Genomic DNA, 43,029 nt, shown 5'->3' with positions numbered 1-43,029 from the left:
CGAGATAATCCTGCTCGTCTGCGCTCAGAACCAACGGCGCGGTTGGGCGGCCATTCGCGTTCGCCATAATGCGCTCCTCTCCAGAAGCGACGTAGCATACAATGTAACGAACTTCAGTTCCAGATGACTAGGTCACCGACTCATAAAGCGCATCCAGATTTTGGCTGAAGCGAGTTTGACGAGAGCAAGGTAGTTTTCGCTTCAACGGCAACCACATGTTCCCGATCGTCGACCGGTTCGGCACCGCCTACGTCACCATGGATCAGGTGCGCCAGCACTACGCCGATCCCGGAAAGTTCAACGGCTACGCCTGACGCGCCGAAGCCCCCTATCCTTCAACGATTTCGCTGATCTGCACGATGGGCGCGATGTCCGTATAGTTGGCGACGTCCGCGAAGATCTCCGCGCGGTGGGGACCGAACGCCTCCTGGAATGTCCCCAGGGTCGGCGAGTAGATGTGGCACGCCGCGACGAACTCCGGCGCGCTTCCAGGTTCAAGACCCGCAAGGCCCTTATCGATCTCGTACCGCAGGCAGGCATCGCCGAGCCGTTCCTGGATCAGTGGCATGTGGCTGGTGCGGTAGTAGTCGTGATCGAACTTCGAGCCGCCATCGCCCGGATAGTAGACGCTCATCTTGATCATGGTCGGGCTCCTGCCTGAACGCCTCTCCGAGCGTGCGAGGGACCTTTATAGCTCACCAACTCGTAAAGCGCATACAGATTTTGGCTGAAGCGAGTTTGACGAGAGGTAGTTTTCGCTGTGCTTTTCGAAGCGGGTGGCGACGGCACGGAAGTGCTTGAGTTTGCTGAAGGAGCGTTCGACGAGGTTGCGGTAGCGATAGAGGAAGGCGCTGAACGGCGGGCGGCGTTTGCGGCCGGGCATCGGCTTGATGTTGGCCCATGCGCCGCGCGCGGCCATCTCGAGGCGCAAGGCATCACTGTCGTAGGCGCGATCGGCGATCAGCACGTCGCCGCCGCCGAGCGTATCGAGCATGTCGGCGGCGTCCTGCCATCGTGTGCTTGTCCGGGCGTCAGCTTGAGCGCGATCGGCAGGCCGCGCGCATCGACCAGCGCGTGGATCTTGGTGGTCAGTCCACCGCGCGAGCGCCCCATGCATCGGTCGTCAGGCTCACGCCCTGGGGGCGGTATCCGGCGCGCCCCCTTTTTTGCCGTTGGCACCATGCTGGTGAACCCGGATCGACGAGCTGTCGATCATCTGCACATCGCCATCGTAAGCCCTTGATACAGCATCGAAGATGCCGGTCCCATACGCCCGCCTTGCGCCATCTGACGAAGCGGTTGTAGCAGGTCGTATACGGGCCGTAGCGCTCGGGAATGTCCGCCCACGGCGAGCCGGTCCGAAGACGCCAGTAAATCCCGTTCAGAACACGCCGGTCGTCAACCCGAGGCACCCCGCGCGGCTTGCTCGGTAGCAGCGGCTCGATCACCGACCACTCGAAATCCGTCAACTCGTAGCGACGCTGGCCCATCAGCAGCTCCCTTCAAGAAGCTTGAATCAGAACCTTGCAGCTACCGCCAGCAGTTTATGAGTGCGTGACCTCCCGTCGACCCAGGTTTCATCCCTTCGGAAACAGCAATGTTGCGCCAAGCCGCAGGCCGAACCCTGTTGGACCTCCGTCCGGGCTCTCGGCCCAGTAGCGAACGCCAGCCGTCAGGCTCACCGGTTGAGCCCCGAACTTGACGAGCTTCGAGACGCTCGCATTGATCGGGACCGACCACTCCCGCGCCGTCCAGTTATAGGTGCTCTCGCTGTTAAGCGTGAAGGTCCATGCGTCAGGCGTCGTATAGGCGATGAACGGTTGGAGGAACGTGGCGTTCACGTCCGCCCTGTCATGGTCGCCGGCAAAGGACCAGATATGGTTGGCGAGCATGCCATAGGTCCACGGGCCGCTCTGCTTCAGAACGACGACTGTTGGCCCGACCCCCCATTTCTCGCCGCCAAGCAGCTCGTCCGTCGCTGTCGGGATGAGGAACACCGGACCGGCGCCCCAGATGATACCGCCTGCAGTCGGCTTCTTCGGTGAAAAGAACACGCTCTGAACGATGTCGCCGAGACCGAACTGGTCGCCGGAGGAGCCAGCGATGTCGTTCTGCCAGGCAATCGGAACGACGGTGCGGGAAATCAAGTTCCAGTTGTCGTTCAGCGAGAATGGTATCACCGGCTGGACGTTCACATATGCCTTGCGTCCGTCGGCCGGACCGTAGCCCGTATCGTAGTTGAACTGGACCGGAACGCTGATGAGCGAAGCGATCGGGTTGGAGAGTTGCTTGGCCAAGTCGGTATCGGCCGCGTTGGAGGACCCCGCCGACGCAATCAATCCGGCTAACGCGATGCCCGGAATTGATGCCCTCAATGTCTTGCAATTGATTTTCATGTTAGATCTCCCCATTGCGAATCCTGAGCGTTCCCGTTGCGGTGAGTTCTTCGCTTGATCCTCCGGGTGACTTCGTCCATTCGGTCCACGATAAATTTCGATCGATGGTCGCGCAATGTTGCCTGGAGCGCAAGGGGGCGGCTACTTGCAGCAGACCTTGCGGACATAATTGTTGTCGTTGGTCGTTTAGGTCGTCAGGAATCGCGCCCCGCGCCTCCTGGACCAGGCTTTGGCCATGTGCTCGTCGAATGTGTTTTTAGGCATGATGCCAACCAGCCATCGGTGGCAAGGTAAGCCGAAAGCGGGATCGACGCAGAGCGCACATAGGATTCGGCCTCGGCGAGCTTATCGAAGCTCTTGACCTGAACATGGCGCTGTCCGAAGGGGCCGCTCTCGTACTGGTCGACATAGACCCGGGTGTCATGCATGTAGCCGACCTGATTTCCAGCCCGGACACGATACCAAAGATCGGGGTTTGCCAAGGATTGCGACCGTACTCCCGTTCCTTAGCACCGCCCTATTTGCCGACTTTCCGTCCGGCCGTGCCTTAACAGGGGCGGTGCGTTTGGGGTGCCTGATGCGGCCGGAGCGAGCTTCCGGAATTACAAGGAGGCTCTGCGCACTGACGGGCGATGCAGGAAGCGCGGCAATCGTCGGATTTGGGTCTGTCGGGGAAACTAGGCTCCGAGATCTGAGATTGGCCGTTCTCGCCAACTTGGCCCCGAACGGCAGAAAAAGCGCCCGACCTGCGCGGACACGGGGGCTACGGGTCAATGGTCGATTGCCCTCAAGGACAATGGCGCATCGGACCGGCGCCGGTTTAGCTTCGGGATGAAGAGCCTCTATGTCTCGAACTCGAGCCTCGCCGACGAAGTGGCTCTTCTGCGCGGCTTGCGTCGAATTGTCAAAGGAGGAACCCCAATGGGACCCGGTCGTCTCACGAAAATTTTCTGCGCATTGCTTACGCTCGCTACAGTTTCCCTAGCGCGCGATGACCTGAAGGAGTTCCTTGGCGGAAATGTCATTTCTCAAGCTGAAGCGCGTAGAGCCGTACGCCATCGCGCCGTGCATCGCCCCGTGTATCGCGCGCCGGTCACTGCGCGTGGCGTGGCGCGCCGCACAACCAGGCGTGTAATCCGCCGTACCACACTCTTTGTCCCGGTTTTGCCAGCTGGTTGCGCTTTCGTCCACATAAGCGGCATTGGCTACCATCACTGCGGCTCGCTTTATTACCAGCGCTCTGGCAGCCGATATGTGCAGATTACGGTCAATTGACGCAGTTGGAAGACCCGAACGTCAAGCCGTTCGGGTCTGATAGCCTCCGGACTGGGCAAATTGGTTTACGGGGAGCATGAAGGGCGTTCGAGTTAGTGAATAGAGCCATCCGCCTCTCCATGGTTTTGACCCTGATCGGCTCGACGTCATGCGCCCATCGCCCGAGAACGTCTTTCTCCCTGTGGGGCCGAATTCGGTACCTGGTACGTCGCGGGTGGAAATGTTGGTGGCAACAATGCGGCGCCCTTCCAAGATACCGGGAGAGATGTTCGGAGGCGAGCGTGGTGATCCGACCTTCGCCGAGATCGCAATTTCGATTCCGCCCGACAGTCCGTAAGATCGGAGAGGTGGAATAGCCAAAGGTGATTCCCGCCGATCCCAAGCGCGAGTTTGCGACGATCAGCGCCACTGTACTGACACGAGACGCGATGATCTCCAATCTGCATGCGCGACTGACCAGAGCCCCCTCCCGGAAGGTTCTGGTCTTCGTTCACGGGTACAACAACCGTTTCGACGATGCAGTGTTCAGATTCGCGCAGATCGTCCACGATTCCGGTACGAAATACGTACCCGTGCTGTTTACGTGGCCATCCCGCGGAAAACTACTCGCCTATGGATATGATCGCGAAAGCGCGAACTATAGCCGGGACGCTCTGGAGGCAACGCTGAAGTACCTGGTGCAGGACTCATCGGTTTCTCTGGCTCACTCGATGGGGAATTGGATCACCCTGGAAGCGCTCCGTCAAATGGCAATCCGAAACCGAGGCATCTCCTCCAAGATCAAGAACGTCATGCTGGCGTCGCCCGATGTGGACGTCGATGTCTTTCACACCCAATTGGTCTCCATGGGTGTTCGGCGTCCTCGCTTGACCCTGTTCGTGTCAAATGATGACAAAGCTTTGAAAGCATCACAATGGCTTTGGGTAAGCACTGCCCGCCTCGGGACCATCGATCCCAAAGTTGATCCCTACAAGGATTTCTTGGAAACAGGGGGGATCGATGTCGTCGACCTGAGCAAGATCGATACGACCGGCCAGCTCAACCATGGCAAGTTTTCCGAGAGCCTCGAGGTTATTCGGCTAATCGGCCGCCAATTGGCCACGGGGCAGCCGGTTACCGACCAACACTTGAGCTTGGAAGACCGTATCGTCGCCGGAATAGATTCGAAACTCTCGGGCAGCGTGATACCTTAAGGAAACGCAAAATGTCGTCAATCACGTACTCTTTGAAGAAAGCTGCGCTGTCGGCCTTCGTCCTGGCAGTGACGTCTCTGTCGGTCCACGCTCGTGACCTTGTCATCGCCATGCCGAATTGGCCCTCGGGTAAGGCGACCGCGAACATCTTGAAGGTTGGTCTGAAAAAGGAATACGGACTTGACTCGGACGTCCGCGAGATGGGCTCGATGATCGCCTTCGCTGGCCTGAATTCCGGGGAGGTGGACATCCACCCAGAGATCTGGTCGCCCAACCTGGACAGTCTGATTGACAAGTACGTTACAAAAGCTGGCACGGTCTCGATGAGCCCGATTGGCGTCCAGGCTTGGCAGGGATTGTGCGAGACGCGGATCACCGCCGACAAATTCGGTATTCGCGACATCTCGGATCTAAACGATCCGAAAAAGACCGCGGCGCTCGACACGGACGGGGACGGCCGCGGCGAACTGTGGATCGGCGCTGAAACTTGGGCGTCGACGGCGATAGAGCGGGTCAGGGCTAACAGCTACGGCTACGCCAAGACGATGACCTTGCTCGAAATGCCGGAGGACGTCGGCATGGCTGCTGTAGATGCGGCGGAAGCCACAGACCGCCCCATCGTGTTTGCCTGCTATGCGCCGCACTACATTTTCAAGCTCCACGATATCGTGCGCCTTACGGAGCCTCCGTACGATCCGGCCAAGTGGAAGATCGTGCTGCCTTCGGAAGATCCGCAATGGCTGACGAAATCGAGCGCGGCCGTTGCCTGGAATGCCGCTCAATTCCACGTCGGCTATGCAACCTCCCTGCGCCAAAGCCATCCGGAGGTGGTCAAGTTCCTGGAGCATGTCGACTTCAAGGAGGATGAAATCACCGAGATGAGCTACGCGCTTCAGGTGGAGCGGCAGGACCCTTATGCTTTCGCCACGCAATGGGTCGCTACGCATGGTGACCAGGTACATGGATGGGCAAGCAAATGAAACGATCCTCGACGATGCGGCAGACTGCCTACCTCGCAGCAGATCGCGGGTGGCTGAAGCAGGCCGCAATCCGGCGGCACGCGGGTACAGCAGCAATCGCGGCTCTGTTGCTTGCGGCTCCGTTGGCGCTCGCGACCGCGGCACCGCCGGGGGCGGCTACGCAGGTGTTCGATCCAATCACCCACAAGTGGGTCGACTATGACCGCAAGAAGGCCCTCAAATACTATGCGGCGCATAAAGAGGTGCCCGAGGCATTTCGTATGCAGATGGTCAAGTTTCGTACCGCCGAGGTGCCCGGCACGATCATCATCGATGGAAACCAGCACTTTCTCTACCTAGTGCAGCCCAACCAGATGGCGATGCGCTATGGCATTGGTGTCGGCCGGGAAGGTTTTGGCTGGGCAGGCATCGTGCGCGTTGGCCGCATATCGGAGTGGCCTACCTGGACGCCGCCCGCGGAAATGGTCGCTCGCGACCCCAAAGCTGCACCGTTTGCATCGGGCATGCCAGGCGGCCCCGACAATCCGCTGGGAGCCAGGGCGCTCTACCTCTACGAAGGAGACCATGACACGATCTACCGAATTCATGGCACGCCGGAGCCATGGACAATTGGCCTCGACGTGTCCTCGGGATGCATCCGGATGAACAACAAGGACATCATAGACCTGGCTTCACGCGTGAACGTGGGTGCCAAGGTCATCGTCCTCATGCAGGGGGCGGCCCTCTACAAGGGCGTGTGACAGCGGAAGCAATTGGAGGAGGGAAGTTGATGTCGAGAACCGAGATCTTTGCAGGCCGAGGGCATCGGCTTGCCGTCGGAGCGGTTTTGTTGGGAGCGATCTTTCCCGTCGCCTGCGTTAGCGCGCCGCCTCCGCCACCACCACCCGAGCAGATGTCGCGCACCGCAGCCAAGACAGCGCCCGCCGACTTGCAACTTCTTTGCGCAAATGCCGCAGCAAAAGCCAGCGGCCTAAAGGCCGACAAAATACTGCCGGTCAGTTCGAACCTGATCGATTCGAAGACCTTTCAGGTCGACCTCGACGCCGGCGGCAAGAAGACGAGCTGCCTTGTCGACGCCGACGGCAACATCAAATCTGTTCAACCGTTGTGAACGTTGTCAACGGCCAGTTGCTTGCGTTTTCCGCGCGCCATGCGGAAGCAGGCCTGGCAAGCTTCGCGCGGCATGAGAGGTCACGCCGGATTCGTTCAGGGAGCTTGCTCTACATCCCTCGGCCCAATCTCTCAAGCTCGAGCGAATAGCAATACAACGCGAACAGCACGCTGAAGACGATGAGCCCCTTGAACCCCGGCTTCAGCATCCTGCATGGACACCCTATCATGCCATTTTGGCAACACGGGCCGTCGCATTTCGCCTGCTTATCTGCCGCCAACTGAGGGATCGCGTGTATCCAAGTTTGATCGGTGAAATGCAGCTTCCTCGAGAAGGCCATGCGCCGGGCAGGCGTGCAGGTGGCCAACGGGCTGCCGGTCGGCAACCCTCTGTTGCGGCCCTTCATGGGACGCATTGACCTTCGAAACCACCGCAAGATCGTCGTCATCGACGGTCGCACTACCTATTGCGGCAGCCAAAACTGTGCTGATCCAGAATTTTTGGTGAAGGCAAACTATGCGCTCTGGGTTGATGCGATGATGCGCTTCGAGGGCCCGATTGCCCGCGAGAACCAGTTATTGTTCGCCAGCGACTGGATGTCCCGTGTGGATGAGGATCTGGAAGGCCTCTTTCGCGAGCCCCATCTCTTGGCCAAATCCGATGCAATGCCCGCACAGGTGATCGGAACCGGACCGACGGCGGCGATTTTCGGCCATGCCGGAAATGTTTGAATCCCTGATGTATGCAGCGCAACGCGAGCTCATCATTTCGACCCCCTATTATGTGCCCAGCGAATCCCTGCAAGGCGCGCTTTGCACGGCAGCCCGCCGGGGTGTGGATGCGAAGATCATCTTTCCCGCCAGGAACGACTCCCGGATCGTGGGAGCCGCGAGCCGAAGCTACTATGCGGATCTCCTATCCGCGGGCGTTGAGATCCACGAATATGTCGGTGGCCTTCTTCACACCAATTCGCTGACACTCGACGGAGAGGTCACCTTGATCGGCTCCGCGAACATGGACCGCCGGAGCTTCGATCTGAACTACGAGAACAACATCCGTTTTATGATCTCGATCTTACCGCCGCCATGCGGCAGCGCCAGCTTGACTACGCCCGCTCGAGTCCCGTCACAACCAAGATGGTGGCTTCATGGTCCCTGCCACGGCGCCTTTGGAACAACAGCATCGCCACGCTCGGACCCCTGCTGTGAGATCGTTCAGCCCTGGAGAGGCCGAAAAGTCGCTTGCTTCCTATGTGGAGTGAACCCTGCGGTATGTTGTCAACGCACCCATCTGACGAACCGCACGATCACTTCCTCGGCGATGAGCATGGCCATGACGGCGATAATCAGCGGCACCACGCCGTGCAGCATGCCTTCAAAGCGAACCCTATCCCCGAACACGAAAGTAATCGCCTCCAGGATCACGAACTTGGATAGGAACAGGACTACCCATGCGCCGAAGAATCGCATGAACTTCATGAAGGCACCTTGCCTTGCCTGGAAGAACACAGCGACCTGATGCTCGATAGCGATCGTCCCCTTCAGAAGGGCCTGCAACAAGATGGCGGCGAGCAATGACACGCTGAAGGAAGAGACTGTGACGCTGTCCGAAAACTCATCAAACAGGTTCAGGACCACGAGGTCGATCAGGACGCCAAAGAGATAGCGTATGATCAATCGCTGGCGGTCGGTTGGCATTTCGGCTGTGGCCGGCAGAAAACCGTGGATTTTGTCAGCCATGACGTCCCCTTGCAAAACACCCCTGCCGAGTGGTGCGAATCTCGGCATTACTTTAGCATGGCCGTTTCGACGCGCCACATAACTAACGGTAAGTACCGTGGGGCCACCGGCCCTAGTGCCGAAAGATCACCAGTCTACCGTGGTGGCGGATGATTGAGACGCGATCTCATGGCGGCATCGTCATTTAGCAATTCTGCTCCTGCCTCTCCGACCAATCGTACGTTGAAGTTGCATTTCCTAACGGGAAAGGTTGCCGCCGAAATCGACTCCATTTTTCTTGACGTACCGGATGTTATTGCTGGTCATGCTGAACTATCCTCGACGCAGCGATGCGCCTTTGGTCGTATAGCCACGACCATGCCTGTCCTGCTGGTTCTGTTCAGCCTGTTTTGCTATTCGCTTGAAATAGAACGGTTGGGCAGGGCAAGGGAAGACCATTCCGCCGACATCCGGCCGCACCAAGCTGGCCAAATCCGGTCCGTTACAAGGTGCCGATCGACGGCGGCCTCGTCTGCCCGTCAAAGTTTCGGAGCGGCTTGAGACAATTTCCAGGTGTCTGGAACAATTCTGGATCGGCGACGTTCCACCTAGGTAATGACGATGTTTCGCATACGGTAAACATTGCCACCAGCGAGGACGCGATCATGAGATTCCTGTCAGGCATAGCGACCTGCCTGGTCGCAACTTTTGCACTGACGAGTACTGTTTCCGTTGACGCCGCTCCGGTCTTCGTGCCCAGGGCACAAAGCGCGCACTCTGATGTCATCCACATTCGGGATGGCTGGTACAGGGGCTACCGCGGCTACCGCCACCACCACCACCGGCACAACGACTTGGCCCCCGGCGGCGCTTTTGTCGCCGGAGTTCTGCTCGGCAGCGTGCTCGCCAACAACAACGGCTACTATGGTGGGTATTACCAAGGTGGTGACTACTACGGAGATCCGTATTACGGCGATCCGTATTACGGCGATCGGCATTACAGCGACCGCTATTATACCGACCGCCATTACGACAATGGCTATCACTCAAACGGGTCCTATCGGCCCTGCTCGCCCAGGGAAGCGGATTCCGGTAATTGTTACTAGCGTGGCGCGCTGCCCGGCCTGTCGCGACACATTGATGTCCCGCATGCCATCATGGGATGGTGGCAAAAAATGCCCTCCAGGTAACTTACGTTCCGCTGCCGGCTCGGTCCGGTAGGATCGGGGACAACACGAACCAATGGTCAATGGGATGGCCAATCGACGGGATCGAACGTCGGCTGGCAGACAAAAACGATCTGGGCGGGTACGCTGGTTCCGCAGTTTATCGTCTTAACGATGATTGGTTTCACAGGCCGGTGCTTGCCGTGGCAGATCGAGCTGCATTGGCCGGAGAATATGCCGCCAACATCGTCAGGGCCGCCAGCGATACTTTCCGCATATGCCGGATCTCCTCATTGCGGAAAAGGGGGGGACCAAAACCAGGCTTTGGGCGCTCCAGAGGTGGACTGACCACCAAGATTCATATGGCGGTGGACGGCCAAGGGCGCCCACTACGATTGATCTTGACGCCCGGCCAGCGCGGCGATGTCACACAGGCGCCCGCCTTGCTCATCGAACGTTGTTTCAACAGACGGATCGCAACACGCAACGACCGACGCGCCCTATACTCCTCAGCTTCATTCAAATCGCTTGCGCCATGTTATGGATGCGATGAATGTCGATTCAGCCTAGTGTATTCCGCTCCGCTGAAGCAGCCGAGTAAGGCCTGGCCGATCGCCATCGAAGTCGCCGGTCGGAAGCCTCCTTCTACGCCCAGCGAGACCTCATCGTTGGGATCCAGCCGGTCATCCGCGCCGCGCCCTCGAACGCAATTATCTGACGCGGACATCGATCCGAAAGATGGCCTCGATATCGACTGATCCGCGGACAGGTTTCCAAGATCTGCACGTAGCATACAGTTAACTACCTTCCGCATCGGCATGCAATGCGCTACGGTCTCCTAAGGCAAGAACAATTCGCCCGGACTCGGCGACAGAACATCGCTGACAACCAGGTTCACATCCTTTGGAGGGACGGCAATGGAGATCAAGTTTCCTCGTTGGCCTGTTGGCACTGTGGCCATAATGGCATTCTTGATGTGCTTCGGTCCGGCCTCTTTCGCGATTGCTCAGGATAAAGCCGCTGCTACAGCGAGCGCAGCGGCAACCCAAGCCCCCGAACCGCTCGAAGAGGATGAACTCGAAATCCTGGTAGCGCGAATTGCGCTCTACCCCGATGAACTTGTCGCGGTGATTTCCGAAGCGTCGCTTTATCCATTGCAGATCGTGGAGGCGAACCGGTTTTTGGACCAGGTCGCCAAGAAGCCAGGCCTGAAACCGAAGGAAAGCTGGGACGGCAGCGTCATCTCACTGCTCAACTATCCCGACATCGTCAAAATGATGAGTGACGATCTGGATTGGACCCAGACGCTTGGCGACGCACTGACGTATCAGCAAAAAGACGTTCTGGTCGCTATTCAGCAGTTGCGCGACACGGCTGTCGCCAAAGGTGTGATCAAGTCCGATGACAAGATCGAGGTTGTCGAGGAGAACGACAATGTGGTCATCCGGTCCGCTAGCGCAGATAAGGTCTATGTTCCACGGTATGAGCCGCAAATGCTCTATGCCGTCGACTATCCGGTCGCTCCGATCTCCTATTATCCCGACCCCTACCCAAGTTATTATTATCCCACTGCGCCCTATTTCGCGGCCTTCGTGACTGGTGCCGTCTGGGCAGCGGCGGTGGATTGGAATGGTGGGGGCGTGTGGGGGGGCCGCTGGGACGGCAATGATATCAATATCGACTGCAACAATTGCTTCAACAACATAAACGGCAAGGTCAATTTCAACGACGTGGACTGGAAAAACGTCGACCGATCGAAACTAAATTTCGACAGGAACCAGTTCGCCAACTTCGACAAAACGAGCATGCGCGACCGGGTCAAAACGAACGATCGCAACAGTATGCGCAACAAGGCGTCCGATCTCAAAAAGGACCGGATGAGCACACTGGCCGGAAAGTCCGGCAAGGTGAAGGACGTTCGCCAACGCGAAATCAGAGAGGGTTTGAAAAACCGGCCGCCGGGGTCAAGGCCGGATTTCAAAAAGCCAACCAACACCAAGCCAATTGCTTCGGCACGAAAGAATGACCGCCCTGCCGCCAAGGCGTCGGGGAAAATCAATCGCGCGGTTGGCAAGCCGAAGCCAGCAATGAGGGTGGACAACAGGCCGAGGAAGCCTTCGGGCCTTGGCAACGTCAGCTCCGGAAAACGCCAGCAGATTGCCTCTAACCGAGGTGCGAGGAGCATGGGAGGCGGAATTCGCAGCAGCGGCGGCGGCGGCCACAAGATGATCAGGCCGAGCGGTGGCAGGAAGGGCGGCGGTGGGCGCGGCGGTGGCGGGCGCAGGCGTTAAAACTTTTGGCGAGAGGAAAACCGACCATGAAAACGTGCGTCCGGAGTCTTGTTCTACGTTCGCTGCTCGGTGTCGGAATGATCTTGGGCATTGGCGCGGGTTCTGCAAATTTTGTCAGCGCGCAGGAGGAGCAGAGCCTCACTGACTACGTGGCCAAGAACGATCCGCCGCTTTTCGATGATCCCTCAGCGGCGGTGGAAGCGTTCAAAGCGGTCCTGGCGAAGGACGATTTCGACGGACTGGCGGCATTGCTTGGGCTGGATGCCGCGAAGCTGCGGACAAGCGAAGGCGTGATGGATACCTACGCGCAGATCAAGCAAGGTGCTGCCAAAACAGTGATCGTGCGCGATCTTGGCGACCGCAAGGAACTCGACATTGGCGACAAGCTATGGCCCCTGCCGTTCCCTATCGTGAAGGGTAAAGACGGCAAATGGGCTTTCGATACCTATGCTGGCATCGAAGAGATCATCAACCGGCGCGTCGGTGAAAATGAGATCGCGGCAATCGAAACGGTCCGTGCCTATGTCGACGCTCAACGTGATTACGCCGCGGAAGACCGCGATGGCGATGGCGTGCTGGAGTACGCCCAGAAGCTGGCCAGCAGCGAGGGCCTGACCGACGGACTATATTGGCCGTCCGACGAAGCCAATGGCATTAGTCCCGCAGGCGACTTCATCAACCAGGCAGCTCTCGACAAGGCCAAGAAAGGCGATGGCTATTTTGGTTATCGCTTCCGCATCCTCAATGGTCAGGGCAAAAATATCGCCGGCGGCGCCTACAACTACATCATCAACGGCAACATGATCGCCGGTTTCGCGCTTCTGGCCTGGCCTGTGAAATATGCTGAGACGGGCGTCAAAACCTTTGAGGTCAATCAGCAAGGTATTGTCTACGAGGCCGATCTAGGGCCAAACACGGAGGCTGTGGCCGGAGGGATAAAGCTGTTCAATCCCGATGACAAATGGCAGGTGACTGGTGACTAGACTAGCTTCAATTTGAAACCGCCCGCCCTGTTGCCAATCCTGGCCCTGCTGAATGAGTTTTAGCGAAGTTGTGCCCATCCCATTCGAGGCTTGAAGACTGACGAGTTCATCCGCCAGCAGGAAGCGGCTGTGACAGCTCATTGCAACGGGCGAGAAAGCCTTGCGAAAAGCAACAGAGGCGGTGTGGAAACACTGATATTGTAAAATGTGGAAGTCGCTCGTCGTCGCTATCGCTGTTCTTGCCTTGGAGCGTTCGGCCTCGGCCGCCATCGTGGTCAACAAGGATACTAAGATTCGCACGCTGATCGTGACGGAAGGCAGCGGCAAGACGAAGTTGACGCGGCGGGCCGGCGAAACCGTGGAATTCCGCCCGAAAGGCTGTTTCGTCACGTGGCCTAATGGTGATTCGAGGCCCTGACCGGCTCGGAAACGATAGATATTTCGGGTGGCGTTGCCCGCATCAAGTAAAAGTCGGCGGCATGGTTTCTAGAGCCTAGGCAAATGCCCAACCTTTTATTGTTTTTGGTAGCAGTTGTCTAACAGAGACAGGGGAATAGTCGGTTACAACTCGACGCCAACGATGTCGACCATCCTGGCTATGAGATGCGCGACACCGACTATCGGGACGGCGGCTTCAGCTATAAGGTAACGCAGAACGGACAGTTTTCGAGCGTGCATTCCGCTTTTAGTACGGCTTCGGAACGAGGGGATAGGTTTGGAGAATTGTCTTGTGAGCCTGTCCAAAATCAGGTGCCTCAGCCACGTCTTGTTGGCGTCAGCGTTGGTTGGCCTGCTGTGGGGCTGTGCATCTCGTCCCACGAACGTGTTGTTACCCGTAGCCGATACGTCCCCGTCATCCAGCAAGGTGGAGATGCTGGTGACGACGACGCGCGCTCGCTCTGCCAATCCGGCCGAGATGTATACGGGCGAGCGCGGACTGGCTCCTTCATTCGCGGACGTTACGGTGTCGATCCCATCGGCGTCGGTGCGCAAGGTCGGCGAGGTCGCCTGGCCCAAGAAGCTGCCGTCAAACCCTGCAACCGATTTCGCGGTGGTGAAAGCCGAAGAACTAACACGGGATGGCGCGAAGGAGTGGCTACACGCCTCTGTCAAGAAGAGCCCGGACCACAGCGTTCTGGTTTTCATCCATGGCTTCAACAACCGCTTCGAGGACTCCCTTTATCGCTTTGCGCAGATCGCCAAGGATACCGGCACCGACAGCGCTCCGATTTTGGTCACATGGCCTTCCCGAGGCAGTACGCTGGCCTATGGCTACGATCGCGAGAGCACCAACTACACGCGAGATGCGCTCGAGACGCTGTTCCAATACCTGGCGCACGATCCCGACGTAAAAGAGGTTTCGATCCTCGCCCATTCGATGGGTAATTGGCTTGCCTTGGAATCCTTGCGCCAGATGGCCATCCGCAATGGCGGCCTGCCGGCAAAGTTCAAGAACGTCATGCTGGCCGCGCCTGACGTCGATGTCGACGTGTTTCGCACTCAGATTGCCGACATGGGCAAACAGCACCCCCAGTTCACCCTCTTTGTCTCGCAGGATGACCGGGCGCTTGCATTTTCTAGACGGGTCTGGGGCAACATCCCCCGGCTCGGCTCTATCAATCCGGAAGAGGCTCCATACAAGGAAGACCTTGCCAGCAACAATGTGACCGTCATCGACCTGACGAAGGTCAAATCCGGCGACAGTCTGAATCACGGCAAGTTCGCGTCATCACCGCAGATCGTGCAATTGATTGGGGCGCGGATGGCTGCCGGCCAGACCTTGACCGACAGCAGGGTGGGCCTTGGCGACACGATCGTGCAAGCGACGACCGGCGCGGCGGCTGCGGCTGGCAGCGCTGTAGGGTTGGTGATTTCGGCACCCGTTGCAGTGGTCGATCAGAACACCAGGGAAAACTACGGCAATGAGGTCGAGAACCTGACCGGCTCGCTAAGCAGTAAGAAAACGAATGCTGGCAGCAAGAATTGCAACCTGCCTGCAGCATCCACAAAAGGGTGCAAGAAATAGCGGTTCAACGAAGTCAAGGCGGCAGCGAAGCTTATTGATGCCTCATCTCTAAGTTGTTTGAACGTTCCGTGAGAATGGCATTCAGAGGGCGGAGAGCGAGCCCATACCTGAAGCGACGCTTCTGCTGTTCCCATCTGGCTGGAAGGGAAATGAATGCATCGCATCGCTCGGATATCGCTCGCCATCCTCCTTTCGTTAGCCGTTGCAATTTTGACCGCCTGGGCCGGACTTGCCATCTGGTACCGCCTGCCCTCGGCAGAGCTTGGACGGGCTGTGGCCTGCGCCCTTTTCATCTTGTTCGGAATCGGCACCGTCATTGCCCTCTTCAGCCGTCTTCGCTTCAGGGCGTTCGTCCTGTTTCTCGCTGCGTTCGCTGCGGTTCTGGTTTGGTGGAGCACCATCAAGCCTTTGGGCGACGCCGACTGGGCGCCAGATGTGGCCCAGCCAGGTAACCGGCACCCGCGACGGAAACCTGTTGATGCTGAAAGACGTGCGCGACTTCGAATGGCGCAGCGACACCGATTTCACCGAACGTTGGACAAGCCGGACCTACGACCTTTCCACCGTTCAGCGCGCCGACCTCTTGATGTCCTATTGGGCTGGACCGAAAATGGCCCATGTCTTCATGAGCTTCGGCTTCTCCGACGGTGAATATCTTGCCTGGTCCATTGAGGTGCGGCGTCGTATCGGTGGCGAGTTTTCGCCCATAGCGGACCTGTTCAAGAGCAGTCCCCTGGTCATTATCGCGGCCGACGAGCGAGACGTCGTCGGCGTCAGGTCAAATGTTCGGGGAGAGGATGTCCAGATCTATCGCATGAAAGCGTCGCCTGACGCGGCCCGGGCGCTTCTGCTGGAATACGTCTCGGACGCAAATGCGCTTTCCACGAAGCCTGCATTCTATAATTCCATCACGACGAACTGCACGACGACGATCGTCAAGATGATGCGAGCGGTCGGCGACGCCGTTCCCCTCGACTGGCGCCTTATCGTCAACGGCTATCTTCCCGAGTATGCGTACGACCGGGGTGCGCTCGACACCCGCTTGCCGTTGTCGACCTTGCGGGAGTTGGCACACATAGACGACCGTGCTCGGAAGTCGGGCCTGTCGCCGGATTTTTCGAGATTGATCCGGGTTGGTGTGCCATCTCCCCGCCTTGGCTAGTGATCTGGGAGCGGCCTCGCACGTGGGATCGAAACGCGAAGGGGTTTTCCGGTCTCGATGATCTCGCATTGGAGGTAAGCTGGCCGAGCAGTGCAGTTGTTATTTTTGCATCGCCGAAAGACGTTCAGCCAATCGCCAAAGCGAGATTGGTGGTGACGATGATGGAAGCGCTCGCAGAGCTTCGACGGGGGATTGAGCCGATGGCCGCGGACCATGTTAAATTCTCGGAACTTGCAACGTTGATCATTGGTCTGATCGCGTTGGTCGCGGGGACCCGCATCCGTCAAATGGTTCCAGTGCTGAAACGCATCGACATGCCCAACGCCGTGATCGGTGCCATGATAGTGGCTCCGCTCGTTCTCCTTGCTCAGGTCATGTTCGGAACCGAGGTCGCCTTCGGCACAAAGCTCCGCGATCTTCTGTTGCTTGTCTTCTTCACAACGATCGGCCTGTCGGCGAAGTTGAAAGCGCCGCGAGCCGGTGGCCGTCCATTGGTCATCCTCTGTGCGGTGACAGTGGCTGGTCTGCCAGAATCTGGTTGGCATCGGTGTCGCGACGGCTTGGGGTGCACACCTACGGGCTCCTTGCTGGGAGCCTTTCCTTCGTTGGTGGGCCAGGAACGGCACTTGCCTGGACGAAGGAGGCGGAGGGCGTAGGGCTTCAGAACGCGCAAGCGGTCGGAGCCGGCGCGGCGACTCTTGCGGTCATCACCGGCGCACTGGTGTCGGACCATTACCGGCTGGCTGATCGGCGTCACAAACTCTCCCCGGTTGCGGCACCGCAGACCGAGATCTCCTTCGCCGAGGCGCAATGGGAGGCGCCGGCAGCAGTTCAGGAGGATCGCGGGAACCTTGAGGGTATACTGGCGACCATCCTGATCATTGCAGTGTCGGTCTTTCTTGGCGACAAGCTCAATAGCTGGGCCAAGGACGAAGGATTATTGCTACTTGGCTTCCTGTCGGCGATGCTCGCGGGAGTTTTCCTGACGAACCTTGTTGACTGGACTCGCATCCGGCCGGACTTCGATCCGATTCAAAAAGGCGGCGAGGTCGCTCTGAACCTGTTTCTGGTGCTCAGCGTCATGAGCACAAAGCTGATTGCCGTTGCCGCTATCCTCGGACCACTTTTTGTCAACGTACTGCTGCAGATCATCGTCATCGTGGCGATTGCCTATTTCATTCTGTTCCGGTTGCTGGGCCGGGACTATGAGGCAGCGGTTACGGTCGGTGGTTTCCTCGGCTTCGGGATATCTTCAATGCCCGTCGCGATGGCGGCCATGGACGAGGTGGCGCGCCGTTACGGTCCAGCCCCGAAGGCGTTCTTGCTGATCACTCTGGCCGGATCGTTCTTCGTTGATCTTGCTAATGCTCTCGTTGCGAAGGCATTCTTGGCGTTGCCACTTTTCGACATGAAGGCACTGGGCATCGCAGGGCACTGTTTTCCGACAAAGGCGGTCGAATGAGCGGCAACCTGTCGACTGGCGTAGCGCGTGTCAGCAGCGGCGTTATCCGATCGACCAGTCGCATCGGTATTGAAGGCCGGGAGGCCTACCAGGTGCGCGAGAGGAAAACGAAGGCACTGAAATTGGGTTCAAAAATGGCTGCGAAATAGAAGCGCCATGTACGATGGTGTGAAGCGAATCTCAAGGAGATCGATTGAAGCTCGGTTCCATACACCGATAGACGCGGCATTGACCGTCGTGTGTCGGGACCGAGGCGGCGGTCGGCACGTCCGGATAGTCGCATTCGTTGCCGAACTGGCGGACGTATCTATCGTAGGTGTTGCGGCCAGTGGTGAGAACAACCGAGCGATGGCTTTCGATCTTGGCCTGCGTCTGTTCGCAGGTCATCACGCGTGTGTCCGGTCGCGCATCGGCGACGCTGGTGACACAAACTGCCATCCCGGCAAGAAAGGCGATCGACAGACTTTTCGTGGCCAACACAACGGTACTCCCGATCGATGAATATGGACCGGTCCTGGAAAACGGCAAGGATATTTCGGTCGACGAAAATCGCGGGCTGGGTAAGACTCGCGCCGCCATATGCGAAGCATAAGCCGATGACCGACAAGCCGGTAACGACTTACGTTGTGAGCGTGTTCGAGAAGCCGCCTAAGGGCGACGGCTGGCAGCACGAGGTGAAATTCGACGACTACCGAACCCCATCGTCGCCCTTTTGGGTCTGGAACATGGCGATTTGCCCGCGAGGCAATCAAGCGCGGGGTCGCGTGGCGAAACTTGAGTGGCAGCGTTTGACGTATCACTGCGCATTGCGAGGGACAATGGCCGCAAGGTCTCGAGCGGGATGGCTATGCACCAGGAATATCTGCTGTTTGCATCGAGATGAATTCTCCGTTCGATGGCCACCATCAGTGAATGTCACTATCGGTGGTTTTCGATATGGTCGACGTCGGTGGCGGAACCATGCGGAGCGATACGGGAAGATTTCTGATTCAAGCCCACGAAAAACCAAATGAAATCAACATTCTGAGCTCGCCCTCCGGGCCTAGTAACGACAACCGCCCAAGCCCGATGCGAACGGACAAGCGGACATCTCCGGTTCCGACGCTCGCGACGACTTCGCGCCAATAGCAACAGAGGCCACCCGTAGTCATAGCGCTTGTTGCGCGTGCCCTGAGCTCGGCGAACTGCGGGTGCGCGAAAAGGCACACACCCGGGAAGGCGACGCGATCGCCGCTGCACGGCGGCGACTGCCGATGGTGAAGGTGAGCGGCGCGACACGGCTCATCGGCGCGAACGATCCCGTCACGCTGCTGGATGCATTTGAGGGGCGGCGACAGCTTATCGCCTATTACTTCATGTGGCGCGACGGCAAACCGGCAGCCGAGCAGTGCGAAGGTTGCACTTACTTCACCACCCAGGTGCGAGAACTCTCGCATATCCATAGCCGCGACGTAACCGATGACGTAGGCGCCGGCCTCTCGTGCGAGTTGCGTCACCATCGACCCGACTGCGCCGGCCGCGCCGTGCAGGAGGATGCTCTGCCCCGCCTGAAGGCGGCCGTGCCCGAACAGTCCCTGCCACGCGGTCAGGCCCGAGATCGGCAGGCTCGCGCCCACCGTGAAGTCGACGTCGCCCGGCAGTGGCGCGAGGTTGCGTGCCTCGACGGCCACATACTCCGCCAGGGTGCCGTCGCGATACCAATCCGCCAGGCCGAACACCCACTGCCCCACCGACAGTCCCGTCGTGCCGTAGCCGAGGGCGGTGACCACTCCGGCCAGCTCGTGTCCGGGGATCGATGGCGTCCGGTCAGGGTCGACACGATCGGTCCAGGTCGAGGGCCACGACAGTCCAGTCGGGACGAAGCCCGACGCATGAACCTGAACAACGACGACGTTTATCGCTCCCTGCGGCTCGGGCCGCTCCATCAGCGTCATCCCGACCGTTCCCGCAGCCTGGTCCGTCACCACAATTGCCTTCATGACAATTTTCTCCTCGGTCATTTGTCTCTTTGGTGGAAAGGTTGCAGCGTTGGAATGCCCGTTCGACATCTCATGCCAGGGTCCATGGATAACTTCCTGTGGAATGGAACGGCGCTTGCCATTGGTGGACGTGACCTCGCTTCCCGAACGCTCTGTGCAGGCAACGGCTTGACCAGTGACACCGCTTTTTTACGCTGCTCAACCCTAAATCCGGGCGGTCCGCTTCCGGCCCTCCTCGAGACCTTCGAGATTCTAGAACCTAAAATCGGCTGCCGGAGCAAAGCGGGCGGCGCTACGATATTTGAGGTCTCCGCGCCGCCCGCCGCTCGCGCCAAATATCGCTACGTTCGCTAGCCCTTTAGCTCTTCATTTCGTTCCGCCGTAAACGCCTCTTTCCCCTTTTCGGCCCACAGCGTGCGTGCGTGTTCTCCGCCTTCGCTCTCTAGTCTGTCGGCCATCCAGAGCAGAGCGCCGTAGATCGTGGCGCGGTCGTCGCCCGTCATCTCCACGATGCCTGCCTTGACGACGAGCCCGCCGAGTTCGATCAGGTGTCGGGTGCGCTTGCGGCGCTCGACCTGCCAGGTGCGCATGTCAAGCCGAGCCAGTGCCGCTTGCCGGCGATTGTGCGCCGCCCGGTTGCGCTGGAGCGCCGCGAAGGTTGCGCTCAGATGCCGGAGCAGTTCGCCGGGGCCTGCTCTCGAAAAACGTCACCCCACGTTTGGCCCATGCCTCACGCTTTGCGGTGTCTTTCGTTTCAGCGATTGCGGCCAGCGCGCCGGCCAGTTCCTCGGTGCTAAGTTGATCGGCGCCGGTGGCGATCACCAGGTCGCCAAGCTGCTGCACCTTTCGCGTTTTGAGTTCTCGCGCCTTGTCTTCGAGTGCCTTCAGTTCCGCATCAAAATCCCGTGGTTTACGCATGGCTGTCTCCATCTGACGTCGATGCGGTGATGATAGGGCAGCGTCTGCCGGAAGGCTTCAGGGTTGCCGAGACAGCGGGGGACGGGCTGGTCCATCCCGAGATTTTTTCGAGGGAGGGCGCGCTTATACGTCGTGCCGACGTGCGCTTTGACGTGCAAATGATCTGGTCGCGATGGCGATCTATCATCTTCACGTCAAGGTCATTGGCCGCAAGGCAGGCTCCAGCGCTGTCGCGTCGGCCGCCTACCGCTCGGCCTCGCGGCTGCGCGACCAGCGGATCGAACGCACGCACGATTTCTCGGCCAAGCGCGGTGTCGTCCATTCCGAGGTGATGCTGCCGGACAATGCGCCGGATGCGTGGAGCGACCGCGAACGGCTTTGGAACGATGTCGAGGCGTTCGAGGTGCGCAAGGACGCGCAGCTTGCCCGGGAGGTGGAGTTTGCCCTGCCGCGAGAACTCAGCCAGGCGCAAGGCATCGAGCTGGCGCGCGACTTCGTGCAAGCCGAGTTTGTCAGCCAGGGCATGGTCGCCGATCTCAATGTGCATTGGGACAGGGCAGAGGACGGCAGTCCAAAGCCTCATGCCCACGTCATGCTCACCATGCGGTCCGTGGACGTGAACGGCTTTGGTCCGAAGGTGCGCGACTGGAACCAAACCGAGCTGGTCGAGCGCTGGCGCGAGCAATGGGCCGAACTTGCCAATGAGCGCCTTGCAGAACTCGACATCGACGCGCGCATCGATCATCGCAGTCTGGAAGCACAGGGCATTGCCCTGGAGCCGCAAACCCAGATTGGTGCACCGGCTCAACGCATTGAGGGCAGCGGCCTTGACGCTGCCAACCTTGAAGCAGATCGCGCCGAACTGCACCGCGAGATCGCGCGCAACAATGGCGCGCGGATTATTGCGGATCCATCCGTGGCGCTGGATGCCATCACGCATCAGCAATCGACCTTCACCAGAAAAGACATGGCGAAGTTCTCGCATCGCCACAGCGACGGGATGGATCAGTTCAACGCGGTCATGGCAGCCATCAGCAACGCACCCGATCTGGTCGAACTCGGCAAGGACGGACGCGGCGAAGATCGCTTCACTACGCGGCAGATGATCGAGACCGAACAGCGCTTGCATCGCGCGGCGGAACGCATGGCTGGTCAGGAGCGCCATGCGGTGAGTGACGCACAGCGCGAGACAGCTCTGGCACTCGCAGCGCAACGCGGACTTGCACTCTCAGGTGAGCAGACAGATGCACTGGATCACATCACCGATGGGCGCGGTCTTGGTGTCGTTGTCGGTTTTGCCGGAACCGGCAAGAGCGCCATGCTGGGCGTTGCGCGCCAGGCATGGGCAGCCGCCGGCTATGAAGTTCGAGGCGCGGCACTTTCCGGCATCGCGGCGGAGAATCTCGAAAGCGGGTCGGGCATTTCTTCGCGCACCATCGCCAGTATGGAACACCGTTGGGGACAGGGCCGTGATCTGCTCACCGCGCGTGATGTCCTGGTGATCGATGAGGCCGGCATGGTCGGCACGCGCCAGTTGGAGCGCGTGCTCTCCCATGCAGCGGACGTTGGCGCAAAGATCGTGCTGGTCGGCGATCCGCAGCAGTTGCAGGCGATCGAGGCCGGCGCTGCGTTCCGTTCGATCCACGAGCGGCACGGCGGCGTCGAAATCGGCGAGGTACGCCGCCAGCGCGAGGACTGGCAGCGTGACGCCACGCGCAATCTGGCAACCGGCAGGATCGGTGCTGCGATCAGCGCCTATGACGTGCAAGGGATGGTGCACCAGGCTGCGTCGCGCGGCGAGGCGCGCAGCAATCTGGTCGAGCGCTGGGATCGCGACAGGCAGGCAGAGCCAAAGGCAAGCCGGATCATCCTCACCCACACAAACGACGAGGTGCGCGCGCTCAACCAGGCAGCGCGCGAGCGCATGCGCGCCGCCGGCGATCTCGGCGACGATGTTCAAGTGGATGTGGAACGCGGTGCAAGAAGCTTCGCCAGTGGCGACCGGGTCATGTTCCTGCGCAACGAGCGCGGGCTAGGCGTCAAGAACGGCACGCTCGGCACCGTAGAAGAAGTCAGCGTCCAAAGCATGACCGTGCGCACCGACGATGGCAGGTCGGTGCGCTTCGACCTGAAGGACTATGCGCACATTGACCATGGCTATGCCGCGACCATCCACAAGGCGCAGGGCATGACGGTTGACCGCACCCATGTGCTGGCGACACCTGGCATGGATGCGCAAGGCAGCTATGTTGCCCTGTCGCGGCATCGCGACAGGATGGACCTTCATAGCGGCAGCGATGACTTCGCGACCCGCGAACGGCTCGTCCGGACGCTCTCACGCGACCGAGCCAAGGACATGGCGTCGGATTATGAGCAAGCCGATCCGGCGCAGAGCTATGCCGAGCGACGCGGCATCACCTTCCGCGAACGCGTGGTGGAGATCGTGCGCCGGATTGTTCCGGAGAAGCTGCGCGACAGGATCGGGGAGCTGGTGGATGGGTTGCGCTCGCCCGGCGACGCCGAGCCCGGCCAGGAACGTGGGCACAGGCCGGGAAGGGAAGATGTTGGAGCGCAGGTCGGAGATGCCGGCCACACGCCCGAAAGAAAAACTCCCGGCACGGGAGCGCCGCGCGAAACGGATGCGCCGGTGGACTTGGAAGCGGCATTGCGCAGCGCTCGCACGAAGGCGCTTGTTCGTCACGCGCGCGCGCTCGACACCATCATGCGCAGCGGAGATGCGGACAGGCAGGGCAGTCCGGAGCAGATGCGCGAACTGGGAGATGCCCGCAGCGCGTTCGAGAAGGTTCGGCCGCATGGCTGGCGCGATGCCGAAGCGGCCTATGTGAAAAATCCCGCGCTTGTCCGCGAGACGGGGGCCGGCCGCGTCAATCGCATCGTGCTGGCGCTTCAGCTTGAGACGGAAATCCGCACAGGACTGGATACCGATCCGGGGCGCCGCGCCGACCATTTCGTGGAACGTTGGCAAAAGCTCGATCGCATGGGCCAGCGTCAATACCAGGCCGGCGACATATCCGGCTACAAGTCAACGCGGTCGGCCATGTCCGACTTGGCCAAAAGCCTCGAACGTGATCCGCAGCTTGAATCCCTCCTTGCCAATCATAAGAAGGCGCTTGGCATCCAGGTTGAATCCGGCCGGCGTCTGGGCGCGGAACTCGCCTTCAACCACGGCATCGGTCTGGGACGGGGGCGCGGCATCGGACTCTGACCCATCCGATTTGCCGCCGTTTCCACGTCACCTTACGACGCCGCGACGATCCCTCTTGCACGCCCGTAGCTGCCTGTTCTGTTGGGCTCATCAGGTATCAGACGCACCCAGCGGAAAGCAGGCCAGCCATGCCGGAACCCGACCGCATCATCCGCCTCAGAACCGTCCTTACCCGGACCGGGCTCTCCCGCTCAACCATGTATCGCAAGATTGCCGAAGGCACCTTTCCACCCCAGATCAAAATCAGCGTAAACGGTGCAGGATGGCGAGAGTCGGAAATCAATCGATGGGTAGAGAGTCCTGCATCTTGGAGTCCGAGGCGAGAAGGTGATGAAATCCGATAAGTCCGGTTGCGAGAGGTGGCGAAATGACAGCATCTATCGCATCATGAAATGCAATTTTCTGTGGAAAACGGAACCGAACCACCGGTATGATTTTGGATTGGGTAATTTTGCGGGTATCGACCATTACCCACACTGAAGATCTAAGAATAAATTCAAATAGATAGTCGGAAGTTCGATTCCGCCTCTGGCATCATCACTTTTGGATCCGTTCTGGACACATAGGTTACGGTTTATACCGGAGACACCATCTATCCGGAATGAACTGTTACCCATCTCTCGGGAAGGGCATTGTCTTTTTCTTATTTTCCAACGGCTTAGAAGTGACTTTTGTCCCACCATCATGACTCTGCAGGGTTGCCAAGCGGCAGCTGAGTTGATTCAAGCTGGCAAACGATGTGGAGTTTGCCATGCCTATCGCGCTTCGCACGGACGTGCGTCACCGAAATACGTGCCGTCATAGGAAGGGGCCAGGTGCGCCCAGAAGGCTTCGTGCGCCTTCGTGGAAGTCGTTTGATGGGGGGGCTTTCAATCGGAACCGGCGCAGCACTGGCTCTTCCGCCGCTTCCAATCTGAAATTGCCGCTTTCCAGCAGGCCGGCGATCCACTCGAGGAACTTGCCAAGGGATTCCGCAAGCACCGCCTTCACATCTTCGTCTCGCCCAAAGAGGATGACCTGGCCGACGCGACCGCTGGGCCAGGGATCGAAATCGAGACCGATATGATTGCCTGAGCCATCATGGGTCAGCGGGATCCAGCGCGGATTGATATAGGCCGGGTCAACCGCGTGTTCAGGCCACGCCCCTCCGCGAATTTCATAGCGATTGCCGCCGAAATCGGCGATCACATCGACCCAGACTTTCCATTGCGCCCCTGCCTGATGCAGCGGCAGCAGCGGAAGCCCATAGATATGGCCCCAACGGTCGTCGTTTTCGCCGTCGTGCCATCGGTATAGGTCGCGATAGGCGCGCGGCATCTTGAGGCCGATCAGGCGCTCGAACGCATCCAGTAGCGCGTCCGTGGCCGGCGGATTGAACACATATTTGTCTGGCGGCAGATGGGCAGCATACCAGGCATCAAGGCGCGCAAGCACCGGCGCGATATCTTCCTCCAGCAACGGCTTCGCCTGTCCCGGCGGCCGTTTGGGACGGCTGGCTTCGGCCATGGGGGATTTTGTCCTGATTTGCCGCATTGCGCACATAGTAGGAAGCAGCCCCGCAAGGCTCAGGGCTCCGAAGATAGACGCACCGATCAGCACATTGCGCCTGCTCCGATCCATCACGGACATTCCGGCGCGATTGATCGGCGCCGCCACACAAGCCCCGAAGGCATCGCAGGTCTCGGCCCGGATTCGTTTGCCGCCATTCAGACGAAGTCCGAGTCTGGCGGATAACGGTTGTCCATGATTACCTTCATAGCAGACACTTATACCAGAGATCACCAATAGCGACTCATAGCCCCTTCCCTGATTTGGTATAAGCAGTTAGCGCAACCCAGTCTGGGTGAAGCATTGAGGTACGGCGCCTGCGCAGCACCATCAGGCCTTGACGTCGGGCTGGGAATGGCGATCGCCGGCTGACACCTAAGCGCGCGGGAAAGCCGGGCAGTCGGGCACTGCAAATCTACCTTCGGAACCGCAGCGCGCCACGCCCCGTTGTCCTTGCAGTATGAGTAGCTATGCCCCGCGGATAGCGATTGTGGCGGCAACCCACCGAGTTGTGCTGCTTCCAAGTGTAAACGCCCCCGGGATCTTCGGTAGCCGTCGCCAAGTCGCGGCGCGCCAGCGGCTGCGGGGGTTCCGCCAATGACAGGGGAACGGAGGATTGCGATGCGCAAATATCTCGCGGCCGCTTTCTCGATTGCGCCAGAACGGGGCGTCAGTCGGTGTTGGCGCGGACGTCGGTAGCGTAGGCGGAGCAGACGCCGGAGCTTCGGTCGGAACTGGCAACGGCTCGGTCGGCGCAAGCGTTGGAGCCAGCGGCCAACTCGGCGGCGCGAGCATTGGAGCGAGCGGCCAAGTTAGTGGGGAAGACGCCTCGTCCGAAAGTAGCGCAGCAAGCGCCCCTCCAGGCGATACCCCCGGTGCTCCCGCCGCCACCGCGGCCGCGGCCGCAGGTGTACCAAAATCCATCGTCCTGCCACGCATCCTCTGGCCCTACAGGAGCGGTCGCTCATCGGCCGTGACGACAATTGAAGCGATACCGGGCACGCCGGGTGCAGTGGTTCGCGCCTGCCGTGAGGCGATTGAGTTGGCCGCTATCCCGTTTGGTGTCGTGAATGTACGTGCCATGAGCGCAGGGTCCCTACGCCGTCTGAGCCGAGGCGCAGTCTCGGCCCCGATTGCAGTTCGCATACATTATGCAAGGCAAGGTGGCGCCGAGATCCGGCAGGCGCGAATCAGATGCCACCTCGACGCTGCAGGCAGAGTGATCAGGCTGACATAGATGTTCGGCCTTGGATTCGCTCGCCCGGCGGATAGGCTTGCGCGAACGCAAGCGCCAGGTTGGCGGTCACCTCTCAGCAAGGCCAGCCGGGGATGGCGTCGAGGCGTTAGGCCATTGCGCGGGCGATTTCGTCAGTGCGCGTCCGCGTCTCCCGGCGCTTTTGCTCGTCAACGGCGCCGATCTGGAACGGTGCCAGCCTTTCCGTCTCGCATTCGCCGGCCTCGCCAAGCGAAACGCCTTTGCTCGCATCGGCCGATTGGCGGATTTGATTTGCTTGGTGATCCCCTATTCCTAGGGCAAACTGCCTGCCGGGGCTGCAGGAGGAGAAATGAGAGCACGCGCAGCTACGGTCGGCGATCTCGAGGGTGTTTTCCGGGGTCTGTCCAAGCGGATTTCGGACGAGTATGTGGCGGCCGGCAAGGACAGCAAGGTCGCCTACGACAATCTGATGATGAATTTGAAGGAAGGCCGTGCCCATGCCCTTGTCGAGGGCGAAAAGACGGTGGCGATCATCGCCTGGCACGAACATAGCGACGCTGCCGATACGCTGTTTGCCGCGCAGGAAGGTTTCTTCAGCGCCGCCACCATCCGCTTCTGCAAGCGGCACATTCGCCATATCCAGGCGCTGGCCGGCAACCTCCCCATTCGCTCGCGCAGCTGGCTGCAGAGAGCCGACGTCGCCAAATGGTTCCGGATCATCGGCTATGTCGAACGCGGTCAGGAGAATGGCGCTACGCTGTTCGAACTGCCACCGGCTCGCGGCGGCTAGCAATCGCGGCGTGCTGCAAAACGCCGCGAGCCAGGGGCCGTGGTCGGGCCGCTAGAGCAATTCAACAATTGATTGAATCGTTGAACTGCTCCAGTTCTATGTTTTTGCGCAATTCCGGACGGAAAACCGCTACACACTTTTCCTGGAATTGCTCTAGTTCTATGTTTTTACGCAATTCCGGACGGAAACCCGTTTCACACTTTTCCTGGAATACTCTAGCGGCCACCTCCCCGCTGCACCGCAAACGCCGCCTGCACCGCCCGGTTGACCGTCGCCGGCAGGATCGACATGTGGTTTTCGCCGGCATGGAGTTCGAAGCTGGCGGCGACGCCGGGTATGGCATCGAGGCGCTCGGCCATTGCGCGCGCGAATTCGTCGGTGCGCGTCACCTTCTTCTGCTCCAGGCGCTTTTGCTCGTCGGCGGCGCCGATCTGGAACGGCGCCAGTTTTTGGGACTCGTATTCGCCAGCCGACAGGATCACTTGCGCGCTCAGCCCGTCCGACACGGCGGCTTCGAACGGCTCGAGAACCCGGTCGATGGCGCGGTCTTCCCAGTAGATCGCCGGGCTCGCCGCAATCCAGGTGCTGAAGGCGTGCGGGCGGGTGAACAGGGCGTAGAGCGCGAACAGGCCACCGAAGGAGTGTCCGTAAAGCGCCTGCCTGCCAGTGTCGATCCTGGCGCGGCTGACCACGAACGGCTTCAGCTCATCCTCGATGAAGGCGAGGAATTTTTCCGCGCCGCCGGTCCGCACTTCGGGGCCGCCTTGGTGGAAAGGCGGATAGGTCTTGCCGGGCGGCGGGCCAAGATCCTAGGAGCGCCGCAGCGGATCATAGGCGCCGGCGACGGGATAGCCGATGGCGACGATGACGCCGTCTTCGACATTGGTGCCCGAGGGGTAGCCCGATTGCGCGCGCATGGCATCGACGGCGGTGCCGATGACGGCGTTGCCGTCGGTCATGTAGAGGACTGGCCAGCCGGCCTCGGGTGCCTCTCCCGGCGGCACATGGATGAACACCCGCCAAGGCTCGCCGCCTGCGGTGGGAACGAAATCGTGGACCGTGGTGTTGGCAATCAGGGCTGGCGTGGCGATCGACTGGAACATGGAGATCTCCCGGGAGCAAAAAAGTCAGCGGCGGCGCAGCAGCCACATCAGCACCGGGCCGCCGATCAGCGTGGCGACGAGGCCGGCCGGGATCTGGCGCGGGAAGATGGCGGTGCGGCCGATCCAGTCGGCGGCCACCATGATCAGGGCGCCTGCCAGCACCGCCCCCAGGGCCTGGGGCAGCGCGCGCGCCAGCCCAAGTCGGCGGGCGAGATGCGGCGCCATCAGGCCGATGAAGGTCAGCGGGCCGACGATCAGGGTCGAGGCGGCAGTGAGTACGGCGACCATCAGCAGCACCAGCAGCCGCGTCTTGCGCAGGTCGATGCCAAGGCTCTGAACGGCAGGCGCGCCGAGCGGCAGCATGTCCAGCCAGCGGATGAAAGCAGGCGTGAGCAGGAACAGGCAAAGCGCGATGGCCGTGGTCAGCAGCGCCGAACCCACATCGACGCCATAGGTCGAGCCGGTCAGCCAGTTGAGCAGCAGCATGGCGCGCGGATCGCCGGTGGCGGTCAGCACCAGGATCAGCGCGTCGAACAGCGCCGTCAGCGCGACACCGGCGAGTAGCAGCCGCTCGGGCGCATAGGCGGCGCGGCGGCCGAGCGTCAGCGTAACCAGCAAGGTAGCGAAGGCGCCGGCGGTGGCGGCGGCGGTCTGGACAGGGTGGCCGGGATCGGAGGCCAAAAACAGCGCCAGCACCATGCCGAGTGCTGCCCCGGCGCTGATGCCGAGCACTTCGGGGCTGGCCATCGGATTGCCGGTCAGGCGCTGCATCATCAGCCCGGCCAGCGCCAGCATGGCGCCGGCGGCAAGTGCTGCCGTGACGCGCGGCCAGCGCCACGACAGCAAGGGTTGCAGTTGATCGCCTACAGCAAAACTCCAGCCATGCGGCCCCGGCCCCAGCAGCAAAGCGAGCCCGACCAGTACAACCAAGGACAGGCCGAGCGCCGCCAGCACCAGGCCGGGCCGGTGGCTTCGGGGCAGATGCTCGGCGGTCAGCGCCGGGGCTTCCGAGGCCAGGGCAAGGCGTGGCAGCAGCCACAGCAGAAGCGGTGCGCCGAGAAGTGCTGTGATGGCGCCGGTCGGCAGCAGGTCGCCCTGCGGCCCGGTCGCCAGTTGCACCGCCTGGTCGGCGGCCCAGAGCAGAACCGCGCCGACGAGCGGTGCCATGAGCAGGCGCTGGCCAAGGCGCCGCGCGCCGCCGATGCGGGCGAGCGTGGCGGCGGCCAGGCCGACGAAGCCGATGACGCCGACGGCGGCAACGACGAAAGCAATAAGCGCCACCGCCGCGCCGAGCCCGGCGACACGGTAGACGCCGAGCGGCAGGCCAAGGCTGCGGGCGCCTTCGTCTTCAAGGCCGAGCAAGGTCAGCGGACGGACCATGAGGCCGATGGCGACGGCGGCGGCAGCAAGGCGCGGCAGCAGCCAGAGCGTCGTCGTCCAGTCCTGCTGGCCGAGCGAGCCGGCGCCCCAGATGAACAGGCTGGCCAGCCATTCGTGGCGCAGCACGATGAGGGCAGCGCCTATGGCGCCGGCATAGAGGCTGACGACGAGGCCGGCGAGCACGACGGAGAGCGGCGACAGGCGCTTGTGCCAGGACAGAGCGACAACCGCGACTATCGCCACGAAAGCGCCGGCCAGCGCCACCCATTCGCGGCCGAAGGCGAGCAAGGACGGCGCGGCAAGCGTCGCCAGCGCCAGCGCCAGATGGGCGCCGGCCGAGACGCCGACTGTTTCCGGCGAGGCCAAAGGGTTGCGCAACACCTGCTGCAGAACCGCTCCAGCGAGCCCGAGTGCGGCGCCACAGAGCAGGCTGACGGCCAGCCGGGGCAGGAAGGCATAGTGGACGAGCACCAGCCGCATATCCGCGACATCAGGCGGGCCGAGCGCATCGAGCCAGAGCGCCGGCGGCAATTGCACGGCAAGATTGGAGAGCGTGGCGGCGATCGCCGCGGCCGAGAGCACCACGCAGAGCAGGATGGCGCCGAGCGGCAGGCGGGCGGAAAGGCGGGGCGGCCAGGCCCGGCCGGCGTGCCTGCCACCCAGGGCGGCAGTGTCGTCAGCCATGAGAATTATCTCCGGTCATCGCCTTGGCCAGCTCGCGCGCGAAGCGGGCCGCGGACGGCAGCGCGCCGAACATCAGCACGGCCGGCAGGCGCATGATCGAGCGATTGCGCACGAAGGGCATGGCGTTCCAGACCGGGCTTTCGGTCAGTGTGCCGCCGGCGCCCTCGGGCAAGGGCTCCATATAGGCCAGCCGCGCATCGCTCGCCGTCGCAAGCCCCTCCAGACCGAGCGTGGCAAAGCCCCAATAGTTGGTGTCGCCGGTCCAGGCGTTGCGGATGCCGATGCGGTCGAACACATCCTGGAACAGGCTCTGCCGGCCGTAGACACGCACATTGCGCGGATCCATGAAGTTGACGATGTAGAGCGGCCGCGCCGACAATGGCGCCAACTGCTGCCGGATTTCCGAGAACCCGGCCTCCGTCGCGGCAATCAGCGCCTCGCCTTGTTCCTCCTTGCCGACCAGTCTTGCCAGCTGCCGGGTCGCCTCGACGGCAAGCTGATAGGGCCGGCCTTCCTCGGTGTAGATGCCGATGGTCGTGACTGGCGCGACGCGTTCGAGCAGCGGCTTGATGCCGTCCAGATAGGGGATGGCCAGGATGATGTCCGGGCGCAATTGCTGCAGGAATTCGAGGTTGGGCTCGAGCAGCGTGCCGACATCGGCGATCTCCGGCGGCAGCGGTGGCTCGACCACCCATTTCTCCCAGACTTCGCGGTCGGCAATGGCGACCGGCCGGACGCCGAGCATCAGCAAGGTCTCGGTCAGCCCGGCGTCCAGTGAGACGATGCGCAGCGTGTTCGCCGCGGCCATCGAGGGCCCGGCGAAGGGCAGAGTGAAGAGACCAAGCGCGCCGCGCCGGGTGATCCAACTGCGCGAGTGCTGCAGCTGAGGCTCAATCGCCGCCATCAGCGCCTGACACCGAACGCCGCCGGATCATAATCTCTGGGCACGATCCTTGCTCTCCTCTCCACCGATTTCAAATTCCGATGCCGCTGCCGATAGCCTGTTGACTATGAAACATGACATTAATAGTCAACATTTAAGACGACAGACTGAGTCAAGAATTTTGCGATAGCCGGACGCCTGCCCCCGCACTACCGCCATGTGGGGTATCGAAATGGGCTAAGTCGGATATCGTGCGGTCAGCGGAGATGTCTCCAGGCGCGGCCAAGCGATCGGCGGTGACCTGTTCGGCCCGCACTATGCCAGGCCGCTAATTTAGGTTTGCCGCAAACAAACTCATGCTTAGTATCGGCGCATGAGTCATTGCTCCCTTCCGTTCAAGCTGATCCTGGTTACCGGCTGCATGAGAAGCGGGACTTCGCTGCTTCACAGGCTGGTTTCCACGTCGCCCGATACTGGCGAGCGGCTCAGCCCGGCGCGATTTATTGCGGATTTTCTGCAGCTGGTAAGACGCTACGGCGGCGAAGAGAGTGCCTTTGCGACGGACTACTTTTTGTCGCGCGAGGAGTTCGTGCAGAAGACGCGCCAGTTTGTCGAGGCACGCCTCCACGACGCCTGGGTCCATTCCGGAAAGCCGAACTGCCTCGTCCTGCGGACCGTTGAGATCGCAGGGATGCTGCCGCTGGTCGCCGACCTTTTGCCGGACGCGAATTTCGCGATTTCCGTTCGCGAGCCCAAGGATACGATCACGTCGATCCTCAACGTCGGTGCCAAACAGACGCGGCTGGGGATACGGCACGGCGCGCTGACCGCCAAGCGCGACGTCGCCCGTTTATGCAAGACCTACAATCGAGCCTACCTCACGGCCTTGAGAAAACGGCGCATGGACGAGCAGTTTCGCGACCGCATTGTCTTTGTGCGCTATGAAGACGCGGTCGCCGACCCCGCGGCCGCCCTGCGCCAGGTCTGGGACCGTTTCGGCTTGCGGCCCGGCTCCGGGATTTTGCCGGCCGATCCCGTCACGCGCACGAGCATCGCCGAGCTTCTGACCCACCGCTACTGGCGCTCCTACCGCACAGACCTGTCGGAAGCGCCGGTTTCGGCGCGAAGCGTCGGCAGCTACCGATCCATGCTCAGGACGTCGGAGATCTACAGCGTGGACTGGCGATGCCGCATGCTGCGGCGTGCCTTCGGCTATTCGAGCCGCACGATGGAGATTTGAGCAATCGACACGATAAAACCAATACAGGCCGCCCGCCTCGCGAGAGGCAATTCGGCGCATGATCCCGGTTCGATAACGGCAGGAACGATTGCCGCCGCCGATCTCGATTCACGATGCCGGGACGAAATGTTCCGGCTCTATGAGCGTCACTACGACGCCGCGGATCGAGATCGCTTCGAACGCGATCTGGCCGAGAAAAACGCCGTCGTGCTGGTGCGATCCGGGACTGGAGAGATCATCGGCTTCTCGACGATTCTTGTCGGCAGGCAGGAGGTCGACGGGACCGAGGTGAACTATCTGTTCTCCGGCGACACGGTTCTGGACGCGTCGCGCTGGGGCGACCCCGTCTTGCTGCAGGCCTGGTTCCGGGCGGCCGGCGCCGTCAAGGCAGGCCTAGGCAATGGCCAGCTGTTCTGGTTTCCCATCATCAAGGGGCACAGGACCTATCGGATCCTTCCCAATTTCTTTCGGGACTACTTCCCGGCCGCCGACGCTGACGCCGCGCCGGGCCTGTTGCGCATCCGCGACGGCATCGCCACTGCCCGCTATGGCCAGCATTTCGATCCGGCAACGGGGCTGATCGACTTTGGCGAATCGCAGGGCCATTTGCGTGAACAATGGGCTGACGCCGAGCACAGGGCTCGGCACAACCGGCATGCCGATTTTTTCCTGAAGGCCAATCCGTCCTATTATCGCGGGGTCGAACTGGCCTGCATCGCAGAATTCGACTTGCCAAATCTCAAGCGCTACGGCGCGACGAGTTTCGCCGAAGGGATGGCGAATGGCTGGTAGTTCCGATCATGTCCGGTCAGGCGGCGAGCCGCAGAACGAGGCGTTCGAGACCTCGGAACGACGAATTGTCCAGCCATCTCGCTCCGCCTTCCACCGGCTCGATGCTGGACCAGCGTTTGAGCGTGGCGGCCAGGACGGAATGAGCCTCGATTTCCGCCAGTGCGCGTCCGATGCAGATATGGAGCCCACGTCCGAAAGCCAGATTCTGCTCCGGAGGCCGGTTCAGGATGAAATTGTCGGGCTCGGCAAATCGCGAGGCATCGCGGTTGGCCGCCCCGACGAGCAGGACGACAAGGCGGCCCTCTGGCAACGCATGGCCGGCAAGGTCAATCGTCTCGGTCGGCCAGCGGCAGATCTTCTGGACCGGGCTTTCCAGCCTGAGCGCTTCCGCGACAGCGTTCACCGTAAGGGAGGGGTCGGCGCGCAGCCTGGCGAACTGGTCCGGTGCACGGGTCAGGTGATAAAGCAAATTGCCGGTCAGGTGCACCGTCGTCTCGTGACCGGAAAAGGCGAGCAGCGCAAGATTGGCGCCGGCAGCATCGAGGCCAATCTTTTCGACGAGGCCCGGCAGTCCCGAAAGCAACATCGGCAATTCGCCGCCTTTGAGAAGCGCTCTGGCGTGGCCGGTGAAATAGGCCGACATCTCGTCGACCGCGTTGATCCTGCGGTCGAACGCGTCGTCGAAGCCGACATCGAGGAGGTCGCGTATCGATGCCGACCAGGCGCGCAACTGGGGCAGATCGCCGACCGGCACGCCGAGCAGCCGCCCGATAATCCGTTCGGGAACAGCCCGGGCAAATGCGCCGACGACGTCGACATCGCCATCGGGCGTGCCAGCGCAAAGCAGCTCGACCGCCTCGTCCACGAAGGGCCGCAAGGCGGCCAGGCCCCTGCCGGCAAACGGCTTCTGCAGGGCCGCCCGTATGGCTGCGTGGGTATGACCTTCCTGATAGATCAGCCAGTTGCGCAGCGCCGAATCCGGCGCGACGGCATTGGCGTCAGCCGGTGGGAGATGCGACAGGCGCCGGTCCGCCAGGGATGCCGCGACAAGGTCGTAGCGGGAAACATAGATATCGCCCCACGGAGCTTGCCAGACCGGGGCGTCGCGGCGCATCTCGGCATGGATCGCGTAGACATCCTCAGAACCGTCGAAGCAACCGGAGCGAATGCGGCTCCAGCGGCTTGTACTGTGCGTCGTCCTGTTCATGCCGACAAGGCACCACTCCTGGCATCGTTCCGATCATCATGATCAGTCAGCCCCAGGGTCCTATCTACTATCTTTGCGCCGAAGACCACACATACACGATCGGCGTATTCTGCGAGTACTACGAAAACCCTCTCAAGGGCTTCCTGCGCATCGTCCCTTACCAGCAGCTCGACACGCTCGGCCTGGTGACGCCCGGCACCTTCATATTCACCGACTTCGAAAGGCTGTCGCCGAGACAGCTGGAATCGGTGATCGGCCTGCACGCAACGCTTGCCGGTCATAATCCGGATCTGCGGCTGTTGAACAATCCAGCCGTTGCGGTCGGCCGCTTCGATCTACTGAAACGCCTGAAAGCGCTTGGCATCAACCGGTTCGACGTGCACCGGCTCAAGGAGCGCGACAGGATCGTTCGCTTTCCTGTCTTTCTGCGCTGGGCAAGCCAGCATGTCCCTCCCCTGTCGGGCCTGCTCCAGACGGCTGCCGATCTGGAAGATGCGATTGCCGGTCTGCCGGCGCAGATCAGGGACGACCCGGACCTGATGATCGTGGAGTTCGGCGCTGCCCCCTCACCAGACGGGAGGTATCGCAAATATTCGGCGTTCCGGGTTGGAGAGGCGATCTACCCTCAGCACTGTTTCATCAGCTCCGACTGGTATGTGAAGTACTCGAACGCGGATCTCAGCGACGCCGACAGGGCCGAGCATCACCGGTATGTTCAGGTAAATCCGCACGCCGAGGAGCTGAGATCCATTTTCCAGATAGCCGGCATCGACTATGGCCGCATCGATTACGGGCTTGTCGATGGACAGGTCCAGACCTTCGAGATCAACACCAATCCCACCGTGAATTCGCGCCCGCCCTGGTGGGACAAGTCGACGAACTATGCCTTCTACGCTGACCTCCACAGCCGGGCGATGTTGACCTTGGCCAGGCCGGCATCCGGTCCTTCCGTGCGGCTGGGCCATGGGTCCAGGAGCGCAGACGACGTGCATGAGGCGTCCCTTCGACGCGTCAGGCAACGCATACGCAGGCTTTACCTCAGGCGAAGCGTTTCGCTGCGCGGCTTGAAAAAGTGGCTGGCTCAAACGCTGAAGACGCGCAGCTGAGACGCTTTCGGCAGCATGGCGGTCAAACCCGACCCATGCCCGACCAGTTGCGGAGCCCTTGCCGCGCGTGGCATCAGTCGCTGTCGATCACGATGACAGTTCAAGCATGACACGACCGCCAAACACCGTCAGAGCCGCCCCCGGCGTCAGCCTTTGCCGCGCCCTGTCGAAGCTCGGACTGTGCTCACGCAAGCAGGCCGAGGTGCTGGTTGCCGAGGGGCGGGTGCGGGTCGGCGGCAAGGTGGTGCGCAACGGATCGCTGCGCGTCGATCTCGGCCGCGACCGCATCACCGTCGACGGCGAGCGCGTCGTTGCCGAGCGCAAGGTCTATCTGATGGTCAACAAGCCGCGCGGCCTGGTCACCACCCGCGACGACCCGCAGGATCGAGGTACCGTCTATGACTGCCTGGTGGGACTGGACCTGCCTTTCGTGTCGCCGGTCGGCCGCCTCGACAAGGCCAGCGAAGGCCTTCTGTTGATGACCAACGACACGCATTGGGCGAACGACCTGCTCGATCCCGCATCGCATGTCGCCAAAACCTATCACGTGCAGATCGGCTCGACGCCCGACGAGGCAATGCTGGCACGGTTTCGCGAAGGCGCGGTCGTCGACGGCGAACTGCTGACGTCAAGCTCAGTCGAGATGCTGCGCAGCGGTGGCCGCACGGCGTGGCTCGAAATCGTGCTCGACGAGGGCCGCAACCGCCAAATCCGCCGGTTGCTCGGCGCCTTCGATGTCGAGGTGTTGCGGCTGGTGCGGGTGGCGATCGGACCCTTGCAACTGGGCGATCTCGCCAAGGGCCAAGCACGCCACCTCACCGCAGAAGAACGGGCGCTGCTGGCGAGTTGAGCGACGGACACGCGGCTGCCGTCAGACTGCTATTTCTGGTTCCATCTGCGGATCACCGGCTCGGTCAGGTCATGCTCGTAGCCAAGGATGCTGAGGCTTGCAGTGTCCAGCACCAGCAAGGCGCCGTCCTGCGGCGGCAGGCCTAGCCAGCGCGCCGCAAGCACCCGCAGGAAATGCGCACTCGAAAACACCAGCACGTTGCTGCCGACCGCTCGCAGCCCGCTGACGATCCGGTCGGCCCTGGTGCCGACATCCGCTGCCATTTCGCCACCCGGACAGCCGTCGCGAAACACGTTCCAACCGGGGCGCGCGGCAAGGATCTGTTTGGTGGTCAGCCCCTCATAGGCGCCGTAATCCCATTCCTGCAGATCGTCTTTCTTGACGCCGGCCGCACCGAAGCCGGCGAGCGTGCAGGTGTTGTAGGCCCGCTGCGACGGGCTCGACCAGACTGCCTGGAACGACGCGCCCTTGAGGCGCTCAGCCACACCGCGTGCAGCAGCCTCGCCGGCAGCCGTCAAAGGTATGTCGGTGCGGCCTGTGTGCTTGCCCGATGCGCTCCATTGCGTCTCGCCGTGACGAACCAGGTAGATCTCGGGAAACGCGCTGCTCATTCACGGACCTTTCGCCATGGCGGGTTGAGATCAACCTATGCGCCGGCCGGTGAAAAGAACAGGCCGCAGCCGGTGACCGGCTGCGGCCTGAACAGTCCTGGGCGAAAGCCTTGAAGGATCAGGCGGGCTGCAGGCCCGGCAGCGAGAGATCGGCCTCTTCCGGCAGATCGCCTGCCATCGCGGCGGCGAACTTGCTCTGGTCGAGCTCGCCTTCCCATCGCGCCACGACGATCGTCGCCACGGCGTTGCCGACGAAGTTGGTCAGCGCCCGGCACTCCGACATGAAACGGTCGACGCCGAGGATCAGCGCCATGCCGGCGACCGGCACCGAAGGCACGACCGAAAGCGTGGCCGCCAGCGTGATGAAGCCGGCGCCGGTGATGCCGGCGGCGCCCTTGGAGCTCAGCATGGCGACGAGCAAGAGCAGGATCTGGTCGCCGAAGGTGAGCGGCGTGTCGGTCGCCTGGGCGATGAACAGAGCGGCCAGCGTCATATAAATGTTGGTGCCGTCGAGGTTGAAGGAATAGCCGGTCGGAACGACCAGGCCGACCACCGAGCGGTTGCAGCCGGCGCGCTCCATCTTGGCCATCAGACCGGGAAGTGCCGCTTCCGAGGACGAGGTCCCGAGAACGAGCAGCAGCTCTTCCTTGATGTAGCGGATCAGCGCCAGGATCGAGAAGCCGTTGTAGCGGGCGACGGCACCCAGCACCACAATCACGAAGAGGAAAGCAGTCAGGTAGAAGGTACCGATCAGCATGGCGAGGTTGGCGATCGAGGCGATGCCGTATTTGCCGACGGTGAAAGCCATGGCGCCGAAGGCACCGATGGGCGCGGCCTTCATCAGGATGGCGACGAGGCGGAAGATCGGCGTGGTCAGCGCCTGCAGGAAATCGACCACAGGGCGGCCGCGATCGCCGACCAAGGCGAGAGAAACGCCGAACAGAACCGAGAAGAACAGCACCTGCAGGATATCGCCCTGGGCGAAAGCGCCGGTGATGGTGTCGGGGATGATGTTCATCAGGAAGCCGACGATGGTCGTGTCATGCGCCTTCTCGGTGAAGGTCGTCACCTTCGTGGCGTCGAGCGTGGCCGGATTGATATGCATGCCGGCGCCGGGCTGGACGACGTTGGAGACGACGAGACCGACGACGAGCGCCAGCGTCGAGAAGAACAGGAAATAGATCATCGCCTTGCCGGCGACTCGGCCGACCTTCTGCAGGTCGGAAACGCCGGCGATGCCGGTCGCCACCGTCAGGAAGATAACCGGCGCGATCACCATTTTGACCAGCTTGATGAAGGCGTCGCCGAGCGGCTTCAGCGACGCGCCTAGTTCGGGATAGAAATGGCCGAGCACAATGCCGGCGGCGATTGCGGTAAGCACCTGCACATAGAGATGCCGGTAAAAGGGAACTTTGCCGCGCGGTTCGGCGGCAGCGAATGCTGTCTGCATGACGTCCTCCGTTGCGCCCCGATCGAAAGCTCGACCTCCCGGGGCAGTTTGACCTCCAACAGCCTCGCGGCTGCTGGTTTGATGTCTGCAACAGGCGTGCCAGTTTCTGCCTGCGGGCTCTTCTGATTGATTTTGTTGAATATTTTCTGGCCGCTCGGTGTCTTGGCAAATCGAGACGTGCGGCCATCCGCATAAGTTGAATTGTGCTTTGTGCGAAATCATGCACAGAAAGGCCATGCTGCAACGCCCCGCCGCTGCCCCAGCTCAGGTCCTGTCTTCGACGCCCGAGCAGCTCGGCAAACGGGCGCGCCGGGCCTGGCTGTTGTTTGCGGCGGTGGCGCTCGCGATCACCGCGGCGGCTCTTTACGGCGCCGGCCTCTATGGCCGCAGCACCGAAATCCAGGCATTGGCGGCGCAAGGGCGCACCGACGCCAATCTGAAGGTCGCGCTGCTGCGCGCGGTGCTGGAAAACCCGCGCGCGCTGCCTCTGCTTCTGTCGGAGGACCAGCAGGTGCGCGACGCGCTGACTGAGCGCAGCCAAGCGGCAATCGACGTTTTGAACCGCAAGCTCGAAGGCCTGGTCTCGGGCACCAAGGCTTCGGTGCTCTACGTCACCGGCACCGACGGCCTGGCGATCGCCTCCAGCAACTGGCGTGAGCCGACAAGCTTCGTCGGCAACGACTATGGCTTCCGCGCCTATTTCTCCGGCGCGATGCAGACCGGCACCGCGGAATACTTTGCGCTCGGCAATGTCAGCAAGCGTCCAGGCCTCTACATCTCGCGCCGCGTCGGCAGCGCCGAAGCCGCCCTCGGCGTCGTCGTCGTCAAGATGGAATTCGACCAGCTCGAGGCCGATTGGCACGAGGCCAACCGCCCGGCCTATGTCAGCGACGATCATGGCGTCGTGCTGATCACCAGCGTTCCGTCCTGGCGTTTCATGACGACGGCACCGCTTGGCCAACCTGTGCTTGGCGAAATCCGCAGCAGCCAGCAATTCGGCGACGCGCCGCTGGTGCCGTTGCCGATCAACCGGCCGCAAGCCCTGAGTGACGACGTCGCGCTCGTCCATGCCATCACGCCGGGCGGCAGCGAAGCCGAATATCTCAGGCTCTCGACCCCGATCGCATCGACGCCGTGGCGACTCGACTATCTCGTTCCGGCGGAGGCGCCGATTGCTGCAGCTCAGCGCGAAATGCGGCTTCTGGCACTCGGCGTTATCGGTCCACTCATTGGCCTTGCCGCCTATCTGTTGTGGCGACGGCAGTCAGCCCAGATGCGGATCGCCGCCGAACAGGCGGCACGCACCGAGCTCGAACGCCGCGTCGTCGAGCGCACCGAGGATCTGAGCCGCGCGCGCGACCGGCTGCAGGCCGAGATCACCGGCCATCGCAGCACGGAAGCGAAGCTGCAGGTGGTGCAGCAGGAACTGGTGCAGGCCAATCGCCTCGCCATCCTCGGCCAGGTCGCCGCCGGCGTCGCGCACGAGATCAACCAGCCGGTCGCCACGATCCGCGCCTATGCCGACAATGCCCGGGTCTTCCTCGACAGGAAGCAGACCGCGCCGGCCGAAGAAAATCTCGGCGCCATCGCCGCACTTACGGAACGCATCGGCACCATCACCGAGGAATTGAAGGCGTTTGCCCGCAAGGGCCGCACCGCGGCCGAGCCGGTCGAACTCAAAGGTGTCATCGAGGGTGCGGTTGTGCTGCTTCGAAGCCGCTTTGCCGGCCGGCTCGACGCGCTTGATATCACGCCGCCACCACCGGACCTAAAGGTGAAGGGCAACCGGATCCGCCTCGAACAGGTGCTGATCAACTTGTTCCAGAATGCGCTGGAGGCGCTGGATGGCCGCGAGAACGCCAGGGTGGAGGTGTCGGCCGAGGAAACGGCTGACGGCGTGACCGTCAATGTGTCGGACAACGGGCCGGGCATTCCGCCCGAAATCCTCAAGTCGCTGTTCACGCCATTCAACACTTCGAAGGAAAAAGGCCTCGGACTCGGGCTCGTCATCTCGAAGGACATCGTCGCCGATTATGGCGGCCGCATCGAGGTTACGAGCGGCGACAGCGGCACCTGTTTCACCATCCATCTTGCGAAAGCAGCATGACCAGCAACGATCCAGCACCGGTCATCCTGATCGACGACGATGTCGATCTCCTGAAGGCCACAAGGCAGACGCTGGAGCTGGCCGGGTTTTCGGTGTTGGCCTTTTCCTCGGCGACGGAGGCGCTGGTCGGGCTCGATGCCGGTTTTGCCGGCGTCGTGGTGTCCGACATCAGGATGCCGGAGATCGACGGCCTGCAGCTTTTCGACCGCATCCTGGAACTGGACCCAGACATTCCGGTGATCCTGATCACTGGGCACGGCGACATCGCCATGGCCGTCAAGGCGATAAGAGACGGCGTCTACGACTTCATCACCAAGCCTTTTGCCGCCGACCGGCTGGCGCAAAGTGTGTGGCGCGCAGCAGAAAAGCGCCGCCTGGTGATGGAGAATCGCGCCCTGCGCGAGGCGGCCGAGCAGGCGCAGGACGGCCTGCCGCTGATCGGCCAGACGCCGGCGATGGAAAGGCTGCGCCGCACGCTCCGCCAAATCGCCGACACCGATGTCGACGTGCTGGTGACCGGCGAGACCGGTTCCGGCAAGGAGGTGGTGGCCAGTCTGCTGCACAGCTGGAGCCGCCGCGCCAAGGGCAATTTCGTCGCGCTGAATTGCGGCACGCTGCCGGAGACCGTCATCGAGAGCGAATTGTTCGGCCACGAGGCCGGCGCCTTCACCGGCGCGCAGAAGAAGCGGGTAGGCCGCATCGAGCATGCCAGCGGCGGCACGCTGTTTCTCGACGAGATCGAAAGCATGCCGCCGTCGACCCAGGTGCAGATGCTGAGGGTGCTGGAAATGCGCGAAGTGACGCCTTTGGGCACCAACGAGGTGCGGCCGGTCGACCTGCGCGTCGTCGCCGCCGCCAAGGTCGATCTCGGCGACCCCAGCCAGCGCGGTGCCTTTCGCGAGGACCTTTACTACCGGCTGAATGTGGTGACGATCTCGATCCCGCCGCTGCGCGAACGGCGCGACGACATTCTTCTCCTGTTCGGCTATTTCACCGAGCGCGCTGCCAGCCGTTTCCGGCGTTCGGTGCCAGCGGTGCCGGCCGCCGTCCACCGCCATCTCAGAGAGCATGACTGGCCGGGCAATGTGCGGGAACTGGCGCATTTCGCTGAGCGCTTCGTGCTTGGTCTGGAGGAAGGAAGCGAGGCACGGGCCGCCGCGCCGGCGGAGCTCGACGACGCCATGCCGTTGCCGGAGCGGTTGGAGCGCTACGAGGCCGACATCATCCGCGAGATGCTTGGCCGCAATGACGGCGACGTCAGGCGCACGATCGAGGCGCTGGGGATTCCGCGCAAGACCTTCTACGACAAGCTGCAGCGGCACGGCATCGTGCGCAGCGATTTCTCCAAATAGATCAAGCCTGTGGAACCAGATCGCCCATCTGACCGTTGAGCTTGACCGGCAAACCGTGGCACGTTGGCACCAGAGGGCGGCGAACATATCGCCGCGGTGGGCGTTGCCGGTTGCGCTCGGCAAGCGTTGATGGTTTGTTGCCGCTCAGCGGAGAACGAGTGATGCGCGAATCCATCGGTCAAGACGAATATGGCTCGGCCAACCCCTTCGATCCGGACGACCTGCCGAATCTGAATACGATCGGACCGGCAATGGGCAGCGGCAACGATTTCGAGAAATATGCCGTCGCCGTCATCATCGTGTTCGGCGCCTTGATCATTGGTGGGCTGATGGCCGCTTCGATGACCTTCGGGCACCGCAACGGCTTCCTGTTCGCGCTTGGCGGCGCCACCTCGGCCTGGATATCGGGCAATGCGCTGCTGCTCGACCGGCCGCGAATCTATGCCCTGTTCGTCGGCATCGCGGCCGTGCTGCTGATTGCGTCGACCATTACGCTGGTCGCCTGAGCCGGTGTGTTGATATTCAGGTGATGCCGGCCTGCGAACGGCGGCCTCCTGCGCTTCCGGTGCTCACGTATTTTAAGTCCGCTCCGCTCCGCTTCTCGGAGCCCACCATTCTCAGTTCGGCCTGACCTCAATCTCAGCACACCGGGGCGTTTAAGGTCTAGAGCGGTTCAGGCATTGACAGAATCGGAGGGGATTCCCGTTTTGGCTGATTTGTGATTCAAGATGCTGGCTGGATCGGAGGCCAGCATCGGATGACGCGACCTCTTTCGAATGATCTTCGTGAGCGTGTTGTTGTGGCGATCGAGGCCGGCGAAAGCT

General features: G+C 61.5%; 36 protein-coding genes and 8 pseudogenes. 27 read left to right on the top strand and 17 right to left on the bottom strand.

Features of this window, described 5'->3' with window-relative positions:
* Positions 1–328: 328 nt before the first annotated feature.
* From D3227_RS33655 to D3227_RS33635, 5 genes and pseudogenes are all read right to left on the bottom strand, one after another.
* Positions 329–643 carry an EthD family reductase gene (locus D3227_RS33655; RefSeq protein ID WP_120018457.1) on the bottom strand — a complete coding sequence of 105 codons (315 nt, stop codon included), beginning with the start codon at positions 641–643 and terminating at the stop codon, positions 329–331.
* Positions 644–688: 45 nt separating this feature from the next.
* A pseudogene (locus tag D3227_RS33650) lies at positions 689–1,490 on the bottom strand (IS5 family transposase).
* Positions 1,491–1,577: 87 nt separating this feature from the next.
* Positions 1,578–2,396 (bottom strand): transporter, encoded by an 819-nt coding sequence (locus D3227_RS33645; RefSeq protein ID WP_120018456.1) that lies wholly within the window; start codon positions 2,394–2,396, stop codon positions 1,578–1,580.
* A 194-nt stretch (positions 2,397–2,590) separates the two neighbouring features.
* Positions 2,591–2,824, bottom strand: a complete 234-nt coding sequence (locus D3227_RS33640) for a hypothetical protein (protein WP_120018455.1) — start codon at positions 2,822–2,824, stop codon at positions 2,591–2,593.
* A 553-nt stretch (positions 2,825–3,377) separates the two neighbouring features.
* On the bottom strand, positions 3,378–3,608 hold the full coding sequence (locus D3227_RS33635) for a hypothetical protein (protein ID WP_147377754.1): 231 nt from the start codon (positions 3,606–3,608) through the stop codon (positions 3,378–3,380).
* Positions 3,609–4,033: 425 nt separating this feature from the next.
* Here D3227_RS33635 and D3227_RS33630 point away from each other — a divergent pair, with 425 nt between their 5' ends.
* The 6 genes and pseudogenes from D3227_RS33630 to D3227_RS43230 all read left to right on the top strand — a co-directional run.
* Positions 4,034–4,864 carry an alpha/beta hydrolase gene (locus D3227_RS33630; RefSeq protein WP_120018453.1) on the top strand — a complete coding sequence of 277 codons (831 nt, stop codon included), beginning with the start codon at positions 4,034–4,036 and terminating at the stop codon, positions 4,862–4,864.
* A gap of 11 nt (positions 4,865–4,875) precedes the next feature.
* Positions 4,876–5,844 carry an ABC transporter substrate-binding protein gene (locus D3227_RS33625; protein WP_120018452.1) on the top strand — a complete coding sequence of 323 codons (969 nt, stop codon included), beginning with the start codon at positions 4,876–4,878 and terminating at the stop codon, positions 5,842–5,844.
* A 14-nt stretch (positions 5,845–5,858) separates the two neighbouring features.
* The gene (locus tag D3227_RS33620; RefSeq protein ID WP_120018451.1) at positions 5,859–6,584 is read left to right on the top strand and encodes a L,D-transpeptidase; all 726 of its coding nucleotides are present in this window, start codon (positions 5,859–5,861) and stop codon (positions 6,582–6,584) included.
* 29 nt (positions 6,585–6,613) lie between these two features.
* A complete protein-coding gene (locus tag D3227_RS33615; protein ID WP_245452004.1) occupies positions 6,614–6,955 on the top strand; it encodes a hypothetical protein in 342 nt (113 codons plus the stop codon).
* Between the two features lie 338 nt (positions 6,956–7,293).
* Entirely contained in the window at positions 7,294–7,686 is a 393-nt protein-coding gene (locus tag D3227_RS43235) for a phospholipase D-like domain-containing protein (RefSeq protein WP_245452003.1), read from the top strand.
* Positions 7,670–7,951, top strand: a pseudogene (locus D3227_RS43230) (phospholipase D-like domain-containing protein); the annotation flags it as partial. The gene D3227_RS43235 and the pseudogene D3227_RS43230, both read left to right, overlap by 17 nt.
* A 281-nt stretch (positions 7,952–8,232) precedes the next feature.
* On the opposite strand, the gene D3227_RS33600 reads toward D3227_RS43230, so the two are convergent.
* The gene (locus D3227_RS33600) at positions 8,233–8,694 is read right to left on the bottom strand and encodes a hypothetical protein (protein ID WP_120018449.1); all 462 of its coding nucleotides are present in this window, start codon (positions 8,692–8,694) and stop codon (positions 8,233–8,235) included.
* Between the two features lie 536 nt (positions 8,695–9,230).
* Here D3227_RS33600 and D3227_RS41320 point away from each other — a divergent pair.
* From D3227_RS41320 to D3227_RS41945, 10 genes and pseudogenes are all read left to right on the top strand, one after another.
* The gene (locus tag D3227_RS41320; RefSeq protein WP_147377752.1) at positions 9,231–9,779 is read left to right on the top strand and encodes a hypothetical protein; all 549 of its coding nucleotides are present in this window, start codon (positions 9,231–9,233) and stop codon (positions 9,777–9,779) included.
* Positions 9,780–10,133: 354 nt separating this feature from the next.
* Positions 10,134–10,273 (top strand): annotated as a pseudogene (locus tag D3227_RS33585) (IS5-like element ISNeu3 family transposase); the annotation flags it as partial.
* A 483-nt stretch (positions 10,274–10,756) separates the two neighbouring features.
* Entirely contained in the window at positions 10,757–12,130 is a 1,374-nt protein-coding gene (locus tag D3227_RS33580) for a DUF3300 domain-containing protein (protein ID WP_120018446.1), read from the top strand.
* Positions 12,131–12,207: 77 nt separating this feature from the next.
* Positions 12,208–13,113, top strand: a complete 906-nt coding sequence (locus D3227_RS33575; protein ID WP_245452008.1) for a DUF2950 domain-containing protein — start codon at positions 12,208–12,210, stop codon at positions 13,111–13,113.
* A 205-nt stretch (positions 13,114–13,318) separates the two neighbouring features.
* Positions 13,319–13,581: pseudogene (locus D3227_RS33570) on the top strand (hypothetical protein).
* Positions 13,582–13,858: 277 nt separating this feature from the next.
* Positions 13,859–15,139 (top strand): alpha/beta hydrolase, encoded by a 1,281-nt coding sequence (locus tag D3227_RS33565; protein WP_120018462.1) that lies wholly within the window; start codon positions 13,859–13,861, stop codon positions 15,137–15,139.
* Between the two features lie 153 nt (positions 15,140–15,292).
* A pseudogene (locus tag D3227_RS33560) lies at positions 15,293–16,301 on the top strand (Lnb N-terminal periplasmic domain-containing protein).
* Positions 16,302–16,459: 158 nt separating this feature from the next.
* Positions 16,460–16,957 (top strand): sodium/glutamate symporter, encoded by a 498-nt coding sequence (locus D3227_RS44510; RefSeq protein ID WP_425374582.1) that lies wholly within the window; start codon positions 16,460–16,462, stop codon positions 16,955–16,957.
* A complete protein-coding gene (locus D3227_RS33550) occupies positions 16,849–17,763 on the top strand; it encodes a sodium/glutamate symporter (RefSeq protein ID WP_281035012.1) in 915 nt (304 codons plus the stop codon). The genes D3227_RS44510 and D3227_RS33550 overlap by 109 nt, the downstream gene beginning before the upstream one ends.
* The gene (locus D3227_RS41945) at positions 17,760–17,912 is read left to right on the top strand and encodes a hypothetical protein (RefSeq protein ID WP_167480966.1); all 153 of its coding nucleotides are present in this window, start codon (positions 17,760–17,762) and stop codon (positions 17,910–17,912) included. The genes D3227_RS33550 and D3227_RS41945 overlap by 4 nt, the downstream gene beginning before the upstream one ends.
* A gap of 31 nt (positions 17,913–17,943) precedes the next feature.
* Here the strand turns inward: D3227_RS41945 and D3227_RS33545 are convergent, their stop codons facing one another.
* Positions 17,944–18,201 (bottom strand): hypothetical protein, encoded by a 258-nt coding sequence (locus D3227_RS33545; protein ID WP_120018461.1) that lies wholly within the window; start codon positions 18,199–18,201, stop codon positions 17,944–17,946.
* Between the two features lie 752 nt (positions 18,202–18,953).
* On the opposite strand from D3227_RS33545, the pseudogene D3227_RS43225 reads away from it, so the two are divergent.
* Positions 18,954–19,160 (top strand): annotated as a pseudogene (locus tag D3227_RS43225) (DUF899 family protein); the annotation flags it as partial.
* 15 nt (positions 19,161–19,175) lie between these two features.
* Here the strand turns inward: D3227_RS43225 and D3227_RS33535 are convergent.
* The 3 genes and pseudogenes from D3227_RS33535 to D3227_RS33525 form a co-directional block, all read right to left on the bottom strand.
* A pseudogene (locus tag D3227_RS33535) lies at positions 19,176–19,742 on the bottom strand (NADP-dependent oxidoreductase); the annotation flags it as partial.
* Positions 19,743–20,092: 350 nt separating this feature from the next.
* The gene (locus tag D3227_RS33530; RefSeq protein ID WP_120018442.1) at positions 20,093–20,332 is read right to left on the bottom strand and encodes a conjugal transfer protein TraD; all 240 of its coding nucleotides are present in this window, start codon (positions 20,330–20,332) and stop codon (positions 20,093–20,095) included.
* Position 20,333: 1 nt separating this feature from the next.
* Entirely contained in the window at positions 20,334–20,660 is a 327-nt protein-coding gene (locus D3227_RS33525; protein WP_120018460.1) for a conjugal transfer protein TraD, read from the bottom strand.
* 172 nt (positions 20,661–20,832) lie between these two features.
* Here D3227_RS33525 and traA point away from each other — a divergent pair, with 172 nt between their 5' ends.
* A complete protein-coding gene (gene traA / locus D3227_RS33520) occupies positions 20,833–23,886 on the top strand; it encodes a Ti-type conjugative transfer relaxase TraA (protein WP_120018441.1) in 3,054 nt (1,017 codons plus the stop codon).
* Between the two features lie 128 nt (positions 23,887–24,014).
* Complete coding sequence (locus D3227_RS33515) at positions 24,015–24,230, top strand: helix-turn-helix transcriptional regulator (RefSeq protein WP_120018440.1); 216 nt, start codon at positions 24,015–24,017, stop codon at positions 24,228–24,230.
* 454 nt (positions 24,231–24,684) lie between these two features.
* Here the strand turns inward: D3227_RS33515 and D3227_RS33510 are convergent, their stop codons facing one another.
* A complete protein-coding gene (locus D3227_RS33510; RefSeq protein ID WP_245452006.1) occupies positions 24,685–25,668 on the bottom strand; it encodes an SMI1/KNR4 family protein in 984 nt (327 codons plus the stop codon).
* Positions 25,669–26,999: 1,331 nt separating this feature from the next.
* On the opposite strand from D3227_RS33510, the gene D3227_RS33495 reads away from it, so the two are divergent.
* On the top strand, positions 27,000–27,440 hold the full coding sequence (locus D3227_RS33495) for a hypothetical protein (RefSeq protein ID WP_120018438.1): 441 nt from the start codon (positions 27,000–27,002) through the stop codon (positions 27,438–27,440).
* Between the two features lie 215 nt (positions 27,441–27,655).
* Here the strand turns inward: D3227_RS33495 and D3227_RS33490 are convergent.
* From D3227_RS33490 to D3227_RS33480, 3 genes and pseudogenes are all read right to left on the bottom strand, one after another.
* Positions 27,656–28,543, bottom strand: a pseudogene (locus D3227_RS33490) (alpha/beta hydrolase).
* A 24-nt stretch (positions 28,544–28,567) separates the two neighbouring features.
* Positions 28,568–30,607: a Fe(3+)-hydroxamate ABC transporter permease FhuB gene (gene fhuB / locus D3227_RS33485; RefSeq protein WP_120018437.1), complete on the bottom strand. Its 2,040-nt coding sequence runs from the start codon at positions 30,605–30,607 to the stop codon at positions 28,568–28,570.
* Positions 30,600–31,511 carry an ABC transporter substrate-binding protein gene (locus tag D3227_RS33480; protein ID WP_167480965.1) on the bottom strand — a complete coding sequence of 304 codons (912 nt, stop codon included), beginning with the start codon at positions 31,509–31,511 and terminating at the stop codon, positions 30,600–30,602. The genes fhuB and D3227_RS33480 overlap by 8 nt, the downstream gene beginning before the upstream one ends.
* A gap of 352 nt (positions 31,512–31,863) precedes the next feature.
* On the opposite strand from D3227_RS33480, the gene D3227_RS33475 reads away from it, so the two are divergent.
* Together D3227_RS33475 and D3227_RS33470 are read left to right on the top strand one after the other, a co-directional pair.
* Entirely contained in the window at positions 31,864–32,730 is an 867-nt protein-coding gene (locus D3227_RS33475) for a sulfotransferase family protein (RefSeq protein ID WP_120018436.1), read from the top strand.
* Between the two features lie 126 nt (positions 32,731–32,856).
* A complete protein-coding gene (locus tag D3227_RS33470; protein ID WP_120018435.1) occupies positions 32,857–33,522 on the top strand; it encodes a hypothetical protein in 666 nt (221 codons plus the stop codon).
* 16 nt (positions 33,523–33,538) lie between these two features.
* Here the strand turns inward: D3227_RS33470 and D3227_RS33465 are convergent, their stop codons facing one another.
* Positions 33,539–34,729, bottom strand: coding sequence for a cytochrome P450 (locus D3227_RS33465; RefSeq protein ID WP_120018434.1), 1,191 nt, complete (start codon positions 34,727–34,729; stop codon positions 33,539–33,541).
* A gap of 38 nt (positions 34,730–34,767) precedes the next feature.
* Between D3227_RS33465 and D3227_RS33460 the strand changes: the two genes are divergently transcribed.
* Both D3227_RS33460 and D3227_RS33455 read left to right on the top strand, forming a co-directional pair.
* Positions 34,768–35,835, top strand: a complete 1,068-nt coding sequence (locus tag D3227_RS33460) for an ATP-grasp domain-containing protein (RefSeq protein WP_120018433.1) — start codon at positions 34,768–34,770, stop codon at positions 35,833–35,835.
* Between the two features lie 106 nt (positions 35,836–35,941).
* Entirely contained in the window at positions 35,942–36,685 is a 744-nt protein-coding gene (locus tag D3227_RS33455; protein WP_120018432.1) for a pseudouridine synthase, read from the top strand.
* Between the two features lie 29 nt (positions 36,686–36,714).
* Here D3227_RS33455 and D3227_RS33450 read toward each other — a convergent pair whose 3' ends face one another.
* Both D3227_RS33450 and D3227_RS33445 read right to left on the bottom strand, forming a co-directional pair.
* A complete protein-coding gene (locus tag D3227_RS33450; protein WP_120018431.1) occupies positions 36,715–37,296 on the bottom strand; it encodes a histidine phosphatase family protein in 582 nt (193 codons plus the stop codon).
* Between the two features lie 118 nt (positions 37,297–37,414).
* On the bottom strand, positions 37,415–38,746 hold the full coding sequence (locus D3227_RS33445) for a dicarboxylate/amino acid:cation symporter (RefSeq protein WP_120018430.1): 1,332 nt from the start codon (positions 38,744–38,746) through the stop codon (positions 37,415–37,417).
* Positions 38,747–38,981: 235 nt separating this feature from the next.
* Between D3227_RS33445 and D3227_RS33440 the strand changes: the two genes are divergently transcribed.
* The 3 genes from D3227_RS33440 (at position 38,982) to D3227_RS33430 (ending at position 42,711) form a co-directional block, all read left to right on the top strand.
* Positions 38,982–40,853, top strand: coding sequence for a sensor histidine kinase (locus tag D3227_RS33440; RefSeq protein ID WP_120018458.1), 1,872 nt, complete (start codon positions 38,982–38,984; stop codon positions 40,851–40,853).
* Complete coding sequence (locus tag D3227_RS33435) at positions 40,850–42,205, top strand: sigma-54-dependent transcriptional regulator (RefSeq protein ID WP_120018429.1); 1,356 nt, start codon at positions 40,850–40,852, stop codon at positions 42,203–42,205. Before D3227_RS33440 ends, D3227_RS33435 begins: the two co-directional genes overlap by 4 nt.
* A 161-nt stretch (positions 42,206–42,366) precedes the next feature.
* Positions 42,367–42,711, top strand: coding sequence for a hypothetical protein (locus D3227_RS33430; RefSeq protein WP_120018428.1), 345 nt, complete (start codon positions 42,367–42,369; stop codon positions 42,709–42,711).
* Positions 42,712–43,029: the final 318 nt, after the last annotated feature.

The organism is Mesorhizobium waimense, from assembly GCF_003601975.1.
GTDB lineage: Bacteria > Pseudomonadota > Alphaproteobacteria > Rhizobiales > Rhizobiaceae > Mesorhizobium > Mesorhizobium waimense.
Note: the sequence above shows the minus strand (reverse complement) of the source record. Positions and strands in the feature narration are given on the sequence as shown.

Coding starts and splice junctions, on each gene's coding strand:
- D3227_RS33580 (WP_120018446.1), top strand. CDS start 10,757: ATGGAGATCAAGTTTCCTCGTTGGCCTGTTGGCACTGTGGCCATAATG.
- D3227_RS33460 (WP_120018433.1), top strand. CDS start 34,768: ATGATCAGTCAGCCCCAGGGTCCTATCTACTATCTTTGCGCCGAAGAC.
- D3227_RS33640 (WP_120018455.1), bottom strand. CDS start 2,824: ATGCATGACACCCGGGTCTATGTCGACCAGTACGAGAGCGGCCCCTTC.
- D3227_RS33445 (WP_120018430.1), bottom strand. CDS start 38,746: ATGCAGACAGCATTCGCTGCCGCCGAACCGCGCGGCAAAGTTCCCTTT.
- D3227_RS33530 (WP_120018442.1), bottom strand. CDS start 20,332: ATGCGCACCTGGCAGGTCGAGCGCCGCAAGCGCACCCGACACCTGATC.
- D3227_RS33615 (WP_245452004.1), top strand. CDS start 6,614: ATGTCGAGAACCGAGATCTTTGCAGGCCGAGGGCATCGGCTTGCCGTC.
- D3227_RS33525 (WP_120018460.1), bottom strand. CDS start 20,660: ATGCGTAAACCACGGGATTTTGATGCGGAACTGAAGGCACTCGAAGAC.
- D3227_RS33635 (WP_147377754.1), bottom strand. CDS start 3,608: ATGGTAGCCAATGCCGCTTATGTGGACGAAAGCGCAACCAGCTGGCAA.
- D3227_RS33575 (WP_245452008.1), top strand. CDS start 12,208: ATGATCTTGGGCATTGGCGCGGGTTCTGCAAATTTTGTCAGCGCGCAG.
- D3227_RS33495 (WP_120018438.1), top strand. CDS start 27,000: ATGAGAGCACGCGCAGCTACGGTCGGCGATCTCGAGGGTGTTTTCCGG.
- D3227_RS33430 (WP_120018428.1), top strand. CDS start 42,367: ATGCGCGAATCCATCGGTCAAGACGAATATGGCTCGGCCAACCCCTTC.
- D3227_RS33620 (WP_120018451.1), top strand. CDS start 5,859: ATGCGGCAGACTGCCTACCTCGCAGCAGATCGCGGGTGGCTGAAGCAG.
- D3227_RS33450 (WP_120018431.1), bottom strand. CDS start 37,296: ATGAGCAGCGCGTTTCCCGAGATCTACCTGGTTCGTCACGGCGAGACG.
- D3227_RS33435 (WP_120018429.1), top strand. CDS start 40,850: ATGACCAGCAACGATCCAGCACCGGTCATCCTGATCGACGACGATGTC.
- D3227_RS33645 (WP_120018456.1), bottom strand. CDS start 2,396: ATGAAAATCAATTGCAAGACATTGAGGGCATCAATTCCGGGCATCGCG.
- D3227_RS33470 (WP_120018435.1), top strand. CDS start 32,857: ATGTTCCGGCTCTATGAGCGTCACTACGACGCCGCGGATCGAGATCGC.
- D3227_RS33455 (WP_120018432.1), top strand. CDS start 35,942: ATGACACGACCGCCAAACACCGTCAGAGCCGCCCCCGGCGTCAGCCTT.
- traA (WP_120018441.1), top strand. CDS start 20,833: ATGGCGATCTATCATCTTCACGTCAAGGTCATTGGCCGCAAGGCAGGC.
- fhuB (WP_120018437.1), bottom strand. CDS start 30,607: ATGGCTGACGACACTGCCGCCCTGGGTGGCAGGCACGCCGGCCGGGCC.
- D3227_RS33655 (WP_120018457.1), bottom strand. CDS start 643: ATGATCAAGATGAGCGTCTACTATCCGGGCGATGGCGGCTCGAAGTTC.
- D3227_RS33545 (WP_120018461.1), bottom strand. CDS start 18,201: ATGGCAGTTTGTGTCACCAGCGTCGCCGATGCGCGACCGGACACACGC.
- D3227_RS33465 (WP_120018434.1), bottom strand. CDS start 34,729: ATGAACAGGACGACGCACAGTACAAGCCGCTGGAGCCGCATTCGCTCC.
- D3227_RS33440 (WP_120018458.1), top strand. CDS start 38,982: ATGCTGCAACGCCCCGCCGCTGCCCCAGCTCAGGTCCTGTCTTCGACG.
- D3227_RS33600 (WP_120018449.1), bottom strand. CDS start 8,694: ATGGCTGACAAAATCCACGGTTTTCTGCCGGCCACAGCCGAAATGCCA.
- D3227_RS43235 (WP_245452003.1), top strand. CDS start 7,294: ATGCGCCGGGCAGGCGTGCAGGTGGCCAACGGGCTGCCGGTCGGCAAC.
- D3227_RS33515 (WP_120018440.1), top strand. CDS start 24,015: ATGCCGGAACCCGACCGCATCATCCGCCTCAGAACCGTCCTTACCCGG.
- D3227_RS33480 (WP_167480965.1), bottom strand. CDS start 31,511: ATGGCGGCGATTGAGCCTCAGCTGCAGCACTCGCGCAGTTGGATCACC.
- D3227_RS41945 (WP_167480966.1), top strand. CDS start 17,760: ATGAGCGGCAACCTGTCGACTGGCGTAGCGCGTGTCAGCAGCGGCGTT.
- D3227_RS44510 (WP_425374582.1), top strand. CDS start 16,460: ATGATGGAAGCGCTCGCAGAGCTTCGACGGGGGATTGAGCCGATGGCC.
- D3227_RS33475 (WP_120018436.1), top strand. CDS start 31,864: ATGAGTCATTGCTCCCTTCCGTTCAAGCTGATCCTGGTTACCGGCTGC.
- D3227_RS33625 (WP_120018452.1), top strand. CDS start 4,876: ATGTCGTCAATCACGTACTCTTTGAAGAAAGCTGCGCTGTCGGCCTTC.